This window comes from Scandinavium sp. M-37, from assembly GCF_043558715.1.
Taxonomy (GTDB): Bacteria; Pseudomonadota; Gammaproteobacteria; order Enterobacterales; family Enterobacteriaceae; genus Scandinavium; species Scandinavium vulneris_A.
Window position 1 is genome coordinate 1 of sequence record NZ_JBIGIN010000032.1, and the last position, 50,168, is coordinate 50,168.

The 50,168-nt window shown below is 53.8% G+C and carries 38 protein-coding genes and 1 other annotated feature; of the genes, 10 read left to right on the top strand and 28 right to left on the bottom strand.

Features of this window, described 5'->3' with window-relative positions; all coding sequences use genetic code 11:
- Positions 1-18: 18 nt before the first annotated feature.
- The 14 genes from ACG0Z5_RS19065 to tssB form a co-directional block, all read right to left on the bottom strand.
- On the bottom strand, positions 19-780 hold the full coding sequence (locus ACG0Z5_RS19065; RefSeq protein ID WP_394450277.1) for a formylglycine-generating enzyme family protein: 762 nt from the start codon (positions 778-780) through the stop codon (positions 19-21).
- Positions 781-1,032: 252 nt separating this feature from the next.
- Positions 1,033-1,908, bottom strand: a complete 876-nt coding sequence (locus ACG0Z5_RS19070) for a formylglycine-generating enzyme family protein (RefSeq protein ID WP_394450221.1) — start codon at positions 1,906-1,908, stop codon at positions 1,033-1,035.
- Between the two features lie 11 nt (positions 1,909-1,919).
- Positions 1,920-4,175, bottom strand: a complete 2,256-nt coding sequence (locus ACG0Z5_RS19075) for a hypothetical protein (RefSeq protein WP_394450223.1) — start codon at positions 4,173-4,175, stop codon at positions 1,920-1,922.
- A 16-nt stretch (positions 4,176-4,191) separates the two neighbouring features.
- Entirely contained in the window at positions 4,192-6,687 is a 2,496-nt protein-coding gene (locus tag ACG0Z5_RS19080; RefSeq protein ID WP_394450225.1) for a type VI secretion system Vgr family protein, read from the bottom strand.
- 775 nt (positions 6,688-7,462) lie between these two features.
- Entirely contained in the window at positions 7,463-7,762 is a 300-nt protein-coding gene (locus tag ACG0Z5_RS19085) for a hypothetical protein (RefSeq protein ID WP_394450226.1), read from the bottom strand.
- 691 nt (positions 7,763-8,453) lie between these two features.
- Positions 8,454-9,095: a hypothetical protein gene (locus ACG0Z5_RS19090; protein ID WP_394450228.1), complete on the bottom strand. Its 642-nt coding sequence runs from the start codon at positions 9,093-9,095 to the stop codon at positions 8,454-8,456.
- A 24-nt stretch (positions 9,096-9,119) separates the two neighbouring features.
- On the bottom strand, positions 9,120-11,753 hold the full coding sequence (gene tssH / locus ACG0Z5_RS19095; RefSeq protein ID WP_394450279.1) for a type VI secretion system ATPase TssH: 2,634 nt from the start codon (positions 11,751-11,753) through the stop codon (positions 9,120-9,122).
- Between the two features lie 126 nt (positions 11,754-11,879).
- Entirely contained in the window at positions 11,880-12,161 is a 282-nt protein-coding gene (locus ACG0Z5_RS19100; protein WP_394450230.1) for a hypothetical protein, read from the bottom strand.
- Positions 12,162-12,364: 203 nt separating this feature from the next.
- On the bottom strand, positions 12,365-12,856 hold the full coding sequence (gene hcp / locus ACG0Z5_RS19105) for a type VI secretion system effector Hcp (RefSeq protein ID WP_394450232.1): 492 nt from the start codon (positions 12,854-12,856) through the stop codon (positions 12,365-12,367).
- A gap of 4 nt (positions 12,857-12,860) precedes the next feature.
- Positions 12,861-14,576, bottom strand: coding sequence for an OmpA family protein (locus ACG0Z5_RS19110; protein ID WP_394450234.1), 1,716 nt, complete (start codon positions 14,574-14,576; stop codon positions 12,861-12,863).
- Between the two features lie 3 nt (positions 14,577-14,579).
- A complete protein-coding gene (gene tssL / locus ACG0Z5_RS19115; protein WP_394450235.1) occupies positions 14,580-15,233 on the bottom strand; it encodes a type VI secretion system protein TssL, short form in 654 nt (217 codons plus the stop codon).
- A complete protein-coding gene (tssK, locus tag ACG0Z5_RS19120) occupies positions 15,230-16,567 on the bottom strand; it encodes a type VI secretion system baseplate subunit TssK (protein ID WP_394450237.1) in 1,338 nt (445 codons plus the stop codon). Before tssK ends, tssL begins: the two co-directional genes overlap by 4 nt.
- Positions 16,568-16,582: 15 nt before the next feature.
- Entirely contained in the window at positions 16,583-18,133 is a 1,551-nt protein-coding gene (tssC, locus tag ACG0Z5_RS19125; RefSeq protein ID WP_319626768.1) for a type VI secretion system contractile sheath large subunit, read from the bottom strand.
- Between the two features lie 35 nt (positions 18,134-18,168).
- Positions 18,169-18,666 (bottom strand): type VI secretion system contractile sheath small subunit, encoded by a 498-nt coding sequence (gene tssB, locus ACG0Z5_RS19130; protein ID WP_394450239.1) that lies wholly within the window; start codon positions 18,664-18,666, stop codon positions 18,169-18,171.
- Between the two features lie 522 nt (positions 18,667-19,188).
- On the opposite strand from tssB, the gene copA reads away from it, so the two are divergent.
- The 3 genes from copA (at position 19,189) to ybaK (ending at position 23,265) form a co-directional block, all read left to right on the top strand.
- On the top strand, positions 19,189-21,690 hold the full coding sequence (copA, locus tag ACG0Z5_RS19135) for a copper-exporting P-type ATPase CopA (RefSeq protein ID WP_394450240.1): 2,502 nt from the start codon (positions 19,189-19,191) through the stop codon (positions 21,688-21,690).
- 91 nt (positions 21,691-21,781) lie between these two features.
- Positions 21,782-22,585 carry a TraB/GumN family protein gene (locus ACG0Z5_RS19140; RefSeq protein ID WP_394450242.1) on the top strand — a complete coding sequence of 268 codons (804 nt, stop codon included), beginning with the start codon at positions 21,782-21,784 and terminating at the stop codon, positions 22,583-22,585.
- 200 nt (positions 22,586-22,785) lie between these two features.
- Positions 22,786-23,265, top strand: coding sequence for a Cys-tRNA(Pro)/Cys-tRNA(Cys) deacylase YbaK (gene ybaK, locus ACG0Z5_RS19145; RefSeq protein WP_394450244.1), 480 nt, complete (start codon positions 22,786-22,788; stop codon positions 23,263-23,265).
- A 57-nt stretch (positions 23,266-23,322) separates the two neighbouring features.
- Here the strand turns inward: ybaK and ushA are convergent, their stop codons facing one another.
- Positions 23,323-24,975, bottom strand: coding sequence for a bifunctional UDP-sugar hydrolase/5'-nucleotidase UshA (gene ushA / locus ACG0Z5_RS19150; protein ID WP_394450246.1), 1,653 nt, complete (start codon positions 24,973-24,975; stop codon positions 23,323-23,325).
- 175 nt (positions 24,976-25,150) lie between these two features.
- Here ushA and ACG0Z5_RS19155 point away from each other — a divergent pair, with 175 nt between their 5' ends.
- Both ACG0Z5_RS19155 and ybaL read left to right on the top strand, forming a co-directional pair.
- Entirely contained in the window at positions 25,151-26,371 is a 1,221-nt protein-coding gene (locus tag ACG0Z5_RS19155; protein WP_394450248.1) for an MFS transporter, read from the top strand.
- A 232-nt stretch (positions 26,372-26,603) separates the two neighbouring features.
- Positions 26,604-28,271 carry a YbaL family putative K(+) efflux transporter gene (gene ybaL, locus ACG0Z5_RS19160; RefSeq protein ID WP_394450250.1) on the top strand — a complete coding sequence of 556 codons (1,668 nt, stop codon included), beginning with the start codon at positions 26,604-26,606 and terminating at the stop codon, positions 28,269-28,271.
- Positions 28,272-28,400: 129 nt separating this feature from the next.
- On the opposite strand, the gene ACG0Z5_RS19165 is transcribed toward ybaL, so the two are convergent.
- The 7 genes from ACG0Z5_RS19165 to ACG0Z5_RS19195 all read right to left on the bottom strand — a co-directional run bounded on the left by ACG0Z5_RS19165 (position 28,401) and on the right by ACG0Z5_RS19195 (position 36,039).
- Positions 28,401-29,708 (bottom strand): inosine/guanosine kinase, encoded by a 1,308-nt coding sequence (locus ACG0Z5_RS19165; protein WP_394450252.1) that lies wholly within the window; start codon positions 29,706-29,708, stop codon positions 28,401-28,403.
- A gap of 78 nt (positions 29,709-29,786) precedes the next feature.
- On the bottom strand, positions 29,787-30,749 hold the full coding sequence (gene hemH / locus ACG0Z5_RS19170; RefSeq protein WP_394450254.1) for a ferrochelatase: 963 nt from the start codon (positions 30,747-30,749) through the stop codon (positions 29,787-29,789).
- 122 nt (positions 30,750-30,871) lie between these two features.
- Positions 30,872-31,516: an adenylate kinase gene (adk, locus tag ACG0Z5_RS19175; protein WP_319626756.1), complete on the bottom strand. Its 645-nt coding sequence runs from the start codon at positions 31,514-31,516 to the stop codon at positions 30,872-30,874.
- Positions 31,517-31,725: 209 nt separating this feature from the next.
- Entirely contained in the window at positions 31,726-33,600 is a 1,875-nt protein-coding gene (gene htpG, locus ACG0Z5_RS19180; RefSeq protein WP_394450256.1) for a molecular chaperone HtpG, read from the bottom strand.
- Positions 33,601-33,710: 110 nt separating this feature from the next.
- Entirely contained in the window at positions 33,711-34,316 is a 606-nt protein-coding gene (gene recR / locus ACG0Z5_RS19185) for a recombination mediator RecR (protein WP_394450258.1), read from the bottom strand.
- A gap of 105 nt (positions 34,317-34,421) precedes the next feature.
- On the bottom strand, positions 34,422-35,099 hold the full coding sequence (locus tag ACG0Z5_RS19190) for an isochorismatase family protein (RefSeq protein ID WP_394450260.1): 678 nt from the start codon (positions 35,097-35,099) through the stop codon (positions 34,422-34,424).
- Between the two features lie 70 nt (positions 35,100-35,169).
- Positions 35,170-36,039, bottom strand: coding sequence for a pirin family protein (locus ACG0Z5_RS19195; RefSeq protein ID WP_394450262.1), 870 nt, complete (start codon positions 36,037-36,039; stop codon positions 35,170-35,172).
- Positions 36,040-36,141: 102 nt separating this feature from the next.
- Here ACG0Z5_RS19195 and ACG0Z5_RS19200 point away from each other — a divergent pair, with 102 nt between their 5' ends.
- The gene (locus ACG0Z5_RS19200; RefSeq protein WP_394450264.1) at positions 36,142-37,053 is read left to right on the top strand and encodes a LysR family transcriptional regulator; all 912 of its coding nucleotides are present in this window, start codon (positions 36,142-36,144) and stop codon (positions 37,051-37,053) included.
- A 54-nt stretch (positions 37,054-37,107) separates the two neighbouring features.
- On the opposite strand, the gene ACG0Z5_RS19205 is transcribed toward ACG0Z5_RS19200, so the two are convergent.
- From ACG0Z5_RS19205 to ACG0Z5_RS19220, 4 genes are all read right to left on the bottom strand, one after another.
- Positions 37,108-37,440, bottom strand: coding sequence for a YbaB/EbfC family nucleoid-associated protein (locus tag ACG0Z5_RS19205; RefSeq protein WP_319626750.1), 333 nt, complete (start codon positions 37,438-37,440; stop codon positions 37,108-37,110).
- 55 nt (positions 37,441-37,495) lie between these two features.
- Positions 37,496-39,430, bottom strand: a complete 1,935-nt coding sequence (gene dnaX, locus ACG0Z5_RS19210) for a DNA polymerase III subunit gamma/tau (protein WP_394450266.1) — start codon at positions 39,428-39,430, stop codon at positions 37,496-37,498.
- Positions 38,102-38,166 (bottom strand) — a sequence feature (DnaX frameshifting element). Its footprint overlaps the gene before it by 65 nt.
- Before the next feature lie 88 nt (positions 39,431-39,518).
- Positions 39,519-40,070: an adenine phosphoribosyltransferase gene (apt, locus tag ACG0Z5_RS19215; protein ID WP_319626748.1), complete on the bottom strand. Its 552-nt coding sequence runs from the start codon at positions 40,068-40,070 to the stop codon at positions 39,519-39,521.
- Between the two features lie 156 nt (positions 40,071-40,226).
- Positions 40,227-40,601 (bottom strand): DUF454 family protein, encoded by a 375-nt coding sequence (locus ACG0Z5_RS19220; RefSeq protein ID WP_319626747.1) that lies wholly within the window; start codon positions 40,599-40,601, stop codon positions 40,227-40,229.
- Positions 40,602-40,669: 68 nt separating this feature from the next.
- Between ACG0Z5_RS19220 and priC the strand changes: the two genes are divergently transcribed.
- Positions 40,670-41,197 (top strand): primosomal replication protein N'', encoded by a 528-nt coding sequence (gene priC / locus ACG0Z5_RS19225; protein WP_394450267.1) that lies wholly within the window; start codon positions 40,670-40,672, stop codon positions 41,195-41,197.
- A gap of 11 nt (positions 41,198-41,208) precedes the next feature.
- Positions 41,209-41,370: a pleiotropic regulatory protein RsmS gene (rsmS, locus tag ACG0Z5_RS19230; protein WP_394450268.1), complete on the top strand. Its 162-nt coding sequence runs from the start codon at positions 41,209-41,211 to the stop codon at positions 41,368-41,370.
- A 39-nt stretch (positions 41,371-41,409) separates the two neighbouring features.
- On the opposite strand, the gene mscK is transcribed toward rsmS, so the two are convergent.
- Together mscK and acrR are read right to left on the bottom strand one after the other, a co-directional pair.
- On the bottom strand, positions 41,410-44,763 hold the full coding sequence (gene mscK, locus ACG0Z5_RS19235; RefSeq protein WP_394450270.1) for a mechanosensitive channel MscK: 3,354 nt from the start codon (positions 44,761-44,763) through the stop codon (positions 41,410-41,412).
- Positions 44,764-44,895: 132 nt separating this feature from the next.
- Positions 44,896-45,540 carry a multidrug efflux transporter transcriptional repressor AcrR gene (gene acrR, locus ACG0Z5_RS19240; RefSeq protein WP_394450272.1) on the bottom strand — a complete coding sequence of 215 codons (645 nt, stop codon included), beginning with the start codon at positions 45,538-45,540 and terminating at the stop codon, positions 44,896-44,898.
- A gap of 141 nt (positions 45,541-45,681) precedes the next feature.
- Here acrR and acrA point away from each other — a divergent pair, with 141 nt between their 5' ends.
- Positions 45,682-46,875, top strand: coding sequence for a multidrug efflux RND transporter periplasmic adaptor subunit AcrA (acrA, locus tag ACG0Z5_RS19245; protein WP_394450273.1), 1,194 nt, complete (start codon positions 45,682-45,684; stop codon positions 46,873-46,875).
- Between the two features lie 22 nt (positions 46,876-46,897).
- Positions 46,898-50,044 carry a multidrug efflux RND transporter permease subunit AcrB gene (acrB, locus tag ACG0Z5_RS19250; protein ID WP_394450275.1) on the top strand — a complete coding sequence of 1,049 codons (3,147 nt, stop codon included), beginning with the start codon at positions 46,898-46,900 and terminating at the stop codon, positions 50,042-50,044.
- The last annotated feature ends 124 nt before the right edge of the window (positions 50,045-50,168 follow it).

Here is a 50,168-nt window from a genome sequence, read left to right on the forward strand (position 1 = left end):
ATATGGCACTGAATGGCTTCACGCCGATGCAGCATATTCAGCGCATGAACTGATTCTACTTATCACCTCCGTTAAAAATGGGGGGATTACCACAGGAGAGTGTTCGTAGTAGTCACTTGCGTACCAGTCGTTAGTCCATTCCTTGCCACTTAATCCCATATCATAAACACCTAATGGATTCGGTGGATACTTACCAATTGGATAAAATGGAAGCCCCAGCCCACCAGTAAATGTATCTAACTCATCATAAGTTGGGTAATTTCTGCCACGCTCTATCTTTCCATTATCGGTTGCAAAAGGTAAATATTTACCCTCTGAACGCGCCGCATACTCCCATTGAGCCTCGGATGGTAAGTCAACTTTTTTACCTGATTGTTCTCCAAGCCATAAGCAATAATCTTTTGCCTGCTGCCAGGTTGCGATCGCCGAGTAATCATCTCCAAGTAGCAGCGGATAGTCTTTGGTAAAAGAACTAACAGGCGGTCGTTTTTTACCTGTTATTTTAAGATATGTATTATAGTCTTTATTAGTTACCTTATATTTTGAAATCATAAACCTACTAAGTATCACTTTATGTAATTTCTTATCATCTTGCTGAATACTATAAGGTATATGCTCACCAACCAGAGGACCAAAGTCGCCCATCATAAACTCTCCGCCTTTAACAGCGACCATATTTGAGATTGATTTTTCCACTAATTTAGTGGCTAATTCTGAATTTTTTGTAGAGTTGTCACAGGCTACAAGAGCAAAAGCGAGCAGTATGATTATTTTTTTCATTTCATTGTTTAGCATTACAAATCACCCTATGCCATTTGTGAATTAGAGTTGTGAGTCTCATTAATAAAGAATAGACCTGAGGGCCATGCTCTCCATTGACAATAGTGTTTTTACTCACGCTATCCAGACTACTTTGCTGTGTACCTTTAGTCATTTTCTAACTCCCTGAATTAGCCCCTTACACAGCTTCGATATTCGATTCATATAATCATCATTAGATTTAAATCTAATAAACCCTGAAAACATGGATAATCATTTATTGATCACACAACGAAAAACACCATCGCCATAATCATGATCGTCTTCTGATTTTGGACTCGGTGGTGAAGATTGTCTAAACATCGTTAACGCGTATTGGTCATCCCCACCAACAGCACCACGTTGAACTTTCTTTTCCCCTTTGGCTGGTCCTTGTGGATCTTTTATTGGAGAATGCGAGTAGTAATCTAAAGCATACCAATCATTCGTCCATTCATTTCCACTTAATCCCATATCATAAAGACCCAAAGGGTTTGGTGGATATTTACCAACTGGATAAATTGGAAGCCCTAATCCACCAGTATATTTACTCAGATCGTTATCCGTAGGATAATTTTTCCCTCGTTCTATTTTTCCATTATCAGTTGCAAAGGGTAAATATTTTCCTTCTGAACGTGCGGAATACTCCCATTGAGCTTCTGTCGGTAAATCTATTTTTTTGCCTGACTGCGCCCCTAGCCATATACAATAATCCTTTGCTCGCTGCCAGGTAACGCTCACAGAGTAATTATCACTCAGAAGCAACGGAGAGTTCTTAGCAAGAATGTCAACGGGCGGGGAGGGTGTACCTGTTACTTCCAGATATATTTTATAATCGGCATTTGTGACCTTATATTTCGAGATCATAAAGCTTCCAAGAACAACCTTATGAAGTACTTTATCGTCCTGCTGAATACTAAAAGGTAATTTATCCCCAACCAACGGCCCAAAGTCTCCCATCAGAAAATCACCGCTTTTAACACTCACCATGTTTGCAATTGATTTATCAATAAGCTTATTGGCTAATTCTGTCTTTTTTGATGAACCGTCACAAGCAACAATTGTAAAAACAAGGAGTAACAATGTTTTTTCTAGATTTCTATTTTTCATTACGACCTGCCTTATGCCATCTGAGTATTAACATTGTGATGTTCATTAATCAATGCAATATATTGTTTCATTTCATCATGAGGAATTGGTCTAAATGGTTCATCTGGGTCAACCGAATCAGGAAGCCTTTCATAGAGAGTATGGATATTTTGTTCGTATTGCGTGGAGTAGCTCCCCATCAATCCGACCTCCGTCATTCCTAAAAAGCTCAACAACGCCTTTTCATTAACTTCTGCACTCCCCTTTCCTTCTGCCGGTATAGCAGTCATGTGTTGCATCACATTGTTATAATCTGCTTTACTCTGTACCCACTTTAAGCAAAGCATTATTGCTGTTTTCCTTAACTGCATCACGCCCCATTTACTAGCGTCCTTTTTTTGGTTTCTTTGGTCTAAAATATCCAAGGCGTTGACATCCACTAATTGTGATATTATAGAGCCTTTTGTTTCTGGTGGCGTATACTTCAACTGATCTGGATTGGCGATAATGCTGTTCATTAAAGCCACACGTTTATCTTCGTTATCAAGAGCCTGGTTGAACTGTCTTAAAACTCCACGAATATCACTATTCAGGTGATTAAACATTTCAGTACCAACTTGAATATTTTCAGCAAGTAATATTATTGGTATCGCGCATAATGACTGAAAAGTACCTAACGACATCATCTTCTCAAGCTTTTGGTAATCCACATTCCTTAGCATATACATAAAGCCTTTCATGAATGCCGCAAACGAATTCCCATCCACTTCAAAACCTAATGAACCTTTAGCTCCAACACCCCAGCAAAGTGCTGCCTTACAATGAATTCTGAAGCGACTGTTAATATAGCTCACATAGAAAACTGCTGTTCCTCCGGCCCCGGCCTGAGCAGTTACTCCCAGGGATAAGGTGGCAATCGCTGTGAATTTCTTCTCTTTGGCAACAATTGGCGAATTCTCTTCGTGTTTTACATCGCTGTCATCATCGGGATGTGGGTCAAACCACTCAATAGCCCCGCTGACATTGCCACCTGCCTGAACGCCAGCAAAAGCACCAATTTCTCCTCCAGCCTTCACATCAGGCTGTGGGATAGTGAGATTTATTTGTCGCTGGCCTGGAGGCGGCGGTGGGGTCAGCCGTGCCGGGCTGCCTTTTATTCCATAGCCCTTTGCCATTTCTCCACTAAAATCAGCTTCCACACCCAGCTCTATCCCAAGGCTTGCCCCGGCATTGCCCGATAACACCGCATTAATCGTGTAGCGGATGGCCCCCATATTACAGACACCACCGACTGCACCCGCAGATGCTTTGGCAGGAAACAACAATGCGGTACCAAGACGGTCAGGAATAAAAAGTTCAGCGGACGCTTTTGCCTCACCCAGTGCAAAACTTGAATGGCCTTCCATCTTCGCGGAGGCTTTCTTTTCTAATGGGTTAAACTCAGCAGACAGCCCGGCCCCCTGACTGTAGCGCATCAGTTGAGCTTGCGCGCTGATGTCGACATATTGATGATAAGTTGACTCATCTTCAGGCTTATCATTTTCGTTGGGCCACGTTAGCCCTTTATTCATTTTTTTCGCCCAGTCAGTAAGAACAACATTACTGTCTTCTATTAGTTCATCCTCAAACTTAAGGCTGACCGATGCTTCTTTTAATTGCTTTTTTAACTCTTCGGTATCAATCTTCCCCGAACGAACTGTTTTTTTCGTTTCATTCCCATTAGCATCGACACCAGTAACTTCTTTATCTTTATATTTAATGAAACTGGCTTCACCACTTTCCTTATCCACCTCACTGAGTTTGTACTTCCGCCAGTGGCTGCGAATTTTATCGGAGCGGACATAAGTACTTTTAAATCCGGCAGTCTTCTGAAGAGGAATCAACTCCATAAGGCCGATAGCTGAGCCCTTGGCGTTCTCATCAAGTAGTTCCCCCTCGGGAACCTCTGCGGTCAGCGTTTTAAGTTCTGCCTTTAATTTTTCGTTAGCGTCATTGAGTTGTTGGTAGGTACTCTGAAGTTTGCTGTCATAAGCACGTGGCGGTTGTTTGCCTGCCTGAGTCAACATTTCGAAATTGAGCTCATCCAGAGCAATCTGCGCTTTCTTCTGATTCTCCAGCAACGCTGTCATTTTCAGCTGTTCCTGTATGAGTAAGCGGTTATCTTTTGCATCAACGCAAAGTAATGTTGCGCTGCCTGGATGAAAATAGACCTGAGGGCCATGCTCTCCATTGACAACAGTGTTTTTACTCACGTTATCCAGACTACTTTGCTGTGTACCTTTAGTCATTTTCTAACTCCCTGAATTAGCCACCGAGCAGTTCAATATTGATTTTACTTTTTGCCGCACCGAATATTTCAGCCGTTTTACCTTCACTGTCAGTGCGCCCTTCATAAACTGAACCATCAGCAGTGGTTATCCGATATCGCGTGTTAGCCAGGATATCGCCAGATTCCTTATCCTGTGCAATAAAGTTCTCACTATACCCTCGCGGAAGTTCCGGTTTAGGTGCGTCATAATCCGCACTTCCCATTTTCTGAACGTTGGCACACTTCAGTAGAATATTCCCTGGTGCACCGAGCTCCATATTTCCACCTGCTAACTTCATAAATGCACCGTCACAGTTAACAACCAGCTCTGTTGCACCCGTGATGACTACTTTGCCTTCCACACTGGTCACCGTGACGTCTTTTTTCGCAATAGCCTCAAGCGCATCATCCTGTGCCTGAATTTCAACTTTTCCCTTAGCGGCAAAAAGTTTCATTCCGGCTTTTCGGGCCAGAATACTCACAGCTTCACCCGCAGCCACGGTAAAACGCTTCAGTGCGCTGATATCCGTATTCTTCTGGGACATGATCCCTACGCTTGCTGTACCAGACGCGACACGCACTGCCTGAGGGCTGGTGATACTCACCCCTTCAGGAGCATTCAATATGATCCCTGGTTTAGCGAGTTCTTTGAGAGCTGCGTTAAGCGTCTGCTGACTCGCAGTATCTGCGGGTAGGGCATCGGCCCCTTCTGCAGCAGATGACAAACTTTTTGCTATCGTCAGAGCATTTTCAAGCTGGGCAATTGCCTCTTTCATAGAGAGCATCTTGTCCCCGGCGAGCGTTTGTTTATCTGCTGTGATAAATACCCCGGCCCCACCACGAATGGAAACGTGTCGGTCAGTACGAAGCTCAGCACCTTCGCCACGAAGAACTCTGGATGCATTGACGTTGTGACCTAAATTAAGCTGCGTCTTGCCCCCGTACTCGGTGCTGAGCTTAACGTGCTCTTCGCCCCGTTTGTCTTCCATCCGCAGCTTGTTCAGCCCGGCGGTACGGATGACGTTCCGGGTGTGGTTGTCCGCCGTCACGTGGTCCGCGTGGCGCGAGTCGTGCAGCGCGTGGGCGATGTAGGGCCGGTCCGGGTCACCCTCGTGGAACGCCACCGCCACTTCCGTCCCCTGTATCAGCGGGAAGTGCATCCCGTACGTGTCCCCTCCGTACGGCTTCGCCAGCCGCACCGGCATGCTCTCGTAGCCCTGTGGCTTCTCGTCCCGGTCCGCGTCGAACTTCACCCAGTACAGCCCGTTCGGGTTCAGGTGCGCGTACTCATCGTTTGCTTTCGCGCTGGTCACCCGCGCCATCAACGTCCCGCTGATGACCGGCCGCGCTATCGCCGCCGGGCGCCAGCAGCGCGTTTCGCTGTATGGCACCGCCGACCACATTACGCTCAGCGCGTTCTGCCGGCTGGCCGTGAACAGTGTCCTGACTATCACCAGCCCGTTCGCCGTCGCCGACGGCAGCGTCGGGATTAGACGGGTCCCGGTGATGGTCAGCACCTGGCCCGGGCTCAGCGTCGCGTCGGTACTCGCCCCGGACACCTGCGTCTGTTCGGCCAGGAAACGCTCATGCTCAATCCGCGCCCGGAAATTCCCGGTCTCCGTCGCCGGGGCAAATTTGTCCCCGCTCTCCAGATGCCCCGCCCGGTAGTGATACACCTCCCCGTAGGTGGTGCCTGCCCCTTCCCCGTCGGTGGCATCTGCCGGGGCCGTCAGCAGCACCTTCTGCGCATCGCGGTGGTTGTAATCCCCGGCGGTCACCGATGCCTGCGCCACATCCTGCCGGACGTTGAGGCCCCACACCGAATCAACCGCATTATCATGGGTGCCCGACGGGCTGTTCAGCGGCAGCGTCTTGCCAAACTGCCACGCGCTCTGGTCGTCGGCGAAATGCACGACTTCGCTCTGCGCATCAGGCTGCAGGGTGAAGAAGTAAAAAATCCCAACCTCCGACAGCAGGCGCTCAATAAACGCCAGGTCACTTTCCTGATACTGGTTAATCTGTTCCCGTTTTGGATAGTCATTCTTCAGAACAAATTCATATTCCCAGTCCTTCAGGCCGTGCTCCTGCAGCACCTGCGTCACCACTTCGGTCACGGACTTGTTGATAAAGAAGCGGTGGGTGCGGAACTGATTATCCAGCAGTTTCAGGTACGGCTCGATGATGACTTCATATTTTGCCTGATCCCTGGAACCGGACAGACGACGAAAATTTGTGACGACGCCATGCACAACTTTTCCGGTGGTCAGTTCAGATAATAATCCGGACTTCATACTGAACGTGGCGGATTTATTAAGTAACATCTCAGAGGAGAGATCATGGTGCAAGCTGGTAAAACTGACAGTGTAATGATAAAGAACGCTTACTTGCTCCAGCCCGTCAAATTTCTCAACGTCAAGTGGATAAGGACAGGAAGATATGTCCAGACTGTAGCGATTAAGAGTGTTTCCCGTCACTTCAGAAATTATGTCCATTTTATTTCTCGCTGAATCAGATGGTGTTACGTTTATTAAGAACACAGACATCAGTGCTTTGCCAACTTTGCAGAGATCGTCCATTTCCATAAACAACATGAAAGGGCTATTGATAAAAACAACCTAACGCAACCAATAAAATCCCGGCAACTCTAATATAAAAATCAGTATTAATGAACACACAGAAAAACCACATCCTAACGATAATAGCCTAACTCATCATAAATATACTTCAAGGCGAATTCATATAATCCGCAGCCAATAAAACACCAATCACCCAAAACCAATTCCGAGAATATATAACTTAGCTTTTGTGAAAGAAAGAAACACCAAATCGAATAAACGGCATTCACTAAGGCAAGGGTCATTCCAATCCTGCGAACAAGCCGGGACATGACAAAAAGAAACAAATCCTTTATATCCACAAAGTATCTCACGGACATATAGAATTCTAGTTTTTTTTACTCTCAAGAACACTCAGTGATTGTCAAACTCATTCATCATTTTTTTCATGCCATATCGAAATATTAAAAACCCAACATACGTCTGAAGCAAGAAGTATAAACCCCACGCAAATCTATAATTGTCGTAAGAAAAGAACAGAAACCAACCTCCCCACACCATACCTGTCCCCCCGAGAGCTAAACCGAGCCAACGTACAGCCATAGATAAAATAATTAGCGCTGATTTTTTTATTTTCATAAGCCACCAAAAAAAATAATCACAAATCTCGTTGAACTCATCAGGACGTTGATCATGAATAACACAAGCTTTTTCAAATGGTTTTACTACATCTTCCACTAAATAATATAGAAGATCTAACCCCCATACTCCTCAACTTATAATAAGCTTTAGGGTTTTTCTCACGAAAATACCTCGATGTATCAATCGCTCGTGAAGACTCAGCACCAATTGTAAGAAGCGATCCATTAATTGTCCCTGCAAAAAGCGCAGTCATTGCACGCTCAGAAATCACACAGCCTAATTTAATACCGGTCCATTGTGAAAAAAACATACCACCAATACTATGCCCACCCAGTTTTACTCCCAGTGAAGGAAGGTTAATCTTAGACATAAAATCATCAATAAAAACATTAAGAACTTTTTCTATTGTTTTTTATTTAAATGTGTGCCTTTGATAAGTTGAGCTATTCTGAACTTATCATCCAAATTTTCCTTTCTATGCTCTGTATCTATAAAATCATATCCAAGATAGACAAGATTAACAGGAATGGAAATAAAACCCTTGCTGCCAAAAAAAACCGGAACCATCAACATTTATCATATTTAGCATTTCTCGTGCTAAATCTTTCACCCCATCCATTTCATGAATCCTAAAACCCATTTATCATATGCAATATAGAAAAATTACTCACCAACAAAAAATTCTCAATGAATTTACAACCTCCATACTAACCAACAATCAGATCAAGGGTATTTTTATGTTCACCATGCGCTCCAAGATTATATACATTGGTAGAGCATATTGAAGCTTGTAATCACCATCTACGTTTAATGTTACTTCAGAGAGATTTTTTGATATTAACAACTATCATTCCATTCATCATAAACGTATGAGTATGCAAACCGATACATAACATAACCAACAAAAAACTCACCAATTGAAAACACACCCCATAGATATTTACTCTCATTAGATGAAAAGAAAAAAAACCAAACTGAAAATAAAATACCAGATGCCCCCAATCCCATCCCAGCACCGCGTATGACTCGAGAAAGGATAATTAACAGAAGTCGTTTTATTTTCATAAGCCTCCAAAAAAATACGCACAGACCTCATCAAACTTTTGCGGATTAGAATCACCGATTATGCAAGCATTTTCGAATGGGCGTACAATGTCTTCCACAAGATAATACAACAAATCTAAATCCCCAAGACTTTGCAGTTTCTCATGCAAGGCAGGGTTTCGCTCTTGAAGATACCTTGATGTATAAATAGCTCTGGATGCTTCGGCACCAATGGTAAGTACTAGCCCGGCTAGGCTTCCTGAAAAAAATGCAGCTACGCCTTTGGAGGTTATAGCTTCACCTAGCCTAACGCCTGTTAACTCAGTAAATGCAAACTTCCCCGCTAATGATCCGGAAATTTTTTTAACAACAGTTTCTATTTTTTCCATGTTTATACGAGATGCAAAATCGTTGAGCGACACTCTAATAACTTTACCAATAACCTCATGATTAAAGACGCCCTGCTTGATCAACTTAGCCAACCTGAATTTATCATCTTGGTTTTCTCTTCGATGATCCGTGTCGATAAAATCATACCCCAAATAAGTCAAGGTTACAGGGAATGAAACAAGCCCCTTCCCAAAGGCCCCCCAAAAACCTGAACTATCTACATCAATGGCATCCAGCATTTCCTTGGCGATTTCTTTAGCGCTATCCATGATTGTATTCCTTTAGTAAACCGATTAATCAAACCCCAGTTCAATCCCTTCCTGTTCGCTCCACCCCAGCGTCAACGACTTCGGTTTCTGCTTCGCGGCCATGTGAGTGAGCAGTTGCTGACTCAACACCGGCAGGATTTGTTGATTGAGGAGGCTGTCGACGTTACGCGCGCCGGTGTCCGGCAGCAGGCAGGCGGAGGTCAGCGCGTCGAACAGGCTTTCGTCGATGTGGGTAGTCAGGCCGTAATGACGATGTAAGCGCTTGCTGACCTGGTCCAGTTTCATCTGCACGATGATCCGCATTGCGGTTTCTGCCAGTGGGCGGTAAATCACGGTCTGGAAGCGGGCCAGCAGCGCCGGCTGGAAGTGTTCGCGCAGAATGGGCCGCAGCAGTTCGTGCAGGTCGCCTTCGGTGGTTTCCGGCTGTTCGTCCAGCAGCTGCATCAGGTGGTCGCTGCCGAGGTTGGAAGTCATCAGGATCACGGTGTTACGGAAGTCGATTTCACGCCCTTCTCCGTCGCGCATGAAGCCGCGATCAAACACCTGGTAGAACAGGTTCATTACGTCACGGTGGGCTTTTTCGACTTCATCGAGCAGCACCACACTGTATGGGCGCTTGCGCACTGCTTCGGTCAAAATGCCGCCCTGACCGTAACCGACGTAGCCCGGAGGTGAGCCCTTCAGCTGGGAGACGGTATGCGGCTCCTGGTACTCTGACAGGTTAATGGTGATGAGCGATTTTTCACCGCCGTACAGCACATCCGCCAGGGTGAGTGCGGTCTCTGTTTTCCCGGTGCCGCTCGGGCCAACCAGCAGGAACACGCCCTGCGGCCCGTTCTCCGACGTGAGCCCGGTTTTAGCCGCACGCAGACGTTGGGCGATGGCGTTGAGCGCCACGTCCTGGCCAACTACGCGTTTGCCAATTTCCGCTTCCAGGTTCAGCAGTTCGGTTTGTTCGTCCTTCATCAGTGAGGAGAGCGGCACCCCGGTCCAGTCGGCAATCACGTTGGCGATGGTGCGGGTGTCGACATCGACAGATAACAGGGGGCTGTTCTGCTGCATGCCATCCAGCTGCTGTTGCAGCTCACGGGTCTCACCCTGGCGAGAGATATCCTTGCGTGTTTCCAGCAGTTGCTCTGTGAGCGACAACTCCTGACCGTACTGGGTCTCGCGCTCGTCCAGTTCGACAAACAGGTTGATTTCTTCCTGTTCAATCGCGGCCAGACGCTCTCCCTGGCTGCTGCTCCCGACGGCGATATCTTCCAGCAGTGCCTGCTTCTCGATGTCCAGGGCGGTGATTTGCGCGCGCATGCGCGTTAACGGCTCCGGTACGGTGTCGAGACTCATGCGCACGCGGGCGGCGGCGGTGTCGAGCAGGTCGACGGCTTTATCCGGCAGCTGACGCCCGGTCAGATAACGGCGCGACAGCGTCACGGCGGCCCGGACGGCGGCATCAGTGATATGGACATTGTGATGCTCAGCATAGCGAGATTTCAGGCCGCGCAGCATCAGGCAGGCGGTCTCGTCGTCCGGCTCGTCGACTTTCACCATCTGGAAGCGGCGCTCAAGCGCGGCGTCGCGTTCAAAATACTGTTTGTATTCGCTCCAGGTGGTGGCGGCAATGGTGCGCAGTTCGCCGCGCGCCAGCGCTGGTTTTAACAGGTTGGCGGCATCCGCGCCGCCCGCCTGGTTGCCCGCACCGATAATGGTGTGGGCTTCGTCGATGAACAGCAGCACTGGCATCGGCGACTGCTGTACCGCGTCGATAACGTTTTTCAGGCGCTGTTCAAACTCACCTTTAACGCCTGCCCCCGCCTGCAGCAGGCCGAGGTCGAGGGTTCGCAGGCTGACGGTTTTCAGTGATTCAGGCACGTTGCCTTCGGCGATACGCAGCGCTAAACCTTCCACCAGCGCGGTTTTGCCCACGCCCGGTTCACCGACCAGGATCGGGTTGTTCTTGCGACGACGGGACAGAATATCGACCATCTGGCGGATTTCAATATCGCGACCAAACACCGGGTCGATTTTGCCCTCTTTCGCTTTGGCGGTGACATCGAGGGTGAATTTATCCAGCGCGTTTTGCAGCGCCGGATTGAGCTCGCCTTCGCGGACTTCAGCCCCAACCGGACGGCCGACCATTTCGACATCGCCGCCCTGTTGGGCCAATTCTGCTTCCTGTTGCATCTCCGGGCGCTCGTCTGACTGCGCATCGAGCAACGGACGCAGGCGTTCCAGTTGGCTCTGGCCCAAGGTCAGCAGCGGCCACAGGCCGTCGCAGCGCACCAATTTTGGTTTACCGACCAGCGCCATCAGCAGGTGAATACTGCGGATCTGATCCTCGCCGGAAAGTGACGCCAGCAGCCAGGCTTCCTGCATCAGTGCCTGAATATTGTCGGACAGGCTCGGTCGCGCGCGCACCGAGCGCGGCAGCGTATCCAGCCAGCCGAGTAAATCCTGCCAAAGCGCGTCCATATCCCATTCGTAACGGCGCGCCAGCACCGTCAGGTCGCCTTCGCCCTGCTCCAGCAGTTTCAGCAGCCAATGTTCCGGCAGGATAGACGCGTGGGCGCGGGTCTGGCACAGGCTCGCGGCGCCTTCAAGTGCGCGAGCACAGTAAGGGTTAAGGCGACGTAATAAGGTTGATGAGTGATACTCCATAAAGACCTTCTCCATTCTGGCACGCACTTTCGGGTTATTTACCACACGGGGGTTATCCGTTTCAGATAACCCCTCGGGTGGACATGTAAAAATAATGAGTGATGTGATTATTGATTAGGGCCGGGGCTAATAATGGCCGCCAATTTCCATGACCTTGACCGCCATCCCGACAACCGAGAATAAAACTCGGTGCTGCTGTGTAAGCCTGACGGAGCAGAGATTACTGTTGCCTTGCAGCAGTTCATAATTCATATCCCCCGCAAGTCTTGCCGCATCCGATGGCGATCGCCCGGCCAGAATATATCGGCGCCAGTCGTGATATTTTCGCATTCCCGCTGGCGGTACGCTGATTGATTTTCCTTTTCCCCAGTTCTGCCTGGCGGCAGAATCGTCAAAACTAAATGGCATAGTTGTTCCCTTTTATGTCCTCAGAAATAAGCCTGATTTCATTCAGGCACGCTACCGCCCATCGCTTTCCCTTCTAACAAGGAACCCTAAGCGCATTAGGTCAGATTATCGGATGATCACTTTTGCACTGTCCCCTCGGCATAAAGGGACGTTGCAAAAATTGCGGACAGGTCTCCCCGCCCGCATAAGGCATTACGCTAAATTCAGGCAGTCGTACGTTCGTTCCAGGAATCGGAATGAATGATGTTGCCGTCTTTGTAAGTCCAGGTGATTTTTTCGTAACGCAGTTCAAGCTGTTCGAGGTGATTGTGCTTCTCGTAAGAAGGATCCTTGACGTCGTGCATCAACGGATTCACTTTCACAACCTTCACGTTTTCCAGCTTGGTATTGAAATATTCCACTTCCTGGCCCGCGTCATTGATGCGATACCATTTGAACTCAGCAGATTTCAGGGTCTGACCGGTGGTCACTGCCTTGTAAAGGTACGGGCTGGAGGAGTCGATTTCCTTGGTGAACATGAACGGGGTGTGAATACGCGTCCCGGTCAATTTGCCCGTATTGTTGTCGGTCGGAATGTAGATGTTGTGATCCTGAGCGACAACTTCGATGCTGCCTTCACGGTCTTTAACGTCTACGGAACCTTTAATGTCCGCACCGCCGTCGTCTTTCAGCCACAGATAAACAGGAATAGCCATGGAATTACTCTCCATTGTGTTGTGAAGCGTCATCATCCTGCGATGACGCTGGGGATTTGCCCGGCACCTGACAGGCATTTGCCTGCGGGACCAGACTGATTTCGACACGACGGTTCAGCGCGCGGCCTTCCGGCGTGTCATTCGTTGCGACAGGGCGGCTTTCACCATAGCCCTGCACTGCGAAACAGCTTTCCGGCACATCACCGGTGTCACGCATCCAGTCGCGTACCGCTTCGGCACGTTTCAGGGACAGCGTTTGATTCAGTTGCGGCGTGCCGGTGTTGTCGGTATGCCCGCTGACCACAATTAGCCAGCCCGGCTTGGCCTTGATGTCCACCAGTGAATTCACCAGCACTTTGGTCGAGCCGGATTTGAGATCGGATTGACCGGAATCGAACAGCGACATGCTGTCGAGTCGGACCGTTTTCGGACCCTGAATAATTTTTTTGATAACAGGAGGGGGTGGCGGAGGGGGGGCCCAGTTATTGATAGCCGCACGCAGCGGGGCAATCAGGCGCATTCCCTGGTACAGCCCAAGGCTGTAACGCATCGGCGCCCCCTGACGTTGCCATGAATCCAGCAGTCCGTTATCTCTGCGCAACTGTTCCTGAGCCTGAACTTTCGGGGCCGGCGGGTTGCCGCTTAAACGCTGGTAGAGTGCGAGATGATCGCTGACGTTCTGGATCAAACGCTGGTTGTTGATCCACGAGGCGAGCATCGCCAGCAGCAAAAAGATCCCCACAATACCGCCCACTACGCGCCAGGAAAGCATCACGCGGCTGATACCGTGGCGGCGTGATAAATGCGGCAGCAGCATATCTGGCAGGGGCGGCATCTCCTCCGTGGGAGCGGAACGACTCTGCAAGGTTGTCACCGAGGCGGTATGCTGTTGCCACAGGTTGTCGGGCAACGTCGCCAAGGGTCCGCTGCACACTGCCAGCATGCAGGCAGGCAGCGCAGGTGTATCGTGGTGACGTGTTTGCATGAGGTCGGTCACATGGGGTTTAAGCCAGCGAAAAAGCGACTCCAGCCACAGCGAACTGTCCAGACGATGCGGGTGCAAAGCCTCAGGCGCGTAGGTACACCAGGGCAGATACGATTGCGCGACTCCGTTGTTTTCCTGAACCTGAATGCCTTCACGGTTGTTAGTGACGAAATACCAGCGGTATCGGTCTTCATCACTTTTTGCGGGCGCATTTAACCACAGGCAGGTCCATACGGGCGGCAGTCCAGCAAACGACCGCCGTGATTGCGCAATGGCCCGCTGCCACTGATGAAGCTGGCTGGTGAACGCCACTTCCTCCTGCCAGCGCTCCGGTGCAAACGCCATCAAGACTGAAACCTGTGCTACCAGTGCCGGACGCCCGGATGCGACAGACTCAGCGATTTGTGCCAGTTGTTCCGGTTGACGTACAGGCAGATACCAGCCCTGTCGCGTTTCACGGAAGGTCTCATCGGCAGAAAACAGCACGTCGCTGTCCCCGCACACCAGAACCAGTGCGCCTTCGAAATCCTCTGGCGGCAATGCGATATCCACCACGGTTTCAACGCTGTTTTGCATCTGACGCCAGTAACGCCAGCCGAGACCTCCCGCCAACACGAGGACAACCGCGCTCAAAAACAGGCGGCTACCGAGGCCCAACGGCCAGAATCCCCACACCAACCAGAGGGCAAGCGTGAAAGCCAGCGCGACCAGCAAGGGTTTGCTCAGATTACGCATGGTTTACTCCGCGCCCGCAATGGCCGAAACCATCTGCTGCAGGGAGGTCGAGAGCAGAAACCATACCGCGCCCAGCAGCACGATGCCTGCTACCCAGGACAGCCAGTAAAACCGGCGACCGCTACGCAGTGTGCCAGCCCGAGCAACGATAGGGGCTTCTTCTGACAGGGTGAACGGCGGCACACGCTGGCTGAGATTACGCACCACGTCTTCACGACGCTCATCCGCCTGCTGGCGATAGCGGCCAACGAACCCCAGCGTCAATGCACGCGAGAAACAGGTCAGTACCGCGATATCGGGAGATGGCTCCTGGAGCACGGTCCGAATCCGTTCCCACAGCTCTTCGCCTGCATTCAGGGTGTTGAAATACTTCGCCTGCAGTGGGTTCGCAAGCCAGGTGATATAACCATCATCCTGTTTGCCGCGGTTTAACACGCTTTCATCAAATAGCGCACAGAGTGTGTACAACAGATGATCAATGCTGGTCTGGGGCACCCCCTGCTCTTCTAGCTGTGCACGCCAGCCATCGAGCCATTCACAGGTGCGACGATAGAGTGCTTTGCCGTCGGTTATCTCCTGCCCGTTTCGCAACTGGCTGACCATCAGCCAGCCGGGATAAAACATCTGATCGATAAAGGAGGTTGGGTTGTTTTTCATGAGCGAAGCACCGCGTAGAGTTCGAGTTTGACGTCACCCAACGCTTCCGGGATGTAGAACGCGCAGTTTCCGGCATCAAGCATCGCCTCTGCGGCCGGGCCGCTAAGATCGAGTGCGAAATACTGATTCTCAAGGCGCAACGGAATCGCCGCAGGTACATGCGACAGTGGCTTCAGACCGACGCCGTTCAGCGCGACGTTCACCACATCGGCCACGTCTTCAACGCTCCCGGCTTTACACAGCAGTGGGAACTGCGTTTGCAGCAGATGGTTTGGAATCGATGAACGAACGGAGAGATAGAGATCAGCCCCTTCACGCAGACGCGCATCGTGCATTGCGCCTTTCCAGAACTGTCCGGTATGAACCAGATCGATGCTGATCACACGCGACGGCAGACTCGCTTCCAGCAGGGTATCCAGCAGCGTAAACAGCGGCGGGAATACCTGCTCCGGCGCATCATGCTGATACGCTGGAATATCATCAGGACTGTGCGTCAGTGAAAAGGTCAACAAACTTCCTGCCAGACGAGACAACTCGCGGTAGTAAAGTTCCGGATGACGCGTAGGGGTCTGGAACAATTCTGCCAGCACCGGTTCGGCACTGTTCAGGGCATTCAGCAACCAGAACAGCGAAACGTCAGCGACGGCAAAGTCAGCCAGACGCTCGTTACTCTCCCGGCGCATTTGCATCAAACGACGTCGCCGCGCCTGCAGGCGGTGCAGCAAATCGCTGAACTCCTGTGACAAACGCGGGCTGGCAGAAAACGACAGTGCGGGAGGAATAAAACTCTCGTCCATTGCCCATTGACCCTGCGCATTACGCACCAAACGAGCGACCGGACAGGTCAGCCAGGCTGCATTTTCCTGATGGGAAAAACGCAACGAAATGGCGTGGCGTAAAATCGCCAGCTCCGTTTGCTCATGTCCTGACAACTCCTGGACGGTCACCCACTCTTGACGCCAGCGCTGTGGACGTTCGCTGTTTTTACCTTCATCCAGATTCCCACCGTTAGCGGAAAGCAGCGGCAGCGCGAGGACAACCTCGACGCTTTCTCGCCCCTGCGCGTCAGTCAGGTCACAGACCGCAGGCAGGATATCGGCAACGCTGGTATCCACCAGTGTGCCATCCGGGAAGCGCACGACCAGACGGGTGGCGTTTAGCCTGGAAAGGGCTAACGCCGAAGCATCAAACTCGGCATGCAGCACGCCCCAGGTATGTGCCAGCGACATCGCTGCCACATTCTCGGTGTTATAAGCATCCCAACGAGATTGCTGCTGGAACTGCTGAGGGGCCAGCGTGGCCCCGTCAGTCCATAATGGACGATAAATTTTCATCCCTGGAATCCCACCTTACGCTTTCGCTTTCGGCATCTGGGAAACCAGCGACAGATTCACGTCCATGCCTTCGACCTGGAAGTGCGGGATAGCGAACAGCTTCACGCGGAAGAAGCCCGGGTTATCTTCGATGTCTTCCACCAGCACCTTCGCATCGCGCAACGGGTGAGAAGCCTGCAACTCGTCGCCCGGATCGGTCATTTCAGTGACCAGACCGCGCACCCAGGTGTTGAGTTCCAGCTCCAGCAAACGACGGTCTTTGGTGGTACCGATGTTTTCACGCTGAATCAGCTTCAGGTAATGCGCGATACGCGACAGCAGGAAGATGTACGGCAGGCGGGAGTTGATCCGACTGTTAGCCGTCGCATCTGCGGTGTCGTACAGCGCCGGTTTTTGGGTGGAGTTCGCTGAGAAGAAGCAGGCATAGTCGCGGTTTTTGTAGTACGACAGCGGGATGAAGCCGAGGTTGGCGAACTCAAATTCGCGGGTTTCCGGAATCATCACTTCTGATGGGATCTTCACCTGATTACCGGTGCCGAGATCGTACAGGTGAATAGGCAGATCTTTCACTGCACCACCGGCCTGCGGGCCACGGATCTGTACGCACCAACCGTTGTTGATGAAGCTTTTCACCATGTTAGCGGCGAAGGCGAACGAGGCGTTGGTCCACAGGTATTTATCGTGATCCGGACCTTTCACTTCTTCGACGTAGTTGAAGCTACGCACCGGCACGGTGTCGGGGCCATACGGCAGACGACCCAGCACGCGCGGCATCACCAGACCGAGGTAGCGGGAGTCGTCGGTGTCACGGAACGATTTCCATTTGATGTATTCGGCGCGGTCAAAGTAGTTACCGATATCCTTGATAGCCGCCACTTCTTCCATTTTCTCTTTCAGGAAGAATTTAGGCCCCGCGGAACCGATAAACGGCATGTGGGCCGCCGCGGACACTTTGGAGATATTGCGCATCAGCGCCACGTCCTGCGCCGAGGCGTCGAACTCATAGGCTGAAATCACGGCAGCAATTGGCTCACCGCCCGGGGTGTCGTATTCCGCGATGTAGGTCTGCTTGTACAGGCCGCTCTGGATGATTTCCGGGGCGTCCTCGAAATCCTGACGCAGTTCGTCTTTAGACAGATCCAGGATTTCCAGCTTCACGTTCTGGCGGAAGTCGGTTTTATCCACCAGCGACTTCAGACCACGCCAGATAGATTCCACTTTCTGGAACTCATCGTTGTGCATCACTTCATCGAGTTGGCGGCTGATCTGGAAATCCAGCTCTGCGATGTGGTGATCCAGCAAGGTTTTGTCCAGCTTATCCACCCGCTGACCGGATTTTTGCAGGCACTGCATGAACACTTTGACTGCGGCGGTAACACGCGCATCGGCAGAGGTTTCGGCCATCACGACGTTATCATCGAAACCGTTTAGATCGTCGATGGAGGAAACCGGTTTTAAATTGATTTTGGAAAACAGAGAGGCATAAACACCGTCGTTCGGCAGCGTTTTTTCAATAGTCGCCCCGCCCGCTGATACCTGGGATTCATTATTGACTGACATAAGCATTTTTCTCGAAATTAGTCCGTTAACAGTTCCAGTAATTATTCCTGGCCCGGTGCGAGTGCATTAAGCTCGTTACGCAGTTCGTCGCTTAAAGCGGGATCTTTCAGGATGGCTTCCAGTTCTTTCCGGAAAGTCACGTTATCCAGAAGATTGGATTTCAAATCACGCAGCAGGTTACGCATGGCCAGCATCGCTTTGAGCTGAGGTATTTGACGGGCAATCTGTTCTGGCTCGAAGTCTTTCATATCTTTAAATGCCAGTTTCACATTTTCTTCTGAATTGTCTCCAGCCAGCGTATTTTTCACGGTGAGACTGACTTCGGGATTGATATCAGCGAGGACGCTGTTGAAATTGTTTTTATTGACGTTGATTTTTTCGCGCTCAGACAGCGGCCCTTCTGCCTTTCCATTGCTGAAATCACCGACTGTCAGCAACTTAAGAGGAAGCTCAACTTTCTTCTGTGCGCCGCCGGTATGTAGTGAAAGCTGGATATTAACGCGGGCCTTAGGTATTTCCGCCTGAAATGAGTCTGCCATTTTAATTCATCTCCTAAATATATCATTCCCTGTAGTGGGTAAGATGCTCATATATAACGAACGTTGCACTTTTACCAGCATTATCCGGAAACGTAAAGTGGGTATTATTGTAACACTCTTACTATTAAGCAGGAGTTAAATACAGATACATCATGTCTTAACAACCCCGTCACCACTGGCTTTTAGACCATTTTAATGCATTAATTAATATTAACGCGGCCCCTATATTGACTTTTTCTTATCGAATTAATGCATTTTAAGAAGTTTCATACACGTTTTATCTCATCATATTTAGATTTACCCGAAAATTCCTACAAATAATAACCTAAAAATCCCAATCAATTTCTGAGACAAATATCACTTTTGCGCGGGTGTTTTATCCTCGCGTAAGAAAAATTCGCGTTGCAGGAACGCGTAAAACCTACTTGACCTTCCCCTTGATGGAAGGTTTAAGCTTTAACACGGTTAGAAAAAACATTTATGCCGACGCTGTTTATCGGTCAATCCATCAGGAGAATGAATATGTCTCATACCATTACTCTCGCGCTCGACGGTCTCACCTGTGGCCACTGCGTGAAACGCGTGAAAGAGAGCCTGGAGCAGCGTCCCGACGTTGAGCAGGCAGAGGTGAGTCTTAATGAAGCGCAGATCACCGGCAGCGCCAGTGCCGAAGCGCTTATCGACACCGTAAAACAAGCCGGATACGGGGCGGAGCTCAGCCACCCAAAGGCTAATCCGCTGGCAGAGTCATCAACCCCGTCGGAAGCACTGACAGCGGCCCCTTCAGCGCTTCCGGCAGCCGACGACCTTGATGATAGCCAACAGTTGCTGATCAACGGTATGAGCTGCGCCAGCTGTGTCTCCCGGGTTCAAAACGCGCTGGCTGCGGTTCCGGGCGTTACGCAGGCACGGGTCAATCTCGCGGAACGTACCGCCCTGGTAATGGGCAGTGCGGCCGCGACCGATTTAGTGCAGGCAGTGGAAAAAGCGGGCTACGGCGCGGAGGCGATAGAAGACGATCTTAAGCGCCGTGAACGCCAGCAGGAAACTGCCGTTGCCACCATGAAACGCTTCCGCTGGCAGGCCATCGTCGCGCTGCTGGTCGGCGTGCCGGTGATGGTATGGGGGATGTTCGGTGACAACATGATGGTTACGGACGCCAACCGCTCCCTGTGGCTGGTGATTGGCCTGGTCACGCTCGGGGTAATGGTCTTCGCCGGGGGGCATTTCTATACCAGCGCGTGGAAGAGTCTGAAGAACCGAACCGCCACCATGGACACCCTGGTCGCTCTGGGCACCGGCGTTGCCTGGCTCTATTCGATGAGCGTCAACCTGTGGCCACAGTGGTTCCCGATGGAAGCCCGGCATCTTTACTATGAAGCCAGTGCGATGATCATCGGTCTGATTAATCTCGGCCATATGCTCGAAGCCCGCGCCCGCCAGCGTTCATCGAAAGCGCTGGAAAAATTGCTCGACCTGACGCCACCGACCGCGCGGGTGGTAACAGAAGAAGGCGAGAAATCGTTGCCGCTGGCTGACGTGCAGCCTGGTATGACGCTGCGCCTGACCACCGGCGATCGCGTCCCGGTCGATGGCGACATTACCCAGGGCGAAGCGTGGTTTGACGAAGCGATGCTGACCGGTGAACCCGTGCCGCAGCAGAAAGGCGACGGTGAAAGCATACACGCCGGGACGGTGGTACAGGACGGCAGCGTGCTGTTCCGCGCCAGCGCCGTCGGTAGCCACACCACGCTGTCGCGCATTATTCGAATGGTCCGCCAGGCGCAAAGCAGCAAACCGGAAATTGGCCAACTGGCCGACCGCATCTCGGCAGTATTTGTCCCGACGGTGGTGGCAATTGCCCTGTTCAGCGCGGCCATCTGGTATTTCTTTGGCCCGGCTCCGCAAATTGTCTACACCCTGGTGATCGCCACCACGGTGCTGATCATCGCCTGCCCGTGTGCTCTGGGTCTGGCTACGCCGATGTCTATTATCGCCGGGGTGGGACGGGCGGCGGAATACGGCGTGCTGGTGCGCGACGCCGACGCGCTGCAACGCGCCAGCGAACTCGATACGCTGGTATTTGATAAAACCGGCACCCTGACCGAAGGGAAGCCGCAGGTCGTGGCGGTAAAAATCTACGGCGAATACGCCGAGGCTCAGGCGTTACGCCTCGCCGCCGCACTGGAACAGGGTTCAAGCCATCCGCTGGCCCGGGCCATTATTGAAAAAGCGGGTACCGATCCGCTACCGCAAATTAATGCGTTCCGTACTTTGCGCGGTCTGGGCGTCAGCGGTGAAGCCGAGGGGCATACGCTGCTGCTCGGTAATCAGGCTTTACTGAACGATCAGCAGGTTGTCACCACTGACATGGACGCGGACGTTCAGGCGCAGGCCGCGCTAGGCGCTACGCCAGTATTACTGGCCGTTGATGGCAAAGCCGCAGCGCTGTTTGCCATCCGCGATCCGCTGCGCGAAGACAGCGTAGCGGCGCTCGCCCGGCTGCATCGCGAAGGCTATCGTCTGGTGATGTTGACCGGCGATAACCCCGTTACCGCCAATGCCATTGCCAAAGAAGCCGGAATTGATGAAGTGATCGCCGGGGTGCTCCCGGATGGCAAAGCCGATGCGATTAAAAAATTGCAGGCGGAAGGCCGGAAAGTGGCGATGGTCGGGGATGGCATTAACGACGCTCCGGCGCTGGCTCAAGCGGAAGTCGGGATTGCGATGGGCGGCGGGAGCGATGTCGCCATCGAAACCGCGGCGATAACCCTGATGCGTCATAGCCTGGAAGGCGTGGCGGATGCGCTGGCTATCTCCAAAGCGACGCTGCGTAATATGAAGCAGAACCTGCTGGGGGCGTTCATTTATAACTCGCTGGGCATTCCGATTGCCGCCGGGATCCTGTGGCCGCTGACCGGCACGTTACTTAACCCCGTCGTGGCAGGTGCGGCGATGGCGCTGTCGTCCATCACCGTGGTCAGTAATGCCAACCGCCTGCTGCGGTTTAAACCCAAACGTTAAGCCTGTTATAAACAGGGGCTGGCAGCAATTTAAGCGTTGAGCCCCTGGTCCTGGCGCGTTAGCATGGTTCCTTTATCTTGACGGAGCGCGTATGGGACTGTTTCAACGCATAAAATCTGCGCTGCGCGCGCTGTTTCGCGGCCGCTATCCGTGGCCCGGGCTGGATATTACACTTTCGGGCGGGCAGAAACTGCATCTGGTCGGCAGCATTCATATGGGCACCCGCGATATGGCGCCTTTGCCGCCACGGTTGGTCAGTATGATCCAGCAGGCTGACGCGCTGATCGTTGAAGCCGATATCTCCGGGAACGAAACTCCTTTCCGCGATTTGCCCGCTTATCCGCCGCTACGCGAGCGTTTGAGCGAGGCCCATTTTCAACAGCTGGAAAAACTGACCGAGGAACTCGGGCTTTCTCTGGCGCTGTTCGATAGCCAGCCGTTATGGCAAATCGCGATGATTTTACAGGCCACACAGGCGCAGAAGCTGGGTTTACGTCCCGATTACGGGATTGATTATCAACTGCTGAATGCGGCCCGGGAAGTGAATAAACCGGTGATGGAACTGGAGGGCGCGGAAAGCCAGATAACGCTGCTACGTGAATTGCCGGATAACGGTCTGTCGCTGCTGGAAGATACCCTCACCCACTGGCACACCAATGCCCGGTTATTGCAGGTGATGATTGGCTGGTGGATGGAACAGCCGCCGGGCGATACGCCGTCGCTGCCCAATACCTTCAGCCAGTCGCTGTACGATGTGTTAATGCATCAGCGTAATCTGGCCTGGCTGGAAAAGCTGCATGCTTTGCCGCCTGGGCGCTATGTCGTCGCCGTCGGTGCACTGCATTTATACGGGGAAGGCAATCTGCCCTCGATGCTGAAAGCAGAGCGCAGATAAAAAAGTGGCCAATATTTCTATTGGCCCGTCAAAGAGGAATTTCATCGTTATTATTATCCCGAAGTTCGCACTTCGGATCTTCCGATTGTCGCTCAAAGTAACCATCACTGCCAACTTTATTGCGCAAGATAGTACTATTTTTTCGCCGTTCTTCGGGCGTATGCTTACCCTCATTCACTCCGGTTGTAAGAAGGATGGTTATGACTCCGGCCGTTAAGTTACTCGAAAAAAACAAGATCCCCTTTACGCTCCACAGCTACGATCACGATCCGCATGAAACCAATTTTGGTGATGAAGTCGTCCGCAAACTCGGCCTCAATGCTGACCAGGTTTACAAAACGCTGCTGGTGGCGATCAATGGCGATATGAAACATCTGGCAGTGGCCGTCACCCCAGTAGCCACGCAGCTCGACCTGAAAAAGGTCGCCAGGGCGTTAGGCGCGAAAAAGGTTGATATGGCCGATCCGATGATTGCCCAGCGCACTACCGGTTATCTGGTCGGCGGCATCAGCCCGTTGGGGCAGAAAAAACGCCTGCCCACGCTGATTGACGCCCCGGCGCAAACCTATGAAACGATCTATGTTTCCGGGGGCAAACGCGGGCTGGATATTGAACTAACGGCGCTGAGTCTGGCAAAAATGCTGGATGCAAAATTCGCAGACATTGCACGGCGGGATTAAGGTTCTCAGGACGGGGTTGGCCCGGGAGCGCATGCTGCCGGGCCTAATACAGAGAACTTACTGCCAGCTCACTTCCCCTTTCGGTTCGTAAGCGCTCACGTCCAACGGTGAGCTCTGCTCGATATACTGTTTCAGCACTTCGGCATCGATAAACCCGGTATTCACATAGCCCGGTTTAGTGTCGATGTGCGGATAGCCGTCACCGCCGGTGGCATTAAAGCTCAGGGTCGCCATACGATAGTTTTTGTTCGGATCAACGGGCTCACCTTTGATTTTCAGGTCAGTTAGCTGGCCGCCTTTCGCCACAAAACTGACGTTGGCAAACTGCGGATAGGCCCCGGAGTCAGGCTTCATCTGCGCGACCGCGGTCAGGTATTCCGTCACCTCTTTCCCGGTCATATCAACGTAGACCACCACGTTGCCGAACGGCTGCACCTTGAGCACGTCTTTGTAGGTGATGTTGCCTGCTTCAATCGAATCGCGGATCCCGCCGCCGCTCATGACCCCAAAGTCAGCACTGGTTCGCGCCATTTGCGCGGCGAGGATCAGGTGGCCCATGTTGGTCTGCACGAAACGCACCTTGCTGCGATCGCCCTCGAGATGACCGTTCACTTCGCCGACTTTCACGCCGAGCTGCGCTTTGCCTTTATTCTGGAACGGCGTCAGCAGGGACAACATCTGCGAGTTCTCCGGGATTTGCGGGGTGTACAGCACACGCTCGCTCTGGCCATTATCATAGGTGACCTTTTTCTTCAGGTTCACCGGGATCAGCTGATAATGCACCAGCTTCATCTCGCCGTTGCGAAACTCAAAGTCTGCACGCCCGACGTATTTACCCCACTCGTGAGCCTGCACAATCCAGATACCGTTCTGTTTGTCCGGCGCACAAGGCGTACCCGGCACGTAATCAACCTGCTTTTTGTTCTCAGAGGCCATGCACACCGGATCCTGCGAGTGACCACCCACAATCATCGCCAGCGAACCGGCTGGCAGGCTGCGCGCCATTTCGACGTCGCCCGCGGCGTTAGAGCCATGGTTACCGTTGTCGTAGTGGCCCATGTGCGTGGCAGCCAGAATGACATCCGGTTTCTGCGTTTGCTGGAGTTCCTGAATCACCAGCTTCGCTTCCTGCGCCGGATTACGGAACTCAATATCGGTGAAATTTTCCGGGTTACCGATTTTCGCAGTGTCATCCGTGGTTAAGCCAATCACCGCAATTTTTAGCCCCTGGCGATTAAACAGCGCCCAGGGTTTGAACAGGCGTTCGCCAGTGCTTTTCTGATAGATATTGGCGGAGAGGAACGGGAATTTGGACCATTTCTCTTGCTGACGTAACACGGTCAGCGGATTGTCGAACTCATGGTTACCCACCGCCATTGCGTCATAGCCAATCAGGTTCATGCCGCGGAAATCGGGCTCCGCATCCTGCAAATCCGATTCCGGCACGCCGGTATTAATGTCGCCGCCGGAGAGCAGCAGCACGCTGCCGCCTTCCGCCGCCACGTCCTTACGAATGCCGTCCACCAGCGATTTTTGCGCCGCCAGACCGTACTCACCGTATTCGCTGCGCCAGAAATGGCCGTGGTGATCGTTGGTATGCAGGATGGTAATTTTGTAGGTTTTATCCTGCTCATACGCCTGCGCCTGAAGGCTGGTCAGCGACCATGCTGCCAGCATCGCCAGCGCCACACCGCGTTTCAAACATTTCATGACTCTCTCCCTGACTGAATGACAAGTGCAGAAATTACAATGAGTAACAAGGATAGACAAATATGTTTTCAGAATTGAGACTTTCTTCAAACGTCTGAGACAGTTATCTTAGTCTGATAATTATTACACAGTCGATTTTCCCCAACGTCGCAAATCAACTACTTAAGTGAAATCTATGGCAATCAGTGAAACCAGTCCGACGCTGTCAGGCACCTCTGCGCCGCCTCAAAAGGCCAAAACCTCGTTTGGTATTTTGGGCGCCATTAGCCTTTCGCACCTGCTCAATGACATGATCCAGTCGCTTATCCTGGCGATCTACCCGCTGCTACAAGCTGAGTTTTCGCTCACCTTTGTACAAATCGGGATGATTACCCTCACCTTCCAGCTTACCTCGTCGCTACTCCAGCCGGTGGTGGGTTACTGGACCGATAAATACCCGATGCCGTGGTCGCTGCCGATTGGCATGTGCTTTACCCTGAGCGGGCTGGTATTGCTGGCGATGGCGGGCAGTTTTGAAGCCGTGGTGCTGGCCGCGGCACTGGTCGGGACCGGATCGTCGGTGTTCCATCCGGAGTCTTCCCGCGTGGCACGCATGGCGTCCGGGGGCCGTCATGGCCTGGCACAATCGATCTTCCAGGTGGGGGGGAACTTCGGCAGTTCGCTCGGCCCCTTGCTGGCCGCGTTGATTATCGCCCCGTATGGCAAAGGTAACGTAGCCTGGTTCGTGCTGGCGGCCCTACTGGCTATCGTGGTGCTGGCGCAAATCAGCCGCTGGTACGCCGCGCAGCACCGGATGAACAAAGGCAAACCCAAAGCGCCAATTATCAATCCGTTGCCGCGTAATAAGGTCATCCTCGCGGTAAGCGTGCTGTTACTGCTGATTTTCTCGAAATACTTCTATATGGCGAGCATCAGCAGCTATTACACCTTTTATCTGATGCATAAATTCGGATTATCGGTACAAAATGCGCAGTTCCATTTGTTCGCCTTCCTGTTTGCGGTCGCCGCCGGAACGGTGATTGGCGGGCCTGTAGGCGATAAGATTGGACGTAAATACGTTATTTGGGGCTCTATCCTCGGCGTTGCGCCATTCACGCTTGTTTTACCCTACGCCACTCTGGAATGGACCGGGATTTTAACGGTGATCATTGGATTTATCCTTGCCTCGGCGTTTTCGGCCATCCTGGTGTATGCCCAGGAGCTGTTACCGGGCCGGATCGGTATGGTTTCAGGTCTATTCTTTGGCTTCGCCTTTGGCATGGGTGGCCTGGGAGCTGCCGTACTGGGGGTGGTTGCCGACCATACCAGTATTGAAGAGGTCTATAAAATCTGCGCTTTCCTGCCATTATTGGGGATGTTGACCATATTCTTGCCTGACAACCGACATAAAGACTGATTTTCTAGCCGCCAGAGTAAATATCTGGCGGCCCCCTCTCTAGAATTTACATGCCTTCCTGACGTTTAATGGTCTCTCTTTACCCATACGTGCATTTTTCGCCGCTAATTCCCTTTTTCTTATAAATTCAACAATTATTCATAAACGTAATGGCTAATTTTGTCATAAACTGTTACTCGGTTTTTTGGCTTTTTAGCCAGAAATGGATCCACCAGCCACGAAAGGAGACGGAATGCATCACGCAACACCGCTTATCACCACCATTGTAGGGGGGCTCGTCCTCGCCTTCATCTTCGGCATGATTGCCAACAAACTGCGTATTTCTCCACTGGTAGGCTATTTGTTAGCAGGCGTATTGTCCGGCCCCTTTACCCCTGGCTTCGTGGCCGATACGAAACTGGCGCCTGAACTGGCTGAGCTCGGCGTCATCTTGCTGATGTTCGGCGTCGGTCTGCATTTCTCTCTTAAGGATTTGATGGCGGTAAAGTCCATCGCCATTCCCGGCGCGATTGCCCAAATAGCGGTGGCAACGTTGCTGGGTGTGGCGCTTTCGGCGGGATTAGGCTGGTCGCTGATGACCGGCATCGTCTTTGGTTTATGTCTCTCCACCGCCAGTACCGTGGTGCTGCTGCGTGCGCTTGAGGAAAGACAGCTGATAGACAGCCAGCGCGGGCAAATCGCCATCGGCTGGCTGATTGTTGAAGATCTGGTGATGGTGCTGACGCTGGTCATGCTGCCCGCCATTGCCAGCATGATGGAGCAAGGCGATGTGGGCTTTGCAACGCTGGCCCTCGATTTAAGCCTGACCATCGGGAAAGTGATCGCCTTTATTGCCGTGATGCTACTGGTGGGCCGCCGCCTGGTACCGTGGATCCTCGCCCGCAGTGCCGCCACCGGTTCCCGTGAACTGTTTACCCTCTCGGTGCTGGCGCTGGCGCTGGGCATCGCTTTTGGCGCGGTTGAACTGTTCGACGTCTCCTTCGCCCTTGGCGCATTCTTTGCCGGGATGGTGCTGAACGAATCTGAACTAAGCCATCGCGCCGCGCACGATACCCTGCCGCTGCGCGATGCGTTTGCGGTGCTGTTCTTCGTTTCCGTCGGGATGTTGTTCGACCCGATGGTGCTTATCGAGCAGCCGCTGGCGGTGCTGGGCACCCTGGCGATTATTATCTTCGGTAAATCGGTAGCCGCCTTTGGCCTGGTGCGCCTGTTCGGTCATTCACAGCGCACCGCCCTGACGATCGCGGCCAGCCTCGCACAGATCGGTGAATTCGCCTTTATCCTTGCAGGCCTCGGCATGGCGTTGGATCTGCTGCCGCAGGCCGGACAGAATCTGGTGCTGGCCGGGGCCATTCTGTCGATTATGCTCAATCCGGTGCTGTTTGCGGTGCTGGAAAAATACCTCGCGAAGACCGAAACCCTTGAAGAGCAGACCCTGGAAGAAGCGATCGAGGACGAAAAACAGATCCCGGTGGATATCTGCAATCACGCCCTGCTGGTCGGGTTTGGTCGCGTTGGCAGCCTGCTGGGCGAAAAGCTGATGGCGCAGGGTATTCCGTTGGTGGTGATTGAAACCTCGCGCACCCGCGTGGATGAGCTCCGCGAGCGCGGGATTCGTGCGGTGCTGGGCAATGCGGCTAGCGAAGAGATCATGAATCTGGCGCATCTGGATTGCGCCCGCTGGCTGCTGCTAACCATTCCAAACGGCTACGAGGCCGGAGAGATTGTCGCTTCGGCCAGAGAGAAATGCCCGAACATTGAGATTATCGCCCGCGCGCATTATGACGATGAGGTGGATTACATCGCCGAGCGCGGGGCGAATAAAGTGGTGATGGGCGAACGCGAGATTGCCAATACCATGATGACGCTACTGGAAAACCCGACGGAGGGTGCGGTCTGATGCCCTCACCCCGGCCCTCTCCCACAGGGAGAGGGGGCAAACCAGCAATCCCCTCGCTCCTTTAGGGAGAGGGAGTAAACCAGTAATCCCCTCGCCCCTTTGGGGAGAGGGCTAGGGTGAGGGGAAGCCTTAGCGATCCCAGTAGGACTCTTCCAGGCTGTCTTCGCGTTCCGGTAAGCCGCGCGTCAGGCGCGGCGAGTGCTGGTTCAGCACCTGATAGCTCACGCGGTTGGCGTATTTACACACCTGCGCCAACGAAGAGTAGGTCAGCCACGTAAAAGCATGTTTGCTGGAGTTCGGCACATTACTGCGGTGGTAGTTATTGGCGGTGATGTCGTGTAGCAACGCCGCCAGAGCACCGTCACCCGCGCCGTTGGTGTTCATGATTTTCTCAGGGCCGCCCATGTATGGCGCGATATGCGAGTAAATGCGCAACGGCTGTTTACAGTCTTTGTGACGCATCGCGCGGCTGAACTCGTACTGGTTGAATTCGGCAATCGCCCCCGGCAGCAGCGGATGCTGCGTCAGCCGTTTCTTCTCGTCTTCGGTGAAACCTGCCATGTACAGGCCCACCGGCCCGGCGGTACACAGCACTAAATCCACCCAATCCAGCGCCTTATCGGAGGCCAGCAGCGGATCGGCAATGCCGGTCAGCGCTTCGGCTTCTTCTTCATTCATTGCCAGAATCGATACGTTTTCTTTGAGGAAATCCTGCCACCAGGCGGGGTTATCCGCGATCACGTATTTGGTACCGAGGGTCAGGACCACCGGCACGTTATGTTTTTTGGCGTACTCAACGGCTTTCATGGTCGCATCGCGCATCGGCTCGCCAGGCTTGCAACGCACCAGATAAGAGGTCAGCACCAGCGCGGAGGCGCCGGCAATCACCTCTTCCGGAATGTTTTCGGCACGCAGCTGGTTCATATGCCCTGGGCTGATGGCAAAGGTGCGCTCACCGCTGTCGCTGATCAGCGTAAAACAGCGACCAATCGGGCCGTTAACGCCTTGCAGATAGTTGAGATCGGTCCGGCTGGAGGTGTTGCACAAATAGCGGTAGGCATAGCCACCGATTTCGATGTTGCTGCACATTACGCCGAGCAGGACCGACCGGTCATCGGCCAGCACCGAGTAGTTGTGCATGGTGTTGCCGATGGTGCCTCCGGCAAACTGGTGGGTAATCAGGTTTTCACGCACCAGTTCCTGATAAAGCGCATCCGCCACGTCGTCTTCAATGACCAGCGAGTGACCGCTGCTCAGACCGTAGCGGGCGACAAACGCGTCATCCACTTTGGCTTCGATATCCACCAGCGTCTGATCGATACCGACTACCCACGAGGCATTATTGTTTTCAGTTTCGGGCTGGATTTGCTGCAACAGCGGGTCACGGGCGTTAACAGGGAAGTAGTGTTTAGATTTGCGTTTACCGGGAAATTTCATGGGCTGCGGTCTGGTGGCTGTGAACAAGCGGAGAATAGTAGCATATTCCCCGCCCGTTCGCTGCCTCGCGCTCCGGGCTTAGCGGTACGGCGCGGTCAGGTTGACCATCATCTCGATATGCTCCGCCGAGGCATTCAGCGCAGGAATGTATTCGTACTTCACGCCGCCCGCTTCGAGGAAGAACTCTTTGTTCTGCACCGCGATTTCCTCCAGCGTTTCCAGACAGTCGGCGGAGAAACCGGGGCACATCACCTGCACATGCTTCACGCCTTTCTCGCCGAGCATTTTCAGCGTTTCATCGGTGTACGGTGTCAGCCACGGCTCACGACCAAAGCGCGACTGGAAGGTCATCATCACTTTGTCCGGCGAAATGTCGAGCGCAGAAACCAGCTCACGCGTGGTGTCACGGCACCGCTGCGGATAGTCGTCGCCTTCATCGGCGTAGCGCTGCGGAATGCCGTGGTATGAGAGCAGCAAGAGGTCTGGTTCACCATGTTGAGCAAACGAGGCTCGCGCGCTGCTGACTAACGCCTGAATGTAGTCGCTGTCATCGGCGTAATCGCGAATAAACGAGATACCAGGAATATGGCGTTTGGTCGCCAGAATGCGCGCCAGTTCATCCCACACCGCGGCGACGGTTGAGCAGGAATATTGCGGATATAGCGGCAGCACCACGATATGGTCGACGTCATGCGCCAGCAGCTCTTCCACTGCGCTTGCCAGCGACGGTGAGCCATAGCTCATCCCGAGCGCAACCGGCGTGTCGGGTAAACGCTGCGCCAGCGCCTTTTGCTGTTGACGACTGTAGACCATCAGCGGGGAGCCCTCTTCCATCCATACCGACTGATAGAGTTTGGCCACACGTGGCGAACGCAGCGGCAGGATAACCCCGCGCAGAATCGGCCACCACAGGGCACGTGGGGTATCAACCACGCGGCCATCGCTCAGAAACTGACGCAGGTAGCGTTTCACCGCGTCAGGCGTGGGTGCATCGGGCGTGCCGAGGTTAGCTAACAGAATACCGGTTTTCGTCTGACGCATTACCGCCTCTTATTCGTTTAAATGGCTGATAATTGTAGCTGAAAAGGGCGTCGGAGAAACCCATTGTTACGATAGGTGAGAATAATTCTCACCCGGAGAACCCGGGTGAGAGGTCCTGCGGATTAACCGAGGATTTTTGCCAGTTCAGCGCGAACGTCAGCCACGGCCTGAGTGCCGTCAACTTTCACATACTGGGTGTTGCCAGCCTGCGCTTCTTTGGAGTAGTAGCCGATCAGCGGCGCGGTCATCTGATGGTATTCCACCAGGCGCTTACGCACGGTTTCTTCCTGATCGTCTTTACGGGTGGTCAGCTCTTCGCCGGTCACGTCGTCTTTACCTTCCACCTTCGGCGGATTGAATTTAACGTGATAAACACGGCCAGAGGCAGCGTGTACGCGGCGACCGACGATACGGTCAACGATCAGTTCGTCCGGTACCGCGAACTCGAGTACGTAATCCACGTTGATGCCCGCTTCTTTCATGGCGTCAGCCTGTGGAATGGTGCGCGGGAAGCCGTCGAGCAGGAAACCGTTACGGCAGTCTTCCTGAGCAATGCGCTCTTTAACCAGGGCGATAACCAGCTCATCGGTCACCAGCTTGCCAGCGTCCATGATGTCTTTCGCCTGTTTGCCCAGCTCAGAGCCTGACTTCACTGCGGCGCGCAGCATGTCACCGGTGGAGATCTGCGGAATACCGTACTTCTCCATGATGAACTGCGCCTGAGTTCCTTTACCCGCGCCCGGAGCGCCAAGCAGAATAATACGCATTGCGAAAATCCCCTCAAATGTCGATTCAATTTTTCAAAAGCGCTAAACGATACCACCAGACGGCGGCTCGCTCAAGGAAGGCGGGCGGGCTGAAACGGTTAACGGCGGGATTTCTTCGGCTGTTGCACGTAGGCCCGGTAAACTTTGCGTCACCGGGCACCACGAAATCGCCCGGCGGCGCAAAGCTTGCCGGGCCTATCAAACAATGTTTAAGACACCAGCAGCTGGTTCATGCGTTTGATGAACAGGTTCGGATCTTCCAGCGTGCCGCGCTCGGCGAACAGTGCCTGATCCAGCAGCAGCTCAACCCATTCGCCGAACTGTGCGTCGTCCTGAGTATCGGCTGCACGTTTCACCAACGCGTGATCCGGGTTCAGTTCGAAGATGTACTTCACTTCCGGCACGCTCTGGCCCGCAGCGGCAAACAGTTTTGCCATCTGGGTGCTCATTTCGTCGGCTTCGGTGGTCACAATCGCCGGGGTATCAGTCAGACGATGAGTCAGACGCACCTCTTTCACGCGCTCGCCCAGCAGGGTTTTCACGCGATCAACGAACGGCTCCAGCGCTTTTTCAGCTTCTTTGGTGGTTTCATCCACTTCATCCGCCAGCTTGTCGAGCGACTCGTCAGCTTTCGCCACCGACTGGAATGCTTTGCCGTCGAATTCGGTCAGGTAGCTCATCATCCACTCATCGATGCGGTCAGACAGCAGCAGAACTTCGATGCCTTTCTTACGCAGCAGTTCCAGATGCGGGCTGCTTTTCGCCGCCGCATAGCTGTCAGCGGTGATGTAGTAGATTTTCTCCTGCCCTTCTTTCATCCGCGAGACGTAGTCTTCCAGAGACACGGTCTGTTCGGATGAGTCGGTATGGGTGGAGGCAAAGCGCAACAGCTTAGCGATGGTCTGCTGGTTAGCGGAGTCTTCCGCCGGGCCTTCTTTCAGCACCAGGCCGAACTGTTTCCAGAAGGTCTGGTATTTCTCCGCGTCGTCTTTCGCCAGTTTTTCCAGCATTTGCAGCGCACGTTTGCTCAGCGCGGTGCGCAGGTTACGGGTGACGCTGCTGTCCTGCAGAATTTCACGGGAGACGTTCAGCGGCAGATCGTTGGAATCGATCAGGCCACGGATAAAGCGCAGGTAGTTCGGCATGAACTGCTCGGCTTCGTCCATGATGAACACGCGCTGGACGTACAGCTTCAGGCCGTGCTTGTGATCGCGGTTCCACATGTCCCACGGCGCCTGCGCAGGGATATACAGCAGGCTGGTGTATTCCTGCTTACCTTCCACACGGTTGTGGCTCCAGGCCAGCGGGTCGGTAAAGTCGTGGGCGATGTGCTTGTAGAATTCGTTGTATTCGTCGTCTTTGATTTCAGACTTATTGCGCGTCCACAGCGCCTGGGCTTTGTTGATTTTTTCCCAGGAGACCACGGTTTCACCGTCAACCTCTTCGGTCTTTTCAATCTCAACCGGCAGCGCGATGTGATCGGAGTATTTGCTGATGATAGAACGCACGCGCCAGTCGTTGAGGAAGTCATCTTCACCTTCGCGCAGATGCAGGGTGATTTCGGTCCCGCGATCGGCTTTGGTGATGTCCGCGACGGTGTATTCGCCCTCGCCTTCTGATTCCCAGAACACGCCGTTTTCAGCACTGTCACCTGCCGCACGGGTGCGCACGGTGACTTTGTCGGCGACGATAAACGCCGAGTAGAATCCGACCCCGAACTGACCAATCAGTTGGCTGTCTTTCGCCTGGTCAGAACCCATTGACTGCAGGAACGCTTTGGTGCCGGATTTAGCGATAGTGCCGAGGTGATCGACCACCTCATCGCGGTTCATGCCGATGCCGTTATCGGCAATGGTCAGAGTGCGTTTTTCTTTATCGAAAGAGACGCGCACGCGCAGGTCGCCATCACCTTCATACAGGGAGGCGTCGGACAGCGCGCGGAAACGCAGCTTATCCGCCGCATCGGAGGCGTTGGAGATAAGCTCACGCAGGAAAATTTCTTTATTGGAGTACAGCGAATGGATCATCAGGTGCAGAAGCTGTTTGACCTCTGACTGGAAACCGCGGGTTTCTTGTCCTTTCATCGGAAAATTCCTCAATGCCAAATTAAACAGAGTAATAAAAGCGTTGAGAGGGAGATGGGGCTGAGGGAGTAGCTTTTCAAGCGGGAGAACGCGATTGTCCTCCCGATTGGTTAAAAACGAATCTTATGACGTCCGGCGAGCGAGTGCGACAGCGTGGTGCCATCGACCATTTCCAGCTCACCGCCGACCGGCACGCCGTGGGCGATACGGCTGGCTTCGACGCCATACTGTCCGCAGAGTTCGGCGATGTAGTTCGCGGTCGCTTCACCTTCCACCGTCGGATTAGTGGCGAGGATAACCTCTTTCATCTGCTCGCTGCTTAAACGCTGTTCGAGGCGGTCGAGGCCGATGTCGTCCGGGCCAATGCCGTCGAGCGGTGACAGGTGTCCCATCAGCACAAAATAGCGCCCAGAAAACTGCCCGGTTTGCTCGATGGCGTAGATGTCTGCCGGGCTTTCGACCACGCACAGCTGGCCATTTTCCTGACGACGCGGGTTCGAACAGATGTTACACACGTCCTGTTCTGTAAAGGTGCGGCAATCGGTACAGTGGCCAATTTCAGACATCGCCCGGGTGAGAGCCTGTGCCAGACGCATACCACCGCTGCGATCGCGCTGGAGCAAGGTAAACGCCATGCGTTGGGCGGACTTAGGGCCGACGCCCGGCAGGCAGCGAAGGGATTCCATCAGGGCGGTAAGTAAAGGACTGGTTTGCATCGCTCAGACTTCTAAAAAAAGAGTGGGCCATAGCCTAACATTAGCCCCGCCGACGGGTATAGAAAAAGATACGCCCTCTGCACGATGCTGCGCAGAGGGCGATGATCAGGCGCGCTGGGAATCCAGCTGCTCCTGATTTGTCACCACGTCCTGCGCTTTCTGATAGCTTTCCATCAGCAGCGGATATTCGGTGAAGACGCCGGACCACAAATTCGCCCATTCCTGCGCGTCATCGCGGTTCCAGGTGTGCTGAATTTCTGCGGTGACAGCGGCCATATCCACCGGTACGACGCCCGCCTGCATGACACGCGCCAGAGAGATTTCCTGCGCCATTTTAGAATAGGTGCCGGAGGCATCAATAACGGCGAAGACTTTATAACCTTCCGCTGCCGCACTGATCGCCGGGAACGCCATGCAGACGCTGGTCACGGTGCCAGCAATAATCAGCGTCTTGCGCCCGGTGGCTTTGACCGCCGCCACGAAGTCCGGGTTATCCCAGGCGTTGATTTCGCCTTTACGCGGCACATACTGCGCGTGTGGCGCATATTTGTGGATTTCAGGGATCAGCGGCCCGTTCGGCCCTTGCGGTACTGAGGCAGTGGTGATCACCGGCAGTTTCGCCAGGGTCGCCATTTTGGCGAGTACCGTCGCGTGGGTACGTAACGTGGTCATCGGCATATCATGCACAAGCTGGAACAAGCCGCTTTGATGGTCGATCAGCAACAGTACCGCGTCGCTTGGATCAATCATCGGTTTTTGTCCGTTAAAATTTGCAGGGGTCATCTTTTCGTTCTCCATCTCGTTGAAAATGAACGGCTACCGGTTCGATAGCCGTTTACGTTTACATCAGTGTTTACGCCACCGCCTGACCAAATCGACCCGCGTTGAAGTCGTCAATGGCCTGATTAATTTCTTCCCGGGTGTTCATCACGAACGGCCCGTAGCCTTCCACCGGCTCATTCAGTGGCTCACCGCTGAGAACCAGCACCACCGCGTCGTTATTGGCTTCGATCGTCACGTTTTCACCTTTGGCATCCAGCACCACCAGTTGCGCTTCACGCGCCACTTCCTGGTTGTTTACCTGCACCGTGCCTTTCAGTACCACCAGCGCGGTATTCCAGCCGTCAGGCAGGTTCAGCGTGGTGAGGCCGTGCGGGTTAAGGCGCAAATCAAGAATGCGCATCGGCGAAAAGGTTCTCGCCGGGCCTTTGTGGCCGTCCAGTTCCCCGGCAATCACCCGGGCCAGTCCAGCGTTATCCGCTAATGTGACCTGCGGAATGTCGCCATCGGTTATCGACTGATACGCAGGTGGCGTTGATTTGTCTTTCGCCGGGAGATTCACCCACAGCTGCACCATTTCCAGGGTGCCGCCCCTCTCACTGAAGGCCGGAGAGTGAAACTCTTCGTGCAAAATGCCGCTGCCTGCGGTCATCCACTGCACGTCACCGGGGCCAATCACCCCGCCGCTGCCGGTGGAATCGCGGTGTGCCACTTCGCCTTTGTAGACGATGGTCACCGTTTCAAAGCCGCGGTGCGGATGGACATCCACCCCGCGCTGGCCTTTGTTGCTCGGCTTAAATTCTGCCGGGCCGGCATAATCCAGCAGCAGGAATGGGCTCAACTGCTGAGCAAATTTGGCGTACGAAAACAGGGAACGTACCGGGAATCCGTCGCCCACCCAGTGGGATTTTGGGGCTGAATACACGCCAAGAATTGATTTCATGATTGTCTCCAGGACACGTTGTTGCGATGGGATAAAGCTTATACGTAAGACATTTCTTGCGGTAGACTGAAAAAATGAACTCAGTGTTCCATTTGCAGGACAATGAAAATGCAGGACCTTAACGATCTGTGGTATTTCGTGCAGGTGGTAGATAACGGGGGCTTTTCGCCAGCCAGTCGCGCGATCGGCATTCCCAAATCACGCCTCAGCCGCCGTATTGCGCTGTTGGAAGAACGGCTGGAAACGCGTTTGATCCAGCGTTCCACCCGCAGCTTTACGGTGACCGAAGCCGGGCAGATTTTTTATCGGCATTGCAAAGCGATGATGATCGAGGCCGAGGCGGCACAGGAGGCCATTAACACACTGCGGGCTGAGCCGCGCGGGATTATCCGTCTCACCTGCCCGATAACGCTGCTGCACGTGCATATCGGTGAGATGCTGGCGCAATTTATGGCCCGCTATCCGCAGGTCACCGTGCAGTTGGAAGAAACCAATCGCCGGGTGGATGTACATAATGAAAACGTCGATATCGCCATTCGTGTGCGCCCATTGCCACTGGAAGACAGTGATTTGGTGATGCGCAGGTTGGCAGACAGAAGCATGTGTCTGGTGGCGAGCCCGGAACTGGTGGCGCAGTTTGGCACCCCGAAATCCCCGGCTGACCTTCAACACTGGCCGAGCCTGGCGCTGAGCAAGCCTCAGCAGGTTTATCGCTGGTGTTTACTGGGGCCGGATAAGCAGGACGTCACCTTGCATCACACGCCGCGATACATCACGACCGATATGATTGCCCTGCGCAGCGCAGCGCTGGCTGGGGTCGGCATTGTGCAGCTGCCATTATTGATGCTGAAAGAGCAGATTGCTGCCGGAACGCTGGTGCATTTGCTGCCGGAATGGCGTACCCGACGGGAAATTATTCATGCCGTGTTTCCCTCCCGACGCGGTCAGCTTCCGGCGGTGCGGGCGTTGATTGATTTTCTGGCAGAGCAGTATGCGGGGTTTGACGAGGAGTAATTGGCGAGGTGTTGAAACGCAACACCCTCTCCGAAGAGAGGGTGTTTGATGTCATCAGAATGGCATCTTGAAGCCCGGTGGCAGCTGCATCCCAGAGGATACACCGGCCATTTTTTCTTTCTGGGTTTCTTCGATACGGCGTGCAGCGTCGTTGAACGCAGCGGCCACCAGATCTTCCAGCATATCTTTATCGTCTTCGAGCAGGCTCGGATCGATCTCAATGCGACGGCAGTTGTGCGCCCCGTTAATGGTCACTTTCACCAGGCCTGCACCAGACTCACCGGTCACTTCCAGTTGAGCGATTTCTTCCTGCGCTTTCTGCATTTTTTCTTGCATCTGCTGGGCCTGTTTCATCAGGTTACCCAGACCGCCTTTTCCACCAAACATAGGCTTATCTCTCAGTCAGTCATGTTAAAGGTTAAACCGCAAGCCGGGCCTGCAGTCAAATGGGTCGAATACTGTCTTCGTCCAGATCCGCATCGAAGAAACGACGCAGGGTCTGAATATTGTTATCGGCAACGATCGCCTCGCGTGCCTGCGCGAGCTTCTCTTCGTAAATGGCCTGACGCCACTCCAGCGGCGTACGCACCGCGGGATTATCATCTTCCACGATAGTGAGTTCAACCTGTTGACCGGTTAATTCACTTATTGCTTCGGTCAGGACCTTCTGCGCCCCACCGTTATTCAAATGACGCTGGGAAGGACGCAGGTGCAGGCAAACGCGGTTACCGTCCTGCTCTTTCCACGCATTCAGCGCGACCTGTTCTACCAGTTTAGGCAATTTTAGCTGGCTCACCTCTGCCGCCCAGCTGTCGCGGTCTACGGCTTCGACCGCCAGCTTCGCCGCGAGTTCTGGCGTCTTCTCATGCTCAAGCGCTTTCTTTAGCGCTTTCGGGGTGGCGACTTCTTCCTTCACCTCTTCAACGAGGGTTGTCGCTTTCCAGCGGTAAGCTTCTTTTTTCTGCGGACGCTGTTCTTCCAGCGCCGTTGGAGACGGGCGCGCCTGAACGCGTTCCGTGACCGAGGCCAGTCTCTCCAGCGCAGCACTGTTCACCGGCCGCGCGCGGGATGCGGCTGCCGGTTCACTCTTTTTTGCTTTGGGTGCTCCCTGAGCGCGTTGCAATTGGCTGCGGGCGGCCAGCACCTGGCTGGTCGATTCCGGTAGCGCTTCGCTTTGATACGCGGGAGCCGCTGGCGCGGATTGCGGTGCCACCTGCGTCGGATGCATCACCGCCGTCGGGGCGACGGGCGCGAAAGATTGCGGCTGCACTTCCGGTTCCGGCAACGGCTGGCGTGGATGGAACGCCAGCGCGCGCAGCAGGGTCATCTCGATGCCCATCCGGCGGTCTGGCGCATACGGCAGCTCTTTGCGGCCGATCAGCAGCGTCTGATAATAAAGCTGAATATCGGCTGGCGGCACGGTTCGCGCCAGTTCACGCATCCGGTGTTCGACCACCGCCATATCACTGCCGAGCGCCGACGGCGACAGCTGGACCATCGCGATGCGATGCAGCAGGCTTTGCATTTCGACCAGCAGCGCTTCCCATTCGATTCCGCGAGCAGCGGCTTCGTGGATGAGCGCCATCACCTGTTCACCGTTGGCCGCCACCAGGGCTTCAATCAGCGACAGTGCCTGATCGTCGTCGAGGGTGCCGAGCATGGTGCTCACGGTGGCTGCGCTCAGCTGACCGTCGCCGCTGGCAATCGCCTGATCGGTCAGACTCAGGGCATCGCGCAGGCTGCCGTCGGCGGCGCGGGCGATCAATTGCAGGGCGCGTTGTTCAGAGGAAATATGCTCTTCGCCGAGAATATGTTCCAGCTGCTGGCGAATCTGATCGACATCGAGCGCTTTGAGATGGAACTGTAAACAACGGGAAAGAATGGTCACCGGCAGCTTTTGCGGATCGGTGGTTGCCAGCAGGAATTTCACATGCGACGGCGGCTCTTCCAGCGTTTTCAGCAGGGCGTTAAAACTGTGGCGCGAGAGCATGTGCACTTCATCGATCAGGTAGACCTTGAAGCGGCCACGCGCCGGGGCGTACTGCACGTTGTCCAGCAGGTCGCGGGTATCTTCAACTTTGGTGCGCGAGGCGGCATCGATTTCAATCAAATCGACAAAGCGGCCCTGCTCGATTTCACGGCAGTTATCGCAGACGCCGCACGGCGTGGCGGTGATGCCGCTTTCGCAGTTTAGCCCCTTCGCCAACAAACGTGCGATGGAGGTTTTACCGACGCCACGGGTGCCGGAAAACAGGTACGCATGATGGATACGACCGGATGTCAGGCCGTTCGCCAGTGCGGTCAGCACATGTTCCTGGCCGACAACGTCAGCAAAGGTTTGTGGTCGCCATTTTCGGGCTAAGACCTGATAACTCATTGGCAGGCTCTGCAACGCTGGAAGGTGGAATACAGGAGGGTAATGCTAACACAACCTCACCCGTTGGGCGAGGTTGCGGCATCCGGGATCAATGACCCGGGAAAGGCACCAGGCTAAAGCAATTAATGCCCTGGCTTTCCAGGCGCTGTTGACCGCCCAGATCGAACAGATTAATGATGAACGCCGCGTCGGTCACTTCACCGCCGAGACGGCGAATCAGCTTCACGGTTGCTTCAATGGTGCCGCCGGTAGCCAGCAGGTCATCAACCACCAGCACTTTGTCACCCGGCTGAATGGCATCAATGTGGATTTCCAGCTGATCGGTGCCGTACTCCAGTTCGTAGCTTTCCGCGATGGTTTCACGCGGCAGTTTGCGCGGTTTACGTACGGGTACAAAACCTACGCCGAGCGCCAGCGCGACCGGAGCACCAAACAGGAAGCCACGTGCCTCGGTACCCACCACTTTGGTGATACCCATGTTCTTAAAACGCTCGGTCAGCAGTTCGATGCTGAGCGCGTAGGCTTTCGGGTCTTCCATTAAACTGGTGACATCGCGGAAAAGAATGCCAGGTTTTGGATAGTCCTGGATGCTTTTGATGCTGTTTTTCAGAAATTCAAGCTGCTGTGCAGTTGCGGTCATAGGTGTATGCCTGATTAAAACGGTGTTACTCACAAGGCGCCTCTTAATGCTGAGTTTAGTTACACTTGCTTAACTTTTAACCCGCTGGGCCCGTGCTCGAAAACGCCAGAATGTACTGGCAGTCAACGATAAATGCAATAACCATTACCTGCATTATTATTTTTGTTGTTTTGCATCAACCACCGGGATACGCCAAAGGAAAATCAGCAGGCAGGCGAGGATGCCCAGCAGCAAAAAACGCACCCACATTATCTTGACCAGCCACAGCGAAATGGCAAAGGTCACCAGGGTGACAATAATCGCGCGCGATTTGGCCCCCGGCGGCATGGCTTTATGTTCCTGCCAGTGACGCAGATAGCCGCCAAACCATGAGCGGTAGAGCAGCCAGTGGTGGAATCGCGGGGAAGATTGCGCAAAGCACCAGGCCGCCAGCAGGATAAAAGGCGTGGTCGGTAAAAGAGGTAAAAACACGCCCAGCGTGCCTAACACTACCGCCAGCCAGCCAATGATGTTTAGAATGGTCCGTTTCATAGTGAGATTATCAGTAAAACTGAACGGCAAATGTAGCACAGGCCACCGTCCTTTCGAGGGAGAAAAACATGAAAACTGACCTGTTACTGCAATCGCTGGATTCACAGCTTTCGCGCCTGGAGGCGGACGTCGCCCCGATGGCGTTCCATGCCACCCTGGGGGCACGTTTTGACCGCCAGCTGTTTCGCACCCGCAGCTCATTCCTACAGGCGTGTGTGGAAGAAGCTCGGGGGAATCTGAAAGCCCTGCATCAGGCGGTAGAAAAGCAGCAGTTTGAGCAGGTGCAGTGGCTGGCGGAACATTTGGTGGCCCAGCTTGAGGCGATTGCCCGGGAAAGCGCCGCCTGGTCGCTGCGCGGCTGGGACAATGGCTCCCCTGCCCTGACCCGCTGGCAGCGCAAACGCCTACAGCATCAGGAGTACGAACGCCGCCTGCTGGAGATGACCCGGGAAAGACGCCAGCAGTTAGCGCAGGCCACCACGCTTGTGGATCAGCAGCGCCTTTCCCGCGAAGTAGAGGCGTTCAGCGCCAGGCTGGCACGCTGTCGCGGGGCGCTGGAGAATATCGAAAACGTATTGGCGCGCATGACGCGCTAACAGGAGAGAGTATGTCGCTGGAGAATGCCCCGGATGATGTCAAACTGGCGGTGGATTTGATCATGCTGCTGGAAGAGCATGATATTGCGCCCGAAACGGTGTTGCGCGCACTGGAGATCGTCAAACGGGATTTTCAGCGCAAAGTTCAGCCCGTTCCGGGGGCGGCGGAATAACGGACTCTCTCCCTTACCAGGGAGAGAGTAAAAACCGACTCACACGCCCGCTGGCGTAGGGTCATCCCCTTTCACGTCGCGCTTCACTTCCGTCACTTCGTCACCCTTTTCATTACGCAGGTGCACTTCCAACTGGTTGAAGGCGATGTTGATGCCGTTTTCACGGCACAGTCGGTCAATGGTGCGGTTCAGCTCATCCACGGTATAGCTGCGATCGCGCAGCTCACGCACGTACAGACGCAGCTCGTGATCCAGCGTACTCGGGCCAAAGGTGGTAAAGAACACCGTCGGTTCTGGCTCGTGCATCACTTTCGGATGTTCCATCGCCGCCTGCAATAGCACCTTTTTGACCTTATCCAGGTCCGAACCGTAGGCCACGCCGAGGCGTATCACCACGCGGGTAATGGTGTCACTCAGTGACCAGTTGATCAGCCGCTCGGTCACGAACGCTTTGTTCGGGATGATCACTTCTTTACGGTCAAAGTCGGTGATCGTCGTGGCACGAATACGGATTTTGCTCACCGAACCCGAGAAAGTACCGATGGTCACCGTATCACCGATACGCACCGGGCGTTCGAACAGGATTATCAGACCGGAAACGAAGTTCCCGAAAATTTCCTGTAAGCCGAAGCCGAGACCAACCGACAGCGCGGCGGCCAGCCATTGCAGTTTGTCCCACGACACGCCGAGCGATCCGAAGATGGTCATCGCCCCAACGGCAATAATGACGTAGTTCAGGATGGTGGTGATGGCGTAAGACGCGCCCTGGCGCATGTTCAGCCGCGAGAGCACCAGCACTTCCAGCAGGCCCGGTAAGTTGCGGATTAACGCCCAGGCTACCGCCAGCGCAATCAGTGCAAACAGCAGGCTGCCGAGCGTCACGTTACGCAGCACCTCCGCCCCGGCTTCGGTCACGTTGTAGTGCCACAGCGTAATGCTGTCGAGATAGGCGAAAACGGTGATTAAATCAGACCAGATAGCCCAGAACATCACCCCAAACAGCGCCACCATTACCAGCATGGTGATACGCAGCGTCTGCTGGTTAACGTCTTCCAGCGCAATGGTCGGCTCTTCCTGCGGTTCAGCCCCTTCCGCGCCCTCTTTCACCATATGCTGACGACGTGCCAGCGCACGGCGATAGGCAATACGGCGGGCAGCCACGCTCAGGCCACGCAGCACGGTCTGGTAAATCAGGTTCCACAGAATGACCAGATAAACAGTTTCAATCCAGCGTCCGGCCAGGCGCAGCGTGGTGTAGAAATAGCCCGTCGCGGTGAGCACCATCAGCGCCACCGGCACAATCGCCAGAATGGTGATGGTGAGCAGGCGCAGGCCGTGGGATTCCTTATCACGCCAGCTGTCGCGGCACATCGGCCAGACCAGGATAGTGATCAACAGGAGGTTGAGGAAAATCGTAAACTGACCGAGCACATCATCCATCAGATGCAGTGGCGAAAGCTCGGCTTCCACCGACCAGAAGTGCAGCGGCAACAGCGCCAGGCTGACGCGGACAATCTGGCGACGCCAGTGGCTGGTCAGCTTTGGCGGCATGTTGAAATGGGTAATCGCCACGCCGTTTTTCTCGAGCACTTTCCAGCACACGCCGAACACCAGCCAGAACAGCGCCAGCTTTTTACTGAACGCCCACAGCAGATCGCTGACGTTTAGCTGCATGGTCAGCAGGATCAATCCCACCGCCAGGATGAGCATCACCACCGGCAGGGCACGGATCAGATCGATCAGAATCGCTTTCGGGGTGTGGAGCTGGCTATCGTTGCGTAGCTGCCCCACTTCCGAGGCCAGTTTTTGCTGGTAGCTGCGCAGCCACTTCAGACGCCAGCGAATAAGACCGGCGATCAGCAGCAACGGCAGACCGGCAAGGAACGCGATAAATACCGCAGGCCAGGCTTTTTCCCAGTTCACGGTGAGTGTCATCTTGCTGAACTGCTCTTTCAGCGACGACGGGAAGGATTTAATCCAGTCCCAATCCATCGGTTTGTTACTGTTCACCCAGAAAATCTGCTGGGTGAGAATGGAGCGTAAGCTTTTCGACACGCTCATCAGCTGCTGCTGGTTCACCTGCAGGTTGATGGCCATCATCAACTGATTACCCAGCTGCTTGTTCATTTGATCCAACAGCTCACGGCGCATGTCGACCACCTGATTCAGCGCATCGGTAACGTCATCGTTGACGTCTGCACTGTGCCCTTCTTCCAGTTTTGCTACGTAGTTATCGCTCTGGAATAAGGCATCGCGCTGCTGGTTGATTTCAAACTGCTCCAGACGCAGGTCCGCGATGCGGTTGGTCATGTCTTCCAGTTCATCCGCAGACGGTAAGGTCTGTTGTTCCTGGTAAAGAATGCGCGACAGCAGCAGACTGCCCTTGAGCATGGAGATTTGTTCTTTGATGTTGCGTTCGGATTGCAGCGCCCGGTCGAGCCAGTTTTTGACGCGGATGTTTTGCTGCACCAGTTGGTTACCGCTTTCGGTCGCTTTGATTAAACGCTCGCTGAGCTGATGGTTAATATCGAGCTCCTGCTTCACCAGCGGGTTAGCCTGAATACGCGCCGCGTCGTCCGGGGAAACCGCTTCCTGCGCCGTTTTCTCGGTCAGCGTCAGGCGCTTGCTGTTTACCGCTTCCTGCAAAAGCTGAAGTTGATGCTGAAGGCGGTTGCTGTTGGCGGTCACAAAGTCACGCTGCTTCTGCAATGTATCCTGCAACACGGTATTGCCTGCCAGGCTCTTGCGCTGCTGGTCGAGTTCCGCATTGAGTAACGCCTGCTGCACCAGCAGCATGGTTTGCTGGCTCGGGCGCAGGGCGTCTTCACCGACGGTCGTCCCGTTCAGGCGATTACGAATTTGCTGAAGCTGCTGCGAGGCGTTGTACATGGCGTTCTGCACGCGCTCGGGCTGAGTTTGCAGGGACACCAGCTGACTGTTATAGGTGGCGATATCGTTTTGCGCCGCCTGGAGCTGATCGAGAATGTCGCTTACCCGCGACTCAAGCTGACGCATGGAGAGCTGATTCAGGGTCTTACGGGTTTCATCGTCGCTGTCGACATCGCCCAGCGCATTCAGGCTATCGGTGGCCTGACGCATTTTGGCGGGAGCCTGATCGATCTGCTGTTTCAGCTGCGCGGTTTCGTCCTTGACGCGATCGATTTTATCGAGCAATTGCAGGGTGTCCGACAAATCCTGCTCGATAAGCTTATCCTGCGGCGTGAGTTCTTTTTTCTTGGTCAGGGTAGTCAGTTGCTTTTGCACATCTGCTCTGTCAGGCAGATCGGTAGCGCCCTGCGCACGCGCCTGACTGACGCTGGTAGCGGCAAAGAAAAAGACCAAAACGACGATTAACGCGGAGAGTGATTTACGCCAGAAAGTGTTGTGCAGCATAGTGTCAGCATGAATGAGTTCAGGGCCGGAACGCCGGGGGTAATTGCCGGCGAAGCATAGCATTTCTGCCCTGAGTCGAATAGCGGTCTGTGCCAGGAAAATTCTACTTCCTCGCGCTCGCGAGTTGGATGGTCAGCGCAACGGTACGGCCCTGAGCGTTGGACAAAGCAAATACATTTCAAGCAAGATGGCGACGTACGCCCTGGCTTCACTTTTCAGGTCAAAGCTATTGGGGGAAAATAACCAATTCTCGACCAGACCAGAAATATAACTGCGCATCAGAATCGTCGCACGCCGGGTCAATAAATTGGCCGGCAGCTGCCCGGCAACAATACAGTCTTTGAGCGCGCCTTCGATTCGGTCGTAACTTTCCAGACAGAGATCGCGCTGAGCCTGCTGCACCACGGCCATTTCACCAACAAATTCACATTTGTGGAAAATAATCTCCATCATTAAACGGCGGCGCTCTTCTATCACCGTTGCTTCAAGAATATAGACTAGAATCTCCCTAAGAACTGAGAGTGGATCGTCAGGGAATTTTGCCCGATACTCTGACTCTAAACTGCCGATACTGGACTCGGAAATCTGCCAGATTTCACTAAATAAATCGGATTTGTTTTTGAAATGCCAGTAAATTGCTCCACGGGTGACACCAGCCGCTTTTGCAATCTCGGCCAACGAGGTGGATGATACCCCCTGTTGAGAAAACAAGCGCAAGGCAACATCGAGGATGTGTTGCCGTGTTTCCAGCGCTTGTTGTTTGGTTTTTCGTGCCATAGGTTGGTGAATTTACAGAGGTTAGATTTACATACATTTATGAATGTATGTACCATAGCACGACCATAATATAAAGCAGCAATGGGTTTGTGGACATGTGATCCATAGATCAATTTGAAATCGGACACTCGAGGTTTACATATGAACAAAAACAGAGGGTTAACGCCTCTGGCGGTCGTTCTGATGCTTTCAGGCAGCTTAGCGCTTACAGGATGTGACGATAAACAGGCTCAACAAGGAGCAGCGCATACGCCAGAAGTTGGTGTGGTAACGCTCAAAACCGAACCTCTCCAAATCACAACTGAATTACCTGGCCGCACCAGTGCTTTCCGTATCGCAGAAGTTCGTCCTCAGGTGAGTGGCATCATCCTGAAACGCAACTTTACGGAAGGTGGTGAAATCAAGGCTGGCGAGTCTCTGTATCAGATTGATCCGGCAACCTATCAGGCCTCTTACGACAGCGCGAAAGGCGACCTGGCGAAAGCAGAAGCCGCAGCCAAAATTGCTCAGGTAACGGTTAACCGTTATCAGAAACTGGTCGGTACGCAGTACATCAGTAAACAGGATTACGATACCGCGCTGGCGGATGCTCAGCAGGCTAACGCCGCCGTTTTGGCTGCGAAAGCTGCCGTTGAAACTGCACGTATTAACCTGGCCTACACCAAAGTGACTTCCCCAATCGGCGGCCGTATTGGCAAATCTTCCGTTACCGAAGGTGCGCTGGTGCAAAACGGTCAGGCTGATGCGCTGGCGACCGTACAGCAGCTCGACCCTATCTACGTTGATGTGACCCAGTCCAGCAACGATTTCCTGCGTCTGAAGCAGGAACTGACCAGCGGCGCGCTGAAGCAGGTTGATGGCAAAGCAAAAGTCGATCTCGTGACTCAGGACGGTATCAAATATTCGCAGAGCGGTACCCTGGAATTCTCTGATGTCACCGTTGACCAGACCACCGGTTCTATCACCCTGCGTGCCGTCTTCCCGAACCCTGACCATACCCTGCTGCCGGGCATGTTCGTGCGGGCAAAACTGGAAGAAGGGATTAACCCGACGGCGCTGCTGGTACCTCAGCAGGGCGTGACACGTACCCCACGTGGTGATGCCAGCGTAATGCTGGTCGGTGAAGGCGACAAAGTTGAAGTTCGCCAGATTACTGCGACCCAGGCTATCGGCGACAAATGGCTGGTTACCGACGGTCTGAAGACAGGCGATCGCGTTATTGTTTCCGGTTTGCAGAAAGTGAAACCGGGCGCTCAGGTAAAAGCGCAGGAAGTCACTTCTGACGCACAGCAGCAAACTGCAGGTAATACCGCGTCAGAACAGCCTAAGTCTTAACTTAAACAGGAGACGTTAAGACATGCCTAATTTCTTTATCGATCGCCCCATATTTGCATGGGTGATCGCCATCATTATCATGCTGGCAGGGGGTCTTGCGATCCTCAAATTGCCGATAGCGCAATATCCTACGATTGCGCCGCCGGCCATTGCCATCACGGCCGTGTATCCGGGAGCGGATGCTGAGACCGTACAGAACACCGTGACGCAGGTTATCGAACAGAACATGAACGGTATCGATAACCTGATGTATATGTCCTCAAACGGTGACTCTACCGGTACAGCAACCATTACCCTGACTTTCCAGTCTGGTACCGATCCGGATATCGCCCAGGTTCAGGTTCAGAACAAACTGCAGCTGGCGATGCCGCTTCTGCCGCAGGAAGTTCAACAGCAGGGTGTGAGCGTGGAGAAAGCCTCCAGCAGCTTCCTGATGGTTGTCGGTGTGATTAACACCAACGGCACCATGACCCAGGACGATATCTCCGATTACGTTGCCGCTAACATGAAGGATCCGATCAGCCGTACTTCCGGCGTCGGTGACGTTCAGCTGTTCGGTTCTCAGTACGCGATGCGTATCTGGATGGACCCGAACAAACTGAATAACTTCCAGTTGACTCCGGTTGACGTTATCACCGCTCTGAAAGCCCAGAACGCCCAGGTGGCAGCCGGTCAGTTAGGCGGTACGCCACCGGTGAAAGGCCAGCAGTTAAACGCCTCGATCATTGCGCAGACCCGTCTGACCAACGTCGATGAATTTGGCAAAATTCTGTTGAAAGTGAACCCGGACGGTTCGCAGGTGCGCCTGCGTGACGTGGCGAAAATTGAGCTCGGCGGCGAGAACTACGACGTCGTGGCGAAATTTAACGGTCAGCCAGCTTCCGGTCTGGGGATCAAACTGGCGACCGGCGCGAACGCGCTGAACACCGCCGATGCTATCCGTGCTGAACTGGCCCGTATGGAACCGTTCTTCCCATCAGGGATGAAAATTGTTTACCCATACGACACCACCCCGTTCGTGAAGATTTCGATTCATGAAGTGGTGAAAACGCTGGTTGAAGCGATCATCCTCGTCTTCCTGGTCATGTATCTGTTCCTGCAGAACTTCCGCGCCACGCTGATCCCAACGATTGCGGTGCCGGTGGTGCTATTGGGGACGTTCGCCATCCTGTCCATCTTCGGCTACTCGATAAACACCCTGACGATGTTCGGGATGGTGCTCGCCATCGGCCTGTTGGTGGATGACGCCATCGTGGTGGTTGAGAACGTCGAACGTGTGATGGCCGAGGAAGGACTACCGCCTAAAGAAGCGACCCGTAAATCGATGGGTCAGATTCAGGGCGCACTGGTCGGGATCGCGATGGTGCTCTCCGCGGTATTCATTCCGATGGCCTTCTTCGGCGGCTCAACCGGTGCGATTTATCGTCAGTTCTCCATCACTATCGTTTCGGCGATGGCGTTGTCGGTCCTGGTGGCGTTGATCCTGACCCCTGCGCTGTGTGCCACCATGCTGAAGCCGATTCAGAAAGGCGGTCACGGCGAGCACAAAGGGTTCTTCGGCTGGTTTAACCGGATGTTCGATAAGAGCACGCATCATTACACCGACAGCGTAGGCAATATTCTGCGCAGCACCGGTCGTTATCTGCTGCTGTATATCATCATCGTGGTCGGCATGGCTTACCTGTTCGTCCGTCTGCCAAGTTCGTTCTTGCCAGAAGAAGACCAGGGCGTGTTCCTGACCATGGCACAGCTGCCTGCAGGTGCGACCCAGGAACGTACCCAGAAAGTCCTTGATGAGGTAACGGATTATTACCTCAACAAAGAGAAAGCGAACGTTGAATCTGTGTTTGCCGTTAACGGCTTCGGCTTCGCCGGTCGTGGTCAGAACACCGGTATCGCGTTCGTGTCTCTGAAAGACTGGAGTCAGCGTCCGGGTGAGGAAAACAAAGTTGAGGCGATCACCGGCCGGGCAATGGCGCGCTTCTCGCAGATTAAAGATGCGATGGTGTTTGCCTTCAACCTGCCAGCGATTGTTGAACTGGGTACGGCGACCGGCTTCGACTTCCAGCTGATTGACCAGGCCGGTTTGGGCCATGAAAAACTGACTCAGGCGCGTAACCAATTGTTTGGTGAGATAGCCAAACACCCTGACATGCTGGTCGGCGTTCGTCCGAACGGCCTGGAAGATACACCGCAGTTCAAGATCGACGTCGATCAGGAAAAAGCGCAGGCGTTGGGTGTGTCTATCAGTGACATCAACACCACGCTGGGTGCCGCCTGGGGCGGTAGCTACGTCAACGACTTCGTTGACCGTGGACGCGTGAAGAAAGTGTATGTGATGTCAGAAGCGCCATACCGTATGCTGCCGAGTGATATTGGCAACTGGTACGTGCGTGGCAGCAGTGGTCAGATGGTGCCGTTCTCCGCCTTCTCAACCACGCGTTGGGAATACGGTTCGCCGCGTCTGGAACGTTACAACGGTCTGCCGTCGATGGAAATCCTTGGCCAGGCGGCTCCAGGTAAGAGTACCGGTGAAGCGATGCTGCTGATGGAAGAACTGGCCAGCAAACTGCCGACGGGCGTTGGCTATGACTGGACCGGTATGTCCTATCAGGAACGTCTGTCCGGTAACCAGGCCCCTGCCCTGTACGCGATTTCTCTGATTGTCGTGTTCCTGTGTCTGGCGGCATTGTATGAGAGCTGGTCCATTCCGTTCTCGGTTATGCTGGTCGTTCCACTGGGGGTTGTGGGTGCGCTGTTAGCCGCCACCTTCCGTGGCCTGACAAACGACGTGTACTTCCAGGTAGGCCTGCTGACAACCATTGGCTTGTCGGCGAAGAACGCGATTCTTATCGTCGAATTCGCCAAAGACTTAATGGATAAAGAAGGCAAAGGCCTGATTGAATCCACCCTGGAAGCCGTGCGCATGCGTCTGCGTCCGATTCTGATGACCTCCCTGGCCTTTATCCTCGGGGTAATGCCGCTGGTTATCAGTAGCGGTGCAGGCTCCGGTGCGCAGAACGCCGTGGGTACGGGCGTAATGGGCGGGATGGTCACCGCGACCATTCTGGCTATCTTCTTTGTGCCGGTATTCTTCGTGGTGGTTCGCCGCCGTTTCGGTAAAAAGAACGAAGATATCGAACATAGCCATCCGGTAGAGCGTCATTAATTAACACTCTGCTGTAATGGAAAGGCCGCTAACGCGTAATGCTTGTCAGTTAAGCTTTTGAAGAAGGCCGCAACGGGTAACGTTGTGGCCTCTTTTTTACGGCTCTCGGGTAATGCCGGGCTCT

Bases quoted from the DNA above. Each gene is read 5' to 3' on its own strand.
- ACG0Z5_RS19065 (WP_394450277.1), bottom strand. From the start codon at position 780: ATGAAAAAAATAATCATACTGCTCGCTTTTGCTCTTGTAGCCTGTGAC.
- tssB (WP_394450239.1), bottom strand. From the start codon at position 18,666: ATGGCAGACTCATTTCAGGCGGAAATACCTAAGGCCCGCGTTAATATC.
- ACG0Z5_RS19195 (WP_394450262.1), bottom strand. From the start codon at position 36,039: ATGAAATCAATTCTTGGCGTGTATTCAGCCCCAAAATCCCACTGGGTG.
- adk (WP_319626756.1), bottom strand. From the start codon at position 31,516: ATGCGTATTATTCTGCTTGGCGCTCCGGGCGCGGGTAAAGGAACTCAG.
- ACG0Z5_RS19220 (WP_319626747.1), bottom strand. From the start codon at position 40,601: ATGAAACGGACCATTCTAAACATCATTGGCTGGCTGGCGGTAGTGTTA.
- rsmS (WP_394450268.1), top strand. From the start codon at position 41,209: ATGTCGCTGGAGAATGCCCCGGATGATGTCAAACTGGCGGTGGATTTG.
- mscK (WP_394450270.1), bottom strand. From the start codon at position 44,763: ATGCTGCACAACACTTTCTGGCGTAAATCACTCTCCGCGTTAATCGTC.
- ACG0Z5_RS19140 (WP_394450242.1), top strand. From the start codon at position 21,782: ATGGGACTGTTTCAACGCATAAAATCTGCGCTGCGCGCGCTGTTTCGC.
- ushA (WP_394450246.1), bottom strand. From the start codon at position 24,975: ATGAAATGTTTGAAACGCGGTGTGGCGCTGGCGATGCTGGCAGCATGG.
- hcp (WP_394450232.1), bottom strand. From the start codon at position 12,856: ATGGCTATTCCTGTTTATCTGTGGCTGAAAGACGACGGCGGTGCGGAC.
- ACG0Z5_RS19155 (WP_394450248.1), top strand. From the start codon at position 25,151: ATGGCAATCAGTGAAACCAGTCCGACGCTGTCAGGCACCTCTGCGCCG.
- hemH (WP_394450254.1), bottom strand. From the start codon at position 30,749: ATGCGTCAGACGAAAACCGGTATTCTGTTAGCTAACCTCGGCACGCCC.
- ACG0Z5_RS19070 (WP_394450221.1), bottom strand. From the start codon at position 1,908: ATGAAAAATAGAAATCTAGAAAAAACATTGTTACTCCTTGTTTTTACA.
- tssK (WP_394450237.1), bottom strand. From the start codon at position 16,567: ATGAAAATTTATCGTCCATTATGGACTGACGGGGCCACGCTGGCCCCT.
- tssH (WP_394450279.1), bottom strand. From the start codon at position 11,753: ATGGAGTATCACTCATCAACCTTATTACGTCGCCTTAACCCTTACTGT.
- dnaX (WP_394450266.1), bottom strand. From the start codon at position 39,430: ATGAGTTATCAGGTCTTAGCCCGAAAATGGCGACCACAAACCTTTGCT.
- recR (WP_394450258.1), bottom strand. From the start codon at position 34,316: ATGCAAACCAGTCCTTTACTTACCGCCCTGATGGAATCCCTTCGCTGC.
- ACG0Z5_RS19080 (WP_394450225.1), bottom strand. From the start codon at position 6,687: ATGGACATAATTTCTGAAGTGACGGGAAACACTCTTAATCGCTACAGT.
- ybaK (WP_394450244.1), top strand. From the start codon at position 22,786: ATGACTCCGGCCGTTAAGTTACTCGAAAAAAACAAGATCCCCTTTACG.
- htpG (WP_394450256.1), bottom strand. From the start codon at position 33,600: ATGAAAGGACAAGAAACCCGCGGTTTCCAGTCAGAGGTCAAACAGCTT.
- acrB (WP_394450275.1), top strand. From the start codon at position 46,898: ATGCCTAATTTCTTTATCGATCGCCCCATATTTGCATGGGTGATCGCC.
- tssL (WP_394450235.1), bottom strand. From the start codon at position 15,233: ATGAAAAACAACCCAACCTCCTTTATCGATCAGATGTTTTATCCCGGC.
- ACG0Z5_RS19090 (WP_394450228.1), bottom strand. From the start codon at position 9,095: ATGGATAGCGCTAAAGAAATCGCCAAGGAAATGCTGGATGCCATTGAT.
- ACG0Z5_RS19085 (WP_394450226.1), bottom strand. From the start codon at position 7,762: ATGTCTAAGATTAACCTTCCTTCACTGGGAGTAAAACTGGGTGGGCAT.
- ACG0Z5_RS19165 (WP_394450252.1), bottom strand. From the start codon at position 29,708: ATGAAATTTCCCGGTAAACGCAAATCTAAACACTACTTCCCTGTTAAC.
- ACG0Z5_RS19205 (WP_319626750.1), bottom strand. From the start codon at position 37,440: ATGTTTGGTGGAAAAGGCGGTCTGGGTAACCTGATGAAACAGGCCCAG.
- ybaL (WP_394450250.1), top strand. From the start codon at position 26,604: ATGCATCACGCAACACCGCTTATCACCACCATTGTAGGGGGGCTCGTC.
- ACG0Z5_RS19200 (WP_394450264.1), top strand. From the start codon at position 36,142: ATGAAAATGCAGGACCTTAACGATCTGTGGTATTTCGTGCAGGTGGTA.
- acrA (WP_394450273.1), top strand. From the start codon at position 45,682: ATGAACAAAAACAGAGGGTTAACGCCTCTGGCGGTCGTTCTGATGCTT.
- ACG0Z5_RS19075 (WP_394450223.1), bottom strand. From the start codon at position 4,175: ATGACTAAAGGTACACAGCAAAGTAGTCTGGATAACGTGAGTAAAAAC.
- ACG0Z5_RS19110 (WP_394450234.1), bottom strand. From the start codon at position 14,576: ATGCGTAATCTGAGCAAACCCTTGCTGGTCGCGCTGGCTTTCACGCTT.
- priC (WP_394450267.1), top strand. From the start codon at position 40,670: ATGAAAACTGACCTGTTACTGCAATCGCTGGATTCACAGCTTTCGCGC.
- copA (WP_394450240.1), top strand. From the start codon at position 19,189: ATGTCTCATACCATTACTCTCGCGCTCGACGGTCTCACCTGTGGCCAC.
- ACG0Z5_RS19100 (WP_394450230.1), bottom strand. From the start codon at position 12,161: ATGCCATTTAGTTTTGACGATTCTGCCGCCAGGCAGAACTGGGGAAAA.
- acrR (WP_394450272.1), bottom strand. From the start codon at position 45,540: ATGGCACGAAAAACCAAACAACAAGCGCTGGAAACACGGCAACACATC.
- ACG0Z5_RS19190 (WP_394450260.1), bottom strand. From the start codon at position 35,099: ATGACCCCTGCAAATTTTAACGGACAAAAACCGATGATTGATCCAAGC.
- tssC (WP_319626768.1), bottom strand. From the start codon at position 18,133: ATGCTTATGTCAGTCAATAATGAATCCCAGGTATCAGCGGGCGGGGCG.
- apt (WP_319626748.1), bottom strand. From the start codon at position 40,070: ATGACCGCAACTGCACAGCAGCTTGAATTTCTGAAAAACAGCATCAAA.